This window comes from Pseudomonas sp. McL0111, from assembly GCF_052567255.1.
The window spans coordinates 2,277,352-2,334,505 of record NZ_CP199585.1; the positions used below are offsets into that span (position 1 = coordinate 2,277,352).

At 60.2% G+C, this 57,154-nt stretch carries 53 protein-coding genes (2 of these 53 running past the window's edge); 23 read left to right on the forward strand and 30 right to left on the reverse strand.

The genetic code is table 11. The features are described from left to right. On the forward strand, positions 1-541 hold the 3' portion of the coding sequence (locus tag ACTWLJ_RS10365; RefSeq protein WP_445180744.1) for an alpha/beta hydrolase family protein. The gene continues 218 nt to the left of window position 1, outside the view; only the last 541 of its 759 coding nucleotides appear in the window; the start codon falls outside the window, past its left edge; the stop codon is at positions 539-541. Between the two features lie 109 nt (positions 542-650). Here ACTWLJ_RS10365 and ACTWLJ_RS10370 read toward each other — a convergent pair whose 3' ends face one another. The 5 genes from ACTWLJ_RS10370 to ACTWLJ_RS10390 all read right to left on the reverse strand — a co-directional run bounded on the left by ACTWLJ_RS10370 (position 651) and on the right by ACTWLJ_RS10390 (position 6,061). Then, positions 651-1,637, reverse strand: a complete 987-nt coding sequence (locus ACTWLJ_RS10370) for a lysylphosphatidylglycerol synthase domain-containing protein (protein WP_445180745.1) — start codon at positions 1,635-1,637, stop codon at positions 651-653. Then, positions 1,634-2,920, reverse strand: coding sequence for a cardiolipin synthase ClsB (gene clsB, locus ACTWLJ_RS10375; RefSeq protein WP_445180746.1), 1,287 nt, complete (start codon positions 2,918-2,920; stop codon positions 1,634-1,636). The genes ACTWLJ_RS10370 and clsB overlap by 4 nt, the downstream gene beginning before the upstream one ends. Further along, on the reverse strand, positions 2,917-3,714 hold the full coding sequence (locus ACTWLJ_RS10380; protein WP_445180747.1) for an endonuclease/exonuclease/phosphatase family protein: 798 nt from the start codon (positions 3,712-3,714) through the stop codon (positions 2,917-2,919). The genes clsB and ACTWLJ_RS10380 overlap by 4 nt, the downstream gene beginning before the upstream one ends. Then, entirely contained in the window at positions 3,711-4,637 is a 927-nt protein-coding gene (locus ACTWLJ_RS10385) for a DUF72 domain-containing protein (protein ID WP_445180748.1), read from the reverse strand. Before ACTWLJ_RS10385 ends, ACTWLJ_RS10380 begins: the two co-directional genes overlap by 4 nt. Positions 4,638-4,858: 221 nt before the next feature. After that, positions 4,859-6,061 (reverse strand): MFS transporter, encoded by a 1,203-nt coding sequence (locus ACTWLJ_RS10390; protein ID WP_401215391.1) that lies wholly within the window; start codon positions 6,059-6,061, stop codon positions 4,859-4,861. A 372-nt stretch (positions 6,062-6,433) separates the two neighbouring features. On the opposite strand from ACTWLJ_RS10390, the gene ACTWLJ_RS10395 reads away from it, so the two are divergent. Then, entirely contained in the window at positions 6,434-8,539 is a 2,106-nt protein-coding gene (locus tag ACTWLJ_RS10395) for a mechanosensitive ion channel domain-containing protein (RefSeq protein ID WP_445180749.1), read from the forward strand. Positions 8,540-8,680: 141 nt separating this feature from the next. Here ACTWLJ_RS10395 and ACTWLJ_RS10400 read toward each other — a convergent pair whose 3' ends face one another. Then, positions 8,681-12,976 carry a DEAD/DEAH box helicase gene (locus ACTWLJ_RS10400; protein ID WP_445180750.1) on the reverse strand — a complete coding sequence of 1,432 codons (4,296 nt, stop codon included), beginning with the start codon at positions 12,974-12,976 and terminating at the stop codon, positions 8,681-8,683. 304 nt (positions 12,977-13,280) lie between these two features. On the opposite strand from ACTWLJ_RS10400, the gene ACTWLJ_RS10405 reads away from it, so the two are divergent. Next, the gene (locus ACTWLJ_RS10405) at positions 13,281-14,165 is read left to right on the forward strand and encodes a sugar nucleotide-binding protein (protein ID WP_401215399.1); all 885 of its coding nucleotides are present in this window, start codon (positions 13,281-13,283) and stop codon (positions 14,163-14,165) included. Next, entirely contained in the window at positions 14,158-15,087 is a 930-nt protein-coding gene (locus tag ACTWLJ_RS10410; RefSeq protein ID WP_445180751.1) for an NAD-dependent epimerase/dehydratase family protein, read from the forward strand. The genes ACTWLJ_RS10405 and ACTWLJ_RS10410 overlap by 8 nt, the downstream gene beginning before the upstream one ends. 170 nt (positions 15,088-15,257) lie before the next feature. On the opposite strand, the gene ACTWLJ_RS10415 is transcribed toward ACTWLJ_RS10410, so the two are convergent. The 5 genes from ACTWLJ_RS10415 to ACTWLJ_RS10435 all read right to left on the reverse strand — a co-directional run bounded on the left by ACTWLJ_RS10415 (position 15,258) and on the right by ACTWLJ_RS10435 (position 19,440). Further along, entirely contained in the window at positions 15,258-15,956 is a 699-nt protein-coding gene (locus ACTWLJ_RS10415; protein WP_401215403.1) for an OmpW/AlkL family protein, read from the reverse strand. 233 nt (positions 15,957-16,189) lie between these two features. Next, complete coding sequence (locus tag ACTWLJ_RS10420; RefSeq protein ID WP_401215404.1) at positions 16,190-16,708, reverse strand: DUF3299 domain-containing protein; 519 nt, start codon at positions 16,706-16,708, stop codon at positions 16,190-16,192. Between the two features lie 11 nt (positions 16,709-16,719). Then, positions 16,720-17,985 (reverse strand): ABC transporter permease, encoded by a 1,266-nt coding sequence (locus ACTWLJ_RS10425; protein WP_401215406.1) that lies wholly within the window; start codon positions 17,983-17,985, stop codon positions 16,720-16,722. Between the two features lies 1 nt (position 17,986). Further along, on the reverse strand, positions 17,987-18,697 hold the full coding sequence (locus tag ACTWLJ_RS10430; RefSeq protein ID WP_445180752.1) for an ABC transporter ATP-binding protein: 711 nt from the start codon (positions 18,695-18,697) through the stop codon (positions 17,987-17,989). A gap of 140 nt (positions 18,698-18,837) precedes the next feature. Then, complete coding sequence (locus ACTWLJ_RS10435; RefSeq protein ID WP_445180753.1) at positions 18,838-19,440, reverse strand: DUF2796 domain-containing protein; 603 nt, start codon at positions 19,438-19,440, stop codon at positions 18,838-18,840. A 135-nt stretch (positions 19,441-19,575) separates the two neighbouring features. Here ACTWLJ_RS10435 and ACTWLJ_RS10440 point away from each other — a divergent pair, with 135 nt between their 5' ends. After that, positions 19,576-19,932 carry a hypothetical protein gene (locus ACTWLJ_RS10440; protein ID WP_445180754.1) on the forward strand — a complete coding sequence of 119 codons (357 nt, stop codon included), beginning with the start codon at positions 19,576-19,578 and terminating at the stop codon, positions 19,930-19,932. 79 nt (positions 19,933-20,011) lie between these two features. On the opposite strand, the gene trxA is transcribed toward ACTWLJ_RS10440, so the two are convergent. From trxA to ACTWLJ_RS10455, 3 genes are all read right to left on the reverse strand, one after another. Further along, positions 20,012-20,884 carry a thioredoxin gene (trxA, locus tag ACTWLJ_RS10445; RefSeq protein WP_445180755.1) on the reverse strand — a complete coding sequence of 291 codons (873 nt, stop codon included), beginning with the start codon at positions 20,882-20,884 and terminating at the stop codon, positions 20,012-20,014. Positions 20,885-21,068: 184 nt separating this feature from the next. Continuing rightward, positions 21,069-21,722, reverse strand: a complete 654-nt coding sequence (locus ACTWLJ_RS10450) for a class I SAM-dependent methyltransferase (RefSeq protein WP_401215420.1) — start codon at positions 21,720-21,722, stop codon at positions 21,069-21,071. Further along, the gene (locus tag ACTWLJ_RS10455; RefSeq protein WP_445180756.1) at positions 21,719-22,183 is read right to left on the reverse strand and encodes a YbaY family lipoprotein; all 465 of its coding nucleotides are present in this window, start codon (positions 22,181-22,183) and stop codon (positions 21,719-21,721) included. The genes ACTWLJ_RS10450 and ACTWLJ_RS10455 overlap by 4 nt, the downstream gene beginning before the upstream one ends. Positions 22,184-22,311: 128 nt before the next feature. On the opposite strand from ACTWLJ_RS10455, the gene nrdR reads away from it, so the two are divergent. The 12 genes from nrdR to ACTWLJ_RS10515 all read left to right on the forward strand — a co-directional run bounded on the left by nrdR (position 22,312) and on the right by ACTWLJ_RS10515 (position 31,149). Beyond that, positions 22,312-22,776 (forward strand): transcriptional regulator NrdR, encoded by a 465-nt coding sequence (nrdR, locus tag ACTWLJ_RS10460; RefSeq protein ID WP_007910946.1) that lies wholly within the window; start codon positions 22,312-22,314, stop codon positions 22,774-22,776. Further along, entirely contained in the window at positions 22,773-23,906 is a 1,134-nt protein-coding gene (gene ribD, locus ACTWLJ_RS10465; protein ID WP_445180757.1) for a bifunctional diaminohydroxyphosphoribosylaminopyrimidine deaminase/5-amino-6-(5-phosphoribosylamino)uracil reductase RibD, read from the forward strand. Before nrdR ends, ribD begins: the two co-directional genes overlap by 4 nt. Positions 23,907-23,953: 47 nt before the next feature. After that, positions 23,954-24,619, forward strand: a complete 666-nt coding sequence (locus ACTWLJ_RS10470) for a riboflavin synthase (RefSeq protein ID WP_401215430.1) — start codon at positions 23,954-23,956, stop codon at positions 24,617-24,619. Between the two features lie 16 nt (positions 24,620-24,635). Beyond that, positions 24,636-25,727, forward strand: coding sequence for a bifunctional 3,4-dihydroxy-2-butanone-4-phosphate synthase/GTP cyclohydrolase II (ribBA, locus tag ACTWLJ_RS10475; protein WP_025109536.1), 1,092 nt, complete (start codon positions 24,636-24,638; stop codon positions 25,725-25,727). Between the two features lie 91 nt (positions 25,728-25,818). Next, positions 25,819-26,295 (forward strand): 6,7-dimethyl-8-ribityllumazine synthase, encoded by a 477-nt coding sequence (ribH, locus tag ACTWLJ_RS10480; RefSeq protein WP_003228649.1) that lies wholly within the window; start codon positions 25,819-25,821, stop codon positions 26,293-26,295. Continuing rightward, a complete protein-coding gene (gene nusB, locus ACTWLJ_RS10485; protein ID WP_445180758.1) occupies positions 26,292-26,792 on the forward strand; it encodes a transcription antitermination factor NusB in 501 nt (166 codons plus the stop codon). Before ribH ends, nusB begins: the two co-directional genes overlap by 4 nt. 19 nt (positions 26,793-26,811) lie before the next feature. Further along, positions 26,812-27,777, forward strand: coding sequence for a thiamine-phosphate kinase (gene thiL, locus ACTWLJ_RS10490; protein WP_445180759.1), 966 nt, complete (start codon positions 26,812-26,814; stop codon positions 27,775-27,777). Next, entirely contained in the window at positions 27,774-28,277 is a 504-nt protein-coding gene (locus ACTWLJ_RS10495; RefSeq protein WP_003228639.1) for a phosphatidylglycerophosphatase A family protein, read from the forward strand. Before thiL ends, ACTWLJ_RS10495 begins: the two co-directional genes overlap by 4 nt. Positions 28,278-28,323: 46 nt before the next feature. After that, positions 28,324-29,061, forward strand: coding sequence for a substrate-binding periplasmic protein (locus ACTWLJ_RS10500; protein WP_445180760.1), 738 nt, complete (start codon positions 28,324-28,326; stop codon positions 29,059-29,061). Positions 29,062-29,315: 254 nt separating this feature from the next. Next, a complete protein-coding gene (gene ribA / locus ACTWLJ_RS10505; protein ID WP_401215444.1) occupies positions 29,316-29,933 on the forward strand; it encodes a GTP cyclohydrolase II in 618 nt (205 codons plus the stop codon). Continuing rightward, positions 29,930-30,349 (forward strand): MFS transporter, encoded by a 420-nt coding sequence (locus ACTWLJ_RS10510; RefSeq protein ID WP_445180761.1) that lies wholly within the window; start codon positions 29,930-29,932, stop codon positions 30,347-30,349. The genes ribA and ACTWLJ_RS10510 overlap by 4 nt, the downstream gene beginning before the upstream one ends. Continuing rightward, positions 30,349-31,149 (forward strand): cobalamin-binding protein, encoded by an 801-nt coding sequence (locus ACTWLJ_RS10515; protein ID WP_445180762.1) that lies wholly within the window; start codon positions 30,349-30,351, stop codon positions 31,147-31,149. The genes ACTWLJ_RS10510 and ACTWLJ_RS10515 overlap by 1 nt, the downstream gene beginning before the upstream one ends. Before the next feature lie 20 nt (positions 31,150-31,169). On the opposite strand, the gene ACTWLJ_RS10520 is transcribed toward ACTWLJ_RS10515, so the two are convergent. The 5 genes from ACTWLJ_RS10520 to ACTWLJ_RS10540 form a co-directional block, all read right to left on the reverse strand. Beyond that, positions 31,170-33,053, reverse strand: coding sequence for a TonB-dependent receptor domain-containing protein (locus tag ACTWLJ_RS10520; protein ID WP_445180763.1), 1,884 nt, complete (start codon positions 33,051-33,053; stop codon positions 31,170-31,172). A 155-nt stretch (positions 33,054-33,208) separates the two neighbouring features. Continuing rightward, the gene (gene dxs / locus ACTWLJ_RS10525; protein WP_445180764.1) at positions 33,209-35,107 is read right to left on the reverse strand and encodes a 1-deoxy-D-xylulose-5-phosphate synthase; all 1,899 of its coding nucleotides are present in this window, start codon (positions 35,105-35,107) and stop codon (positions 33,209-33,211) included. Between the two features lie 91 nt (positions 35,108-35,198). Next, the gene (gene ispA / locus ACTWLJ_RS10530; RefSeq protein WP_401215457.1) at positions 35,199-36,086 is read right to left on the reverse strand and encodes a (2E,6E)-farnesyl diphosphate synthase; all 888 of its coding nucleotides are present in this window, start codon (positions 36,084-36,086) and stop codon (positions 35,199-35,201) included. After that, positions 36,083-36,325 carry an exodeoxyribonuclease VII small subunit gene (locus tag ACTWLJ_RS10535; RefSeq protein WP_003228627.1) on the reverse strand — a complete coding sequence of 81 codons (243 nt, stop codon included), beginning with the start codon at positions 36,323-36,325 and terminating at the stop codon, positions 36,083-36,085. The genes ispA and ACTWLJ_RS10535 overlap by 4 nt, the downstream gene beginning before the upstream one ends. A gap of 250 nt (positions 36,326-36,575) precedes the next feature. Beyond that, on the reverse strand, positions 36,576-37,721 hold the full coding sequence (locus ACTWLJ_RS10540) for a Fic family protein (RefSeq protein ID WP_445180765.1): 1,146 nt from the start codon (positions 37,719-37,721) through the stop codon (positions 36,576-36,578). Between the two features lie 277 nt (positions 37,722-37,998). On the opposite strand from ACTWLJ_RS10540, the gene ACTWLJ_RS10545 reads away from it, so the two are divergent. Genes ACTWLJ_RS10545 through ACTWLJ_RS10570 form a run of 6 tightly spaced genes read left to right on the forward strand, consistent with a single transcriptional unit; the run spans position 37,999 to position 48,200 of the window. Further along, positions 37,999-38,790, forward strand: a complete 792-nt coding sequence (locus ACTWLJ_RS10545; protein ID WP_445180766.1) for a YfaP family protein — start codon at positions 37,999-38,001, stop codon at positions 38,788-38,790. 51 nt (positions 38,791-38,841) lie between these two features. Further along, the gene (locus ACTWLJ_RS10550) at positions 38,842-40,554 is read left to right on the forward strand and encodes a DUF2138 domain-containing protein (protein ID WP_445180767.1); all 1,713 of its coding nucleotides are present in this window, start codon (positions 38,842-38,844) and stop codon (positions 40,552-40,554) included. Further along, on the forward strand, positions 40,539-41,189 hold the full coding sequence (locus tag ACTWLJ_RS10555; protein WP_401215466.1) for a DUF1175 domain-containing protein: 651 nt from the start codon (positions 40,539-40,541) through the stop codon (positions 41,187-41,189). Before ACTWLJ_RS10550 ends, ACTWLJ_RS10555 begins: the two co-directional genes overlap by 16 nt. Continuing rightward, positions 41,186-45,760, forward strand: coding sequence for an alpha-2-macroglobulin family protein (locus ACTWLJ_RS10560; RefSeq protein ID WP_445180768.1), 4,575 nt, complete (start codon positions 41,186-41,188; stop codon positions 45,758-45,760). The genes ACTWLJ_RS10555 and ACTWLJ_RS10560 overlap by 4 nt, the downstream gene beginning before the upstream one ends. Position 45,761: 1 nt before the next feature. After that, the gene (locus ACTWLJ_RS10565; protein WP_445180769.1) at positions 45,762-47,381 is read left to right on the forward strand and encodes a DUF2300 domain-containing protein; all 1,620 of its coding nucleotides are present in this window, start codon (positions 45,762-45,764) and stop codon (positions 47,379-47,381) included. 3 nt (positions 47,382-47,384) lie between these two features. Continuing rightward, positions 47,385-48,200 (forward strand): YfaP family protein, encoded by an 816-nt coding sequence (locus ACTWLJ_RS10570; RefSeq protein ID WP_445180770.1) that lies wholly within the window; start codon positions 47,385-47,387, stop codon positions 48,198-48,200. A 9-nt stretch (positions 48,201-48,209) separates the two neighbouring features. Here ACTWLJ_RS10570 and ACTWLJ_RS10575 read toward each other — a convergent pair whose 3' ends face one another. From ACTWLJ_RS10575 to eutC, 11 genes are all read right to left on the reverse strand, one after another. Beyond that, entirely contained in the window at positions 48,210-48,641 is a 432-nt protein-coding gene (locus ACTWLJ_RS10575) for a hypothetical protein (protein ID WP_445180771.1), read from the reverse strand. A gap of 140 nt (positions 48,642-48,781) precedes the next feature. After that, on the reverse strand, positions 48,782-49,867 hold the full coding sequence (darG, locus tag ACTWLJ_RS10580) for a type II toxin-antitoxin system antitoxin DNA ADP-ribosyl glycohydrolase DarG (protein ID WP_445180772.1): 1,086 nt from the start codon (positions 49,865-49,867) through the stop codon (positions 48,782-48,784). Then, positions 49,864-50,508 (reverse strand): type II toxin-antitoxin system toxin DNA ADP-ribosyl transferase DarT, encoded by a 645-nt coding sequence (darT, locus tag ACTWLJ_RS10585; RefSeq protein WP_445180773.1) that lies wholly within the window; start codon positions 50,506-50,508, stop codon positions 49,864-49,866. Before darT ends, darG begins: the two co-directional genes overlap by 4 nt. Beyond that, positions 50,509-51,084, reverse strand: coding sequence for a DarT ssDNA thymidine ADP-ribosyltransferase family protein (locus ACTWLJ_RS10590; RefSeq protein ID WP_445180774.1), 576 nt, complete (start codon positions 51,082-51,084; stop codon positions 50,509-50,511). It abuts the gene before it with no gap. A 185-nt stretch (positions 51,085-51,269) separates the two neighbouring features. After that, a complete protein-coding gene (locus ACTWLJ_RS10595) occupies positions 51,270-52,190 on the reverse strand; it encodes a restriction endonuclease (protein WP_445180775.1) in 921 nt (306 codons plus the stop codon). Positions 52,191-52,968: 778 nt separating this feature from the next. Then, on the reverse strand, positions 52,969-53,715 hold the full coding sequence (locus tag ACTWLJ_RS10600; RefSeq protein ID WP_445180776.1) for a S24 family peptidase: 747 nt from the start codon (positions 53,713-53,715) through the stop codon (positions 52,969-52,971). Between the two features lie 221 nt (positions 53,716-53,936). After that, positions 53,937-54,464, reverse strand: coding sequence for an inorganic diphosphatase (ppa, locus tag ACTWLJ_RS10605; RefSeq protein ID WP_140669541.1), 528 nt, complete (start codon positions 54,462-54,464; stop codon positions 53,937-53,939). A 113-nt stretch (positions 54,465-54,577) separates the two neighbouring features. After that, entirely contained in the window at positions 54,578-55,390 is an 813-nt protein-coding gene (locus ACTWLJ_RS10610) for a M90 family metallopeptidase (protein ID WP_445180777.1), read from the reverse strand. Between the two features lie 4 nt (positions 55,391-55,394). Further along, positions 55,395-56,051, reverse strand: coding sequence for a DedA family protein (locus ACTWLJ_RS10615; protein WP_401215485.1), 657 nt, complete (start codon positions 56,049-56,051; stop codon positions 55,395-55,397). Positions 56,052-56,333: 282 nt separating this feature from the next. Further along, positions 56,334-56,795 (reverse strand): GNAT family N-acetyltransferase, encoded by a 462-nt coding sequence (locus ACTWLJ_RS10620; RefSeq protein ID WP_003228592.1) that lies wholly within the window; start codon positions 56,793-56,795, stop codon positions 56,334-56,336. Positions 56,796-56,910: 115 nt separating this feature from the next. Beyond that, positions 56,911-57,154, reverse strand: partial view of an ethanolamine ammonia-lyase subunit EutC gene (eutC, locus tag ACTWLJ_RS10625; RefSeq protein WP_445180778.1) — the end only. 581 nt of this gene lie beyond the right edge of the window; the window shows 244 of its 825 coding nt (coding positions 582-825); the start codon falls outside the window, past its right edge — the gene reads right to left on this strand; the stop codon is at positions 56,911-56,913.

Here is a 57,154-nt window from a genome sequence, read left to right on the forward strand (position 1 = left end):
GTTGAGCCGGGTCACCCGTGAAGACAACCTGCGCGACTTGCTGGCGGCCTATGATCGGCTGCTCTCGCACCCGGCGCTGGACACCTCGGCGATCGCCGTGGTCGGCACCAGTTATGGCGGCTATCTCGCCTCGATCCTTACCTCGCTGCGCCCGGTGCGCTGGCTGGCGCTGCGCGTACCGGCGCTGTATCGCGACGAACAATGGCACACGCCCAAGCGTGATCTGGACAAGGCTGACCTGCGTGACTATCGCGGCACGCTGGTGCGGGCCGACAGTAATCGGGCGCTGCATGCCTGTTCGCAATTCACCGGGGATGTGTTGCTGGTGCAATCGGAGACCGACGACTACGTGCCGCATGCGACGATCATGAGTTATCGGGCGGCGTGTCAGCAGACGCATTCGCTGACCCACCGGATTATCGATGGCGCCGACCATGCCCTGAGCGACCCGGTTTCGCAGCAGGCCTATACCTCGATTCTGGTCGACTGGATTACCGAGATGGTCGTGGGTGAGCGGTTGAGCATAATCCAGTCCAATTGATTTGTTGGGTTCTTTCGAACGCCTTCGCGAGCAGGCTCGCTCCCACAGGAGAGCGCATTTCAAATGTAGGAGCGAGCTTGCTCGCGAAGGCGTCATCAGTTCAACACGCTCAACCAGGTTTCTTTTCAATTCGTAGAGCCTTGGCCTTGGCCTCCACCACCAGATACATCACCACCGTGATCAACAGCGGCAGCAGAAAATAAATCGCCCGATACGCCAGCAACCCCGCCACCAGACTGCCCCGCGACGCCTCGTGCTGCAGCAGCGCAACGAACACCGCTTCCAGCACCCCGAGCCCCGCAGGAATGTGCGTGATTACCCCGGCAATCGCGCTGATCAACAGCACGCCAAGCACCAGCGGATAATCCAGTTTGCTCGGCAACAAAGTGAAAATCACTGCGGCCATCAACGACCAGTTCAACGCCCCGAGCAGCAATTGCAGAACCGCCATGCGCAGCGACGGCAGATTGATCTCCACCCCGCGAATCGACCATTCCCGGCGTTTGGAAAACCGGCACGCCGCGAGATACCCTGCACTCACTATCAGCAACAACACACCAACACCTTGCAGCGCGGTACTGCTGAGTTTCCAGCCCGGCGGCATGCTCACCAGCCCGCTACTGAACACTGCGCCAGCAACGGTCATGTAGCCGAACCAGTTGGTTGCCAGACTCAAACCGAGGATCTTGGCGATGTTCGACTTGCTCACCCCGAGCCGCGAATACAAGCGATAACGCATGGCGATCCCGCCGACCCAGGCACTCAGATTAAGGTTGAACGCATAGCTGATCACGCCCACTGGCAGGATCTGTTTCCAGGTCAGATCCTGACGAATGTAAGTCCTGCCGATCAGGTCGAAACTGGCGTACACCAGAAAACTCAGCAAGGTCAGGCTGGCGGCAATGATCAGCGTGCGCACCTTGAAATCGGCAAGGGTAGTCAGCACTTCGGCCCATTCGATGCGCCGGGCGAACATGGTCAGCAGGGCAATCAGCGCAAGAAAAAACAGCACAGTCAGCGGACGCTTCCAGCGGCTCCAGCGAGACTGGGTTGTGGGCGTCGAATGACCGGCGGATTGGGTCTCGGAGCGGCTCATGACGGATCACTCCTGACAGTATGTTTGAACAGTTTCAAGCGCGGTTTGTGCGCCGGTAGCCAACCGGCCATTGCCGGGAAATGCCGCAGAAAGTGAAACACCAGAAAGCCCACGGTCATGTGCCACAACCGTCCGTTCGGGGCGTTGCCTGGCGTCATCACTTTGCAGTGGTTCTTGCTGAGGTTTTCGAGGCGCTGGAACAGTTCGCGATTGAACGCCCGGTCGCGGATCAGCACGTTGGCTTCCAGATTCAGCGACAGGCTCAACGGGTCCAGATTGCTTGAACCAACGGTGCTCCATTCTTCATCCACCAAAGCCACTTTGCCGTGCAGCGGTCGGTCGCAGTATTCGTGGATCTGCACCCCTGCCTTGAGCAAATAGTAGTAGGTCATGCGCGCTGCGATCTTCGCTACCAGCATGTCCGGCTGTCCTTGCAGGATCAGCCGCACATCGACGCCACGCCGAGCGGCATTGCGGATCTCGCGCAGCAAGCGGTAACCGGGAAAGAAGTAGGCGTTGGCAATCACCACCCGCCGTTTGGCTTTGCGCAGCACCTGCAAATACACGTCTTCGATATCGGTGTGGTGCTGATCGTTATCGCGGAACACCAGACGCACCTGGCCATCGTGATCTTCCATCGCCAGCTCGGCGCGGCGTTGTCTGCGGCGCTGCCACCAGTATTTGGCGCGTGCCGGCCGGCCGCTTTGCAGCAGCGCGAAATGATGAATGTCTGCCACCGCCGGGCCTTCGATTTTCACCGCGTAATCCTGTTTCGCCTCGGGGCCGTAATCGGCCAGATGATCACCCGAAAAATTGATCCCGCCGATGAATGCGATGCTGCCGTCGATCACCACAATCTTGCGATGCAAACGACGGAACCAGTTGGTGCGGAAACCCAGCCGTTTCGGCGCCGGATCGAACATTTGCAGATGCACGCCAGCCTTGCTCAGTGCGGTGAGGTAACCGGTGGTCAGTTCGCCACAGCCGAAGCCGTCGAAACTCACGGTGGTGCGCACGCCGCGCTGTGCGGCATCGATCAAAATCTGCTGGAGCTCGTTGCCGACCTTGTCCTCGAAGACGATGAAGGTTTCGAGGAGGATTTCGTTCTGCGCCGCCCGTAAAGCTTCGAACACCCGAGGGAAATAGTCCTCGCCGTTTTCCAGAATCTCGACACGGTTGTTGCCCTGCCAGCCGTACTCGACATCGACTGTCCCTGGCTCACCGGTAGGCGGTGCGGCGGATAGGGGTTCGACGACGGATTTCTCCACGGGCGCGCTGCTCATAGTTCTATCTCCACTGACAGCGGGACATGATCGGAGAGGTGTGACCAGGGCCTGTTCGCCAGGACTTTCGGCTGGCTGGCCTTGAGGTTGCGTACGTAGATGCGGTCCAGTCGTAGCGCCGGTAAACGCGCGGGGAAACTGCGCGCCGGTTTGCCATGATGTTCAGCGAAAACTTCGCGCAAACCGCACGGTTTGAGTAACGCATCGGCACGCTGGCGCCAGTCATTGAAGTCGCCGGCAACGATGACCGGTGCGTCATCCGGCAACTCGGCAATGCGTTTTTTCAACAGCTCGATCTGCGCGTTGCGATGACTTTCCTGCAACCCCAGGTGCACGCAGATCGCATGCAGCTCCGGACCGTCGCCGGGCAGACGCAATACGCAATGCAGCAGGCCGCGATTCTCGTGGCCGCTGATTGAAACGTCGAGATTGTCGTGACGGATGATCTGGAATTTCGACAGCAGCGCATTGCCGTGATCGCCGGCCGGGTACACCGCGTTACGCCCGTAGGCGAACTGCGGCCACAGGCTGTCGGCGAGGAATTCATACTGCGGCATCGCCGGCCAGTTGCTGTAGCGCTTGGGGTGCTGTTCGTGAGTGCCGTGGACTTCCTGCAAGAACACCACGTCAGCGGACACACTGCGCACCGCCTCGCGTAATTCCGGGAGGATGAAGCGTCGGTTCAGAGCCGTGAACCCCTTGTGGGTATTAACCGTCAACACAGTGAAGCGATGCACCGTGGGGATCACCCTTTCCTGTTCGTCGGTCACGCCGACCGGCTCGGGAATACTCATGCCAGCACCCCTTCGGCAGCGGGTTTGCCGGGGGTGACGGCGAGTTGCTTGTCGAGGTCGAAACGCTCCAGCAGTTGCCGTGCATCGTAGGGCGCGTGGACTTTGACGTCGTTGTCGAAGTAGCAGAACACCTCGCGGGATTTGCGTGCCCGGGGTTTCAGACGTGGGGCGATCAGGTGTGCGTCACCCGGTTGGCGACCGTGATGCCAGGCGTCGATTCGCTCGGCCCAGCGTTTGAGTGCTGGCGCGGTATAGCCGCTGGCGTAAAGCTCTTCAGCGCCGTGCAGCCGCAGGTAAACGAAGTCGCTGGTGAGGTCTTCGCGGTAAGGCCATTTGCCGGCGGTATCGGCGATCACCAGTGCGATGTTGTTGCGTTTGAGCAGGCGGACAAATTCGGGGTTGATGAAGCTTTCATTGCGGATTTCCACCGCGTGGCGCAACGGCTTTTTTCGATAGGCCTTGAGACTTGCGTGGCCGTGCAGGTGCGAATCGTGTTGCCGGGCGAGGGCGGCAGCCGCTTCGGTGTCGTGGGGTAACTGGCTGAGGAAGTGTTCGAACAGCTCGGCGTCGAATTTGAAGTTCGGCGGGAATTGCCAAAGGATCGGGCCGAGTTTTTCCTTGAGTTCCAGCACGCCGGAGGCAAAGAAGTTCGCCAGTGGAACGTGGATGTCACGCAAGCGACGGATATGGGTGATGAAGCGTGGCGCCTTGACGCTGAAGACGAAGTCGTCCGGGGTTTCGGCGTACCACTGGGCATAGCGTTCGGGCCGTTGCAGGGCGTAGAACGATCCATTGATTTCGATGCTGTTGACCGCGCGCGAAGCGAATTGCAGCTCGCGTTTCTGCGCCAGTCCTTTCGGGTAGAAACCCCCGCGCCACGGAGTGTAGCGCCAGCCGGAAATACCGATGTGAATCGTGGTCATGCCGTCCCTCCCGTGAAAAATCCCCTTACCGCCTGCGTTTGCTGATGACTGCGGGCGGTTCGGGAAAGTTTCGACGGCATTACGGACGGTGCATGCTCCCGAACACCACAAACCTCTGTGGGAGCTAGCCTGCTAGCGAAGGCGGCGGGTCAGTCAGCTTGTCTTTGACTGACACTTCGCAATCGCTAGCAGGCTAGCTCCCACAGGGGATTTGTGTTGAATCAATGGCCTGTGACGACGCGGGAATTGCTTTCGGCGTAGACCGGGCCGAGCCGATCAAGACGACCGCTCCATGCCGTAAGTGCCAGCGCCACCAGCACGACCAGGCCGCCGATCCATGCGGTGTGAATCAGGCCCAGGTGTTCAACGATCAGGCCGCCACCCCAGGCACCACCGGCAATCCCGAGGTTGAACGCGGCAATATTCAGCCCCGAAGCCACGTCCACTGCATGCGGTGTGTGGTGTTCGGCCTGACGCACCACATACACCTGAAGCCCCGGCACGTTACCGAAAGCGACGGCGCCCCAGACCAGCACTGTTGCGAGCGCGAGCCAAGGGTTTCCAGCGGTGAAAGTCAGTACGAACAGCACCGCAGCAAGCAGGGCGAAGATGATTTTCAGCGCGCTGATCGGCCCGCGTTTGTCCGCCAGTTTGCCGCCCCAGATATTGCCGGCCGCCACGGATACGCCGTACACCAGCAACACTAGGCTGACGGTGCCGGCACTGAAGCCGGAGATGTCCTGGAGGATTGGTGCGAGAAAAGTGAAAGCGATAAACGAGCCGCCGTAACCGATGGCGGTCATGGCGTACACCAGCAACAGGCGCGGCTGTTTCAGCACCTGCAATTGTTGCAGCAAGGATGCCGGTTTGCTGTGGGCGATGTTTTTCGGCACGTAGATCAAGCTGCCGATGAACGCGATCACACCCAGCGCCGATACGGCGAGGAAGGTTTCACGCCAGCCGAAATGCTGACCGATAAACGTGCCCAACGGCACACCAGTGACCAGCGCCACCGTCAGGCCGGTGAACATGATCGCAATCGCGCTGGCGGCTTTTTCCTTCGGCACCAGACTGGTGGCGATGGTCGAGCCGATCGAGAAAAACACGCCGTGGGCGAGGCCAGTGACGATCCGCGCGAGCACCAGCGATTCATAGCTCGGCGCGAGCCAGGCCAGCAAGTTACCGAGGGTGAACAACACCATCAGCGACAGCAGCAACAGTTTGCGCGGGACTTTGCCGGTGAGGGCGGTCAGCACCGGCGCGCCGATGGCAACGCCCAGCGCATAGAGACTGACCAGTAGCCCGGCGGAGGGCAGGCTGACGCCGAGATCGGCGCCAATGGTGGGAAGCAGGCCAACGATGACGAACTCGGTCGTCCCGATGGCGAAAGCGCTGAGGGTCAGCGCGAGCAGGGCAATGGGCATGACGGCACTCCTGGGGTGAGTTGATTGGATGGAGCGCAGTGTCGGGGTTTGGTGGGGGCGGAAAAATACAGGGGTGGGCATTTGATATTTGCCTTGGGCGCAAAGATCCCGGCGGCAACACCGAGTCCTGTGGTGAGGAGATTTTGTGGCGAGGGGATTTATCCCCGTTGGGTTGCGAAGCGACCCCAAAACCAGAGCCCGCCTGCTTCTCTGGCATATCGGTTGTTCGGTTGACGACTGCTGCGCAGCCGAACGGGGATAAATCCCCTCGCCACGGGAGCCAATGTTCGGCACGCAAATCAGGTGAAAACCGAACTTGCCGGGCATTTACCGATCAGTTCCTTACAGGTTCAGCCAAGGGAGATCGGAGTTTTGGTCAAGTTCAGGGTCGCGATTCTGCTGGGAGCATTACTGTTTCTCGGCGCCAACGAGCTAGAAGCCGCCGTATTGCCGGGCCTCCCGGCGGCCAGCACCAAAGCGGCGGAGCCGGAGCCCATCGTCCAGGGCGGTCTGCTTGGCGCCATCAGTTCCAGCATCGACGATGTGCAGGACAAACTCGATCTCAACGAGCATCTGGTCGATGCCTGGCGCCTGCGTGCCGACCGTGCCGCAGACGAAGTCGACAGACTGGTCAATCAACCCTCGGATCGCTCGGGCTGGAGCGTCGCCGGAGATTTCCTGATGCTCTCCGGCGTATGGCTCGGCACGTTCGCCGTGCTCACGGTGCTTGGCAGTCTGTTGGCCAAACGCCTGCGCGAAGGTCGCTGGTTGCGCACTCGGCAACGTAGCCAGGATCTGCTCGGCTATCTGCTGCCGTACACGCTGCCCGCGCTGATCTGCCTGCCATTGACCCTGTATGTCAGCCACTTTCTTGAGGCCTCGGTCGGGCGAGCGCTGGCGCTGTGTTTTGCTTATGCCACCAGCAGCGGGATTTTCTCCACCTCGATGTTGTTGTGCGTGGTGGTGATGTTCAACGTCGGCCACAAACGACCGGCGGCACGCATCATCCGCGATTACTGTCCGCGACCGCTGTTCCTGATCGGCTTCCTCGCCGCCCTCAGCGATGCGCTGACCAGTCCGCAGATCGCCCGACAACTGGGCGGCAATATCACCAGCAGCGTCGCGGTGTTCACCGGGCTGACGGCGTCGATCATCTTCGGCTTGCTGGTGATTCGCCTGCGTCGGCCAGTGGCGCACCTGATCCGCAACCGCCCGCTGGCGCAGCGCTTGAAACAGCCGTCATTGCAGGAGTCGCTGCGGATTTTTTCCGGGCTCTGGTACTGGCCGATTGTGCTGATGGTGCTGGTCTCGGCAGTCAATCTGATCGGTATCGGCGAGGACAATCAGAAAGCCCTGCGCTGTGCGTTGTTCACCACGGTGTTGTTGATCGGTACGGTGTTTCTCAGCACCGTCCTCCAGCATTTGTTCAAGTCACGAAAAGCCGAGGCGATTCAGCGCAGCAGCGCCTACAAGGAGCGTTTTCTCAGTCTGTTGCATGCCTTGTTGCGGATCGTCATCGCGATTGCCTTCATCGATATTCTCGGGCGGATCTGGGGTGTGTCGCTGATCGACTTTGCCCAGAGCAGCACGGTCGGGCGGGCGATCAGCGATTCGCTCAGTCGTATCGGCCTGATCTTTCTGGTGACATGGCTGTTGTGGGTGGTGCTCGACACGGCGATTCAAGAAGCGTTGAAACCACCGGTCAGCAAACGTGGAGCGCGCCAGCCCAGTACGCGGGTGAAAACCATCCTGCCGCTGCTGCGCAATGCGATCAAAATCATTCTGGTGGTGATCTGCGCAATCACCACCATGGCCAATCTGGGGATCAACGTTGCGCCGCTGTTGGCGGGTGCCGGGGTGGTCGGTCTGGCGATTGGTTTTGGCTCGCAGCAACTGGTGCAAGACGTGATCACCGGGCTGTTCATCATCATCGAGGACACGCTGTCGATTGGCGACTGGGTGGTGCTCGACTCCGGGCATGCCGGCACCGTCGAGGGTCTGACTATCCGCACCTTGCGCCTGCGTGACGGCAAGGGTTTTGTGCACTCGGTGCCGTTCGGGCAGATCAAGGCTGTCACCAATCAGTCGCGGCAATTCGCGTACGCGTTTTTCTCGGTGCAGTTCACTTACGACACGGACGTCGACAAGGCCATTGAATTGATCCGCGAGACCGGTGATTCAATCCGCGAAGACCCGTTCCTCAAGTACAACCTGCAAGGGGCGCTGGATGTGTTTGGCGTGGACAAGATGGATCTGAATGGCGTGGTGCTGACGGCGCAGTTCCGTACGGTGTCGGGTGGGCAATATGCGGTGAGCCGGGCGTTCAATCAGCGCTTGAAAAAGCTTGTGGATAACTGCCCGACGGTGCATTTCGCGCAGACTTATCCACAGCAGGTTTTGTTGCCGAAGCGGCAGGAGGATGAGGTGGTGGCGCCGGAGCATTCTTCGGTTGTGTTGCCGGAGCAGACCCGGACTTAGCAGGGGATTTTTTGGTGGGCCTGCCGGCCTCTTCGCGGGCAAGCCCGCTCCCACAGGGTTCTGTGTGATGCAGAGGTAGAGGCCAGATCACAAATCACTGTGGGAGCGGGCTTGCCCGCGAAGAGGCCAGAACAGACAACATCAATGCCGGATCAGTTTGTCCCGCACATTCGTCATGACCTCCGGCTCCAGATCCCCCCAAAACTGCGGTTTGCCGGCAATCTCTGCCGCCACCGCAATCCCGTCCCGATACACCAGCCGATTACTCGCCAGCGCCGGCACTTTCGTCCCCGGCAACAAAGTCCCGGCCAGATTCAGCGGATCGACCCCGCACACCGCAATCAGGCTTCCATCATGTGGCCGCCGACGTACCTCGCGCAGCAGCGGAATCGCTTCCGGCAGCGCAAATTGTTCCCCGGCCAAACCACTGACAAACCGCCCGCCACGAATCTCCCCGCGTGCTTCCAACCGATGCAGCGTGCGCAACAACTCACGCCAACTCGGCAGCCAGTCAGCCTCACGCTCCAGCAAACGCCAGAACACCACGCCATAGCGGCGCAGCAAGGTCATGGCGATATGTTCCAGCGCCTCGGACGAATCCTTGGCCAGCGGCGCCGGCCCACGCCGCAGCAGGGCCCAGCGCCCGGCGTCATCCATGCCGCCGACAAACGCCCCGCGTCCACGTCGACTGCTGCGTTGCTGGCGCTTGCTCGCCGGGGTGATCAGTGCCCGCAGTCCGGCGAAGCTGTCGGCGTTGACCAGCCCGGCACCGACCAATTCCTGCAAGGCTATTTCCAGTTCCGAGCGCAGCAGGTGCGCCTCGTGAATCAACTCATCAAAAAACAATGCGCCGTGCTGACTCAACGCCTCAAACACCTTCCGGGTTTTCGCTGACAACTCGCTGACCGGCGTCTGTTCGGCCAACGCGCTCCACAACCCGACCATGGCTCGCGGAAGCAACACGATTGGCGTGCTGCGCAACGCGGTGCCGCTGAGTTTTTGCCGGGCGCTGAGGCGTGTCCACACCAGTTTGCCGTTGCGGCACAGATCATCCAGCCAGCTCGGCGAATAGTCCTTGAGCCGCGCCGGAAGAATATCGCTGTCCCACGCCGAAGCCGCCGCTGGATAACCTTCGAACTGACCGACAATCGCCGGCAACACGGCACTGCCCTGCCCACGGGTGGCGAGCGTTAGATGCTGCCAGTCGAACAGGAAACGCATGAAATCCTGCAACGCCACCGGTTCGATTTCCCGGCGCAGACGCTTGACCGTGTAGCGATGAATTCGCGCCAACAGATGCCGCTCGCACCATTGCTCGATGCTCAGCCCCGGGGTGAACTGCCCGCGTAACACATAACCTTCGCGTTCCAGTTGTGCGAGGGCTTGGGTTACTTGATTCGCAGGTAGCGCGAGTGGTTCGGCAATGGCTTGCAATTGCAGCGGGCCGAAGGCGCCGAGGCGAGCGCGGATCACCTCGACCAAGGCGTCTTCGCCAGACCAGACCTCATCGAAACCGGGCAGTGCTTCCAGCGCTGGCTGCACGCTGGCCTGTGGATAAAGCGCTTGCAGGCAACTCAGCCGTTCGCGTGCGAGCCAAAGTGAATGCTCAGGATCAATCTGCAAGCGGCAGGCGCGACCACCTTCAGCCAGGGTTTGCAGCCATTCGCTCCACTGCGGATTGGCCTGCACTTCTGCATCGCTGATGCACGCCAGACTCATCAGCGCCTCGTGCATTTCATCGACATTGCCCGGCGCCGGCCAGGCCTCTTCCCGCACGGCTGCGATGGCGTCGGCGTCGAGGGCGTCGAGATCATCGGTGGATTGCGGATCGCTCCAGCGCCGATTGATCACCGCTTGTGTGCGGCGTTCTTCCAGCGGCGCGTCGTCGAGAAAGGTGTAGGGCCGGGCGCTGAGAATTTCTGCGGCGAGCGGCGAGGGTGCGGGCAAATCGCGGCTGATAAGGCGCACGTCGCCACGTTCCATGCGTCGCAACAGATCGAGCCAGCCTTCGCTGTCCATCGCCTCGTGCAGGCAATCGTCGAGGGTCTGTTCAACCAAGGGATGGTCGGGGATTTCACGTTCGCCGGCGAGGTTTTCCAGGCAGGCGATCTGGTCCGGAAAGACGCTGGCGATCAGGTCCTCGCTTTTCATCCGCTGGATTTGTGGCGCGACTTTGCGTCCGCCGGTAAAACGCGGCAAGGCCAGCGCGACTCCGGCGTTCCAGCGCCAGCGCACACCGAACAGCGGTGCATCGAGAATCGCCTGAATCAGGATGTGCTCGGCGCTGTTGCTGTGCAGATAACGCCAGACTTCATCGAGTTCAAAGCTGTGGCTGGTGGAGAGCGAAAGCACAATCGCGTCTTCACTGGCGGCCGCCTGCAATTCGAAGTTGAAGGTGCGGCAAAAGCGCTTGCGCAAGGCCAGGCCCCAGGCGCGATTGATCCGGCTGCCGAACGGCGAATGAATGATCAGTTGTGTGCCGCCGGACTCGTCGAAAAACCGTTCCATCAGCAGCGTGTCCTGCGATGGCAGGGCGCCGAGTGTCTGGCGAGCGCGGGCGAGATATTCGACCAGTTGTTCGGCGCTGGCCAGATTGAGGCCGAGGGTCGTGGTCAACCAGTCGAGCGCCGGTTGCAGATTGCCGGGGCTGGCGCCGAGCAGTTCATCCAGTTGCGCTTGCAGGCGCGCCACGGCGGATGACAATTCCGCGCTGCGCCCCGGCGCTTCACCGAGCCAGAACGGGATGGTCGGCGGCTGACCCTGCGCGTCCTCGACGCGGACCTTGCCGGTCTCGACGCGCAAAATCCGGTAGGAGGTATTGCCGAGCTGGAACACATCGCCGGCAATGCTTTCCACGGCGAAGTCTTCGTTGACGCTGCCGATGTTCAAGCCCTGAGGTTCGAGCAGCACGCTGTAGTCGGCGTTATCGGGGATAGTGCCGCCGCTGGTCACGGCGGCCAGTTGTGCGCCGCGACGGCCGCGCAAGGTGCGGCTGACCGCATCACGATGCAGATAGGCGCTGCGTATTCCCTGTCGACCGTTGTAGCCTTCGGCGAGCATCTGTAGCAGCGCCTGATAATGTTTTTCGTCGAGATCGCGGTACGGCGAGGCCTTGCGGAACGTCGCCAGCAGCGCGTCTTCCGACCATTCCCGGCAACTGACTTCGGCGATGATCTGCTGCGCGAGAACGTCCAGCGGTGCGACGGGAATGTGCAAGGTGTCGAGTTCGCCGCGCCGCACGCAGTCGAGCAGGGCGGCGCATTCGATCAGATCATCACGAGTGGTGGCGAACAATCGGCCTTTGGGCGTTCCGCCGACCTGGTGCCCGGAACGGCCAACCCTTTGCAGGAATCCGGCAATCGAACGCGGTGAGGCGATCTGGCAGACCAGATCGACTTCGCCGATGTCGATCCCCAGTTCCAGCGAGGCAGTGGCGATCAGCACTTGCAGTTCGCCGCGCTTGAGCCGTTGCTCGGCGTCGAGGCGAAACTCTTTGGCCAGACTGCCGTGGTGCGCCGCTACCGCTTGTTTGCCGAGGCGTTCGCTGAGGTGCCGGCTCAGGCGTTCGGCGAGGCGTCGGGTGTTGACGAATATCAGTGTGGTGCGGTGTTCGCGGGCCAGTTCGGCGAGGCGGTCGTAAACCAGTTCCCAGACGTCATTGGCCATCACTGCGGATAACGGCACTGGCGGCACTTCGATTCCCAGATCCCGTGGGCGGGCGTGGCCGATGTCGATGATTTCGCAGGGGCGATCGACGCCAACCAGAAACCGCGCCACCGCCTCAATTGGCTTTTGCGTGGCCGAGAGGCCGATGCGCGTCAGCGGTTCTGCGCACAGCGCCTGCAAGCGTTCCAGGCTCAACGCCAGGTGAGTGCCGCGTTTGCTGGCGGCGACGGCGTGGATTTCGTCGATGATCACCGTGCGCGTGGTGCCGAGCATTTTGCGTCCGGACTCGGAGCCGAGCAGCACGTAGAGCGACTCCGGCGTGGTCACCAGAATGTGCGGCGCGGTTTTGCGCATGGCCGCCCGGTCTTTCTGCGGGGTGTCGCCGGTGCGTACGGCGGTGCTGATTTCCAGTGGCGGCAGATTCATCTGGCGCAACTGTTCGGTGATGCCGGCGAGGGGATTTTGCAGGTTGATCTGGATATCGTTGGACAACGCCTTGAGCGGCGAGACGTAGACCACCAGGGTTTCGTCGGGCAAGCCTTCGGCGCTTTCCAGGCCACGGTGTACAAGGTCGTCGAGTACCGCGAGGAACGCGGTAAGGGTTTTACCGGAACCGGTGGGCGCGGCGATCAATGTCGAGCGACGCTGGCGGATCAACGGCCATGCGCGGGCCTGGGCGGCGGTGACCGTCGGGAATGTGTTGTTGAACCAGGCGCTGACGGCGGGGTGAAAGCCTGCCAGGGCCACGTCCTTGGGGATGGGCAGATTCATGCTTCAAGTTATGCGGGCGTGGGCTTGAAGATGCAAGTACCGCTGGGGATCTCGAGTGACCTTCAGGGCCTCATCGCTGGCAAGCCAGCTCCCACAGGTTTTGTATGCACCGCAATCTCTGTGGGAGCTGGCTTGCCAGCGATGGGGCCAGTCGCCATGTTACAAATCCCGGATATCGATACTTTACGGGTGACGGTTGCGCACTAAACCCGCAAAATGCAACGATTCCGGCAATTATCGACGATGGCGCCACAAGCGCTGTCGCCAAAGCCATCGTTCCAACCAGACTGGGCCTGCTGACTCTATGCGAATGCGCCTTATGTTACTGGGCGGCGGAAATGCCCTTGGGCAGGCGCTGATTCGCCTCGGTGCGGAAGAAGACATCGGTTTCCTCGCCCCCCGCCCGCCCGAAGACGGCTGGGATGCCGCGAGCCTGACGCAACTGCTCGACGACACCCGTCCTGATGCGTTGATCAACCTTGCCTACTATTTCGACTGGTTCCAGGCCGAAACGGTCAGCGAAAGCCGTCTGGCCGGGCAAGAGCGCGCCATCGAGCGTCTGGCCGAACTGTGCCAGCATCACAACATCGTCCTGGTGCAGCCTTCCAGTTATCGGGTGTTCGACGGCTCGCGCGCGACCGCCTACAGCGAAAAAGATGAACCGGTGCCACTTGGCCTGCGTGGTCAGGCGTTGTGGCGCATCGAGCAAAGCGTGCGTGCGACGTGCCCGCAGCATGTGCTGTTGCGTTTCGGCTGGCTGCTCGACGACAGCGCCGACGGCACGCTCGGGCGTTTCCTCGCTCGCGCCGAACAGCCGGACGAACTGTTGCTGGCCGATGATCGCCGGGGCAATCCGACCCCGGTCGACGATGCGGCGCGAGTGATCATCTCGGTGCTCAAGCAACTCGATTGCGCGGCGCCGCTGTGGGGCACTTACCACTACGCCGGCCACGAAGCGACCACACCGCTGGCGCTGGGACAGGCAATTCTCACCGAAGCGCGCAGCCTGCATGAGCTGGCCATCGAAGCACCGACCGCTCAGGCTCACGCCGCGCGCCCGGACGCTGCCGAAGAGCCACAACACGCGGTGCTCGCCTGCAAGAAAATTCTGCACACATTCGGGATCAAACCGCGCGCCTGGCGCGCCGCACTCCCGGGCTTACTGGATAGGTTTTATCGTCATGGTTGATGGTCCTGTTTTAATCACCGGCGGTGCCGGTTTCATCGGTTCGCACCTGACCGACGCGTTGCTGGCCAATGGTCATTCGGTGCGGATTCTTGATGATCTGTCGACCGGCAAACGCAGCAATCTGCCGCTGGACAATCCCAAGGTCGAACTGATCGTCGGCGATGTTGCCGATGCTGCGCTGGTGGCACGGGCGATGCTCGGTTGCAGCGCGGTTGCGCATTTGGCCGCCGTGGCTTCGGTGCAGGCATCGGTGGACGATCCGGTGAAGACGCACCAGAGCAATTTCATCGGCACCTTGAATGTCTGCGAAGCCATGCGCCAGGCCGGGGTCAAGCGTGTGCTGTTCGCTTCGAGCGCGGCGGTATACGGCAACAACGGCGAAGGCGAGTCGATTGACGAGGACACGCCAAAAGCACCGCTGACACCGTATGCCTCGGACAAACTGGCCGGTGAGCATTACTTCGATTTCTACCGTCGCCAGCACGCGCTGGAACCGGTGATTTTCCGTTTCTTCAACATCTTCGGCCCACGGCAGGACCCGTCCTCGCCGTACTCCGGGGTGATCAGCATTTTCAGCGAACGCGCGCAGAAGGGCTTGCCGATCACTGTATTTGGTGACGGCGAACAGACGCGTGATTTCCTCTACGTCGAAGATCTGGTGCAGATTCTGGTTCAGGCGCTGGAAAAGCCTGAAGTGCAAATCGGCGCGGTCAATGTTGGCTGGAACAAGGCGACGAATCTCAAGCAGATGCTTGAGTCGCTGCGTGCGGTAGTCGGTGAGTTGCCGCCGATCAGTTATGGTCCGGCACGCTCCGGTGACATCCGCCATTCGCGGGCGAACAACAGTCGCTTGATCGAGCGCTTCGACCTGCCCCAGGAAACGCCGATGAGTGTCGGGTTGGCGCGACTGCTCGGCAAATAAGCTTTTCGCAGACATGAAAAAGGCGCCTTTTGACAGGCGCCTTTTTCACGGCCGGAATTTGTCGCTATCCCTGTGGCGAGGGGATTTATCCCCCGTTCGACTGCATTGCAGTCGCCGTCAGTATCAAGCCTGCTCACCCAAAGCCTCATTCACCACCACGCGAATGTTCCTTAGAACTTGTAGCCCAGACCGACCATGTACACAAATGGATCGACATCAACATTCACTTTGGCCCGAGTGCCCTGGGCCACGGCGTTGTTGTCGACAGTGGCGCGGGTATCGATGTCGATGTAGCGCACCTGGGCGTTGAGCATGATGTTGTCGGTCAGCATGTAGTCCGCGCCGACCTGCCATGCCAGACCCCAGGAGTTTTTCGCCTTGAAGTTGCTGAAACCGTTGGCCTGCGCTTCGCTGCCGACGTGCTCGTCGTAGATCCAGGTGTAGTTGATACCGCCGCCGACGTAGGGCTGGAACGGCGATTTCGAATCCAGCGGGTAGTACACGACGCTGAGGGTTGGCGGCAGGTGTTTCAGGGTACCGAGTTTGCCGTTGGCAGCTGGCAGCGCGGTGCCTTTGATTTTCACGTCATGCTCGAACGGAGTGGCCGCCAGCAACTCGATACCGATGTTGTTGGTGAGCATGTAAGCGAAGTTGAGACCCAGCTGGGTGTCGCTGCTCATTGTCGCCTTGCCGCCCAGATTGGTGCCGCTCAACGGACCCTGATCGACCTTGACGTTGGAGCTGTCGGCCTTCGGGTTGACGGTGATCGCACCGGCGCGGATGAGGATGTCACCGGCTTCGTGGGCGTGGGCGAGAGGGGCTGCGAGCGCAAGGGCAAACAGCGAGGCGCTGAGCAAGGACTTGTTCATGGGGGCTCCAGAGGACGTTAAAAATTTCTGATGTCCTATGGTACGAAGCCAACTGATACGGTCTTTTGACTCAGCTCAATGAAACACTCATCCCTGCAGGTTTTGTGGAACCTTGGCCGGCCCCATCGCCAGCAGGCTGGCTCCCACAATGGATCTGTGTCTGAACCCAAATCCCCTGTGGGAGCTAGCCTGCTAGCGATGACAATCGATCAAACAACACAGAACCGACAGATTCACTCCTGCAATTCATACACATAAATCTTGTCCGCCTCCATCTGATACCCGGCATCCGCCAGTTCACTGCTGGACGCCTTGACCTGCAACGGCCCTTCAACCCAGTACGGCTGATACAGCTCATCAAGCTTCACGCCGACTTCGCTTTTCACATGCACGATCTGGTTCGACGGCGGTGGCGGCACATGGATGCACGCGCCGAAATACGGCACCAGCAAGAAGTCCGTGGTACGGCCTTCTTCGCTGACTTCCAGCGGCACGATATAACCCGGCAGGCGAATGTTCTGCCCGTCGAGGCTCTGCACCACCGGCGCATCGGGCAGGTCCTGTTTCGCAGCCGGCGCGGCTTCGGCGGACAGCGCATCGCCCATCTTCGACATGTCGTGCAGCGGCGTCATGTTCGGCACTTCGGGGGCGGCGTCCGGCGGAATCATCTCCGACCAGGTCAGATCTTTTGGCGCCGCTGCCCACACGGGCAGGGCGACCAGCAATAACAGCGCGAGTACAGCGCGGGGCATGGTGAACATCCTCATAAACGGATCGACAAGCCGTCGGCCAACGACTGGCGATACGCACGCCAGGCCGGCACGCTACCCATCAGCAGCGCGGCCGCCAGAATGCCACCGAGCAGCGTCCATTCATACTCGCTCGGCCAGGCCAGCGGCAGAAACAGACCGTAGTTGGCCTGCACGTAACCCTGCGCAGCAGCGATGCCGATATACAACAACGCCAGCCCGGCGATGACACCGGTCAGCGCCAGAGCGAAAGCTTCCAGTATCAACAGACTCGCGATGTGCCACGGTCGCGCGCCGACCGAGCGCAGAATCGCCATCTCGCGGCGACGTTCATTGAGGCTGGTGAGAATCGCCGTAAGCATGCCGATCAACCCGGTCAGCACCACGAACAGCGAGACCACGAAGAGGGCTTTTTCGGCGGTGCTCATCAGGCTCCACAACTCCTGCAACGCCACGCCCGGCAGAATCGCCAGCATCGGTTCGCCACGGAACTCGTTGATCTCGCGTTGCAGGGCGAAGGTGGAAATCTTGCTGTTGAGGCCAAGCATGAACGCGGTAATCGCTTGCGGCGTCAGGTCCATGTTGCGCGCCTGATCAGCGCTGATCCGGCCTTTGCCCTGCGCCGGCACGCCGTTGTGCCAGTCGATATGGATCGCTTCCATGCCGCCGAGGCTGATGTGCAGCGTGCGATCCACAGGGGTGCCGGTGCGCTTGAGAATACCGACCACGGTGAACGGTTTGTCGTCGTGTTTGACCAGACTGATCACCGCCACACCGTGGGCCAGCACCAGTTTGTCGCCGAGCTTGTAGTGCAGCGCATCGGCGACTTCGGCACCGAGCACCACTTCGAACGGATCGGTGGCGAAGGGGCGACCGTCGGCCAGTTCCAGATGTTGCTGGCGACCGTACTGGTAATGCTCGAAATAGGCTTCGGTGGTGCCCATCACGCGGTAGCCACGATGGGAGTCGCCGAGGGACATCGGGATCGCCCACTTCACTTTCGGGTTGGCGGCGAAGTGTTCGAAGCTGTCCCAGCGGATGTTGTTGGTGGCGTTACCAATGCGGAACACCGAGTACAGCAGCAGGTTCACCGAACCCGAGCGCGCGCCGACGATCAGGTCGGTGCCACTGATGGTGCTGGCGAAACTGGCTTTGGCCTCGGTGCGCACCCGTTCGACGGCGAGCAGCAGGCACACCGACAGGGCGATGGCGAATGCGGTTAGCAGGGCGGTGAAGCGGCGGTTAGCCAGGCTAGCCATGGCCAGACGGAACAAATACATCTCAGACCTCGGCAGACGTGGCGGCGCGATTGAGCTCGGCCAGGGACAGATGACGGTCGAACAGCGGCGCAAGGCTCTGGTCGTGGCTGACGAACAACAAGCTCGATCCTGCCTCGCGACATTCGGCGAACAGCAGCCGAATGAAGTTTTCCCGGGCGTCGTAATCCAGTGCCGAAGTCGGTTCGTCGGCGATCACCAGTTCCGGTTGGCCGATCAACGCCCGCGCGGCCGCGACGCGTTGTTGCTGACCGATCGACAGTGAGTCGGCGCGGCGGCTGAGGATGCTTTCGTCCTTCAGACCCAAATGGGCGAGCAGGGTGGCGGCGGCTTGATCGACACTGCCGTGGCGCTGTTTGGCGCGCTGGGCCCGCAGCTTCGAGAAGTGGCAAGGCAGTTCGACGTTCTCGCGTACCGAAAGAAACGGCAGCAGGTTGAACTGCTGGAAGATGTAGCCGGTGTGATCAACGCGAAAAGTATCGCGGGCGCCGGCACCGAGTTCGGTCAGTTCCTGGCCGAGCAGGCGGATGCTGCCGCGATCCGGTTTCTGCACGCCGCCGAGCAAGCCGAGCAGGGTGGTCTTGCCACTGCCGCTGGGGCCTTTGAGAAACAGGGTTTCGCCGGGTTCGAGGCGAAACGCCGGGATGTCCAGCAGTTGCGGGTGACCGGGCCAACTGAAGCCCAGGTCGGACAGTTCGATGAGTGCTTGAGTCATGGCGCCGATTTCAAGAGTTGAACATGCAACCCCTGTGGGAGCGAGCTTGCTCGCGAAAGCGCTGGATCAGCCGACATCGATAGTGACTGGTCGATAGCATTCGCGAGCAAGCTCACTCCTACAGGGGTTCTTCAGTGAGTTTAGAACTTCAGGGCAGCAGCCTTGGCCGTGACTTCCGTACCTTGCTGACCGTTCGGGCTGATCAGTTGTACCTGAATTTTCTGGGTCGCCGGGAAGGTATTGAAGATGTTCGCCAGATCCAGCGTCTTCAGTGCACCCGGAGTGGCGCAGGTGAATTGGTAGTGCGCGTGGATTTCGCTGTGCTCGTGGTGATGCTCTTCACCAGCCTTGGCCGGTTGGTCGTGGTCATCATCGTCATGATCGTCGGCATCCGGCTTGTCGCCGAACAATGGACTTTCCAATTCCTGGCTGGATACTTTGCAACCAGCTGCGGCGGGCAGGTTGAACAGCGCCAACGGCTTCTCCAGTTGGGCGCGAGCAGCGGCGACCTTGGCTTTGTCGGCATCGCTGGTGGCGGCGTGTTCGAAGCCCACCAGGTTCATCGCCGGGCTTTCCAGCTCCAGTTCCAGGGTCTGGCCGTCGAGCGCTGCATTGAGGCGGCCGACGCCATGTTCGTGGGCGCCGAGGCTGCCGTGTTCATGATCATGGTCGTGCTCATCGGCGGCGTGGGCGATGGCCAGCGGCAACAGGGCAAACGGCAAAGCGAGCAGCAGACGACGCATGGCGGTCTCCGGGAAGTAAAGTGAAGAGTTTGTTATGTAATCTTATAACGAAAGTGCGCAGAGTTTGCCCGCCTGCTTGGCGTTGCACAAGTCCCATGGGAGCATGTAGGTCAGAAATGTGCAGGAGCGAAGCTAATGTTGCGGATACGCGGAACCGTCGGCGACTTGCCGGTGGATTTGACTTTGGAACTGGATGACAGCGATTGGGCACGGCTCGGTTCGGCACTGGGTGCGCAGACGCCAACCGCTCAAGCTGAGACTGCTGCGACGCCAGCGGCGAAACCGCTGAATCAGGACGATGCGTTGTGGCAGGTCGCCAAGGATTTGCTGCGCAAGGCCGGACAACTCAGCGGGCCGGATCTGCTGGAACAGCTTGAAGGACTGACCGGCAGTGCGGCAGCGGGCAAGCGCTTGCTGGTGCGCTTGCGCCATTCGACGCAAGTCAAAGTCGCCAGTGGTGGGGATACGCCGCTCTACAGCTGGATCGAATAGACAGCAAAAGATCGCAGCTTTCTACAGGGAAATGCATTCCAAAGTAGGAGCTGCGGCACGCTGCGATCTTTTGATCTTCTTAATAAAGCGCCGCAAACAGCTTGCGTCGGTACACCGTCACCAGCGGATGATCATTGCCCAACAGCTCAAACACCTGCAGCAAGGTCTTGTGCGGCAAGCCTTCGCTGTAGCTGCGATTGCGGATGAACAGCTTGAGCAATGCATCCAGCGCCGCTTCGTATTGCTGGCGGGCCAGTTGCTGGATTGCCAGCTGATACAGCGCTTCATCGTCTTGCGGATTTTGCGCCAGACGACTTTTCAGGTCGGCGGCGTCCGGCAGATCCTTGGCCAGACCGAGGAACTTGATTTGCGCCTTGGCCCCGGCCAGCGCGGCTTTGTGCTCATCGCTCTTGACCGCATCGAGCACGGCTTGCGCTTCGCCCAGTTCACCGCGCTCGGTGAGGCAGCGGGCGTAAAGGATCAGCGCTTTGGCGTTGGTGTTGTCTTCATTGAGCAGCACCACCAGCGTGGCTTCGGCGTCCGCATAGCGGCCTTCATCGAACAGCGCCTGCGCCTGTTCGAACGGATCGGCAGCGACTGGCGGTGGCATCTGCACATGCGGTTCGAGCAAGGCGCGCACGGCGGATTCCGGTTGTGCGCCGGCAAAACCGTCCACCGGTTGACCGTCCTTGAACAGCACCACGGTCGGCAGGCTGCGGATGCCGAAGCGCGAAACGATGTCCGGCTCGACGTCGCAATTGACCTTGGCCAGCAGCAATTCACCCTGATAGCTCTCGGCGATGGTTTGCAGCATCGGCATCAGCGCCTTGCACGGGGCACACCATTCGGCCCAGAAATCCACCAGCACCGGTTTTTGGAAAGAAGCCTCGATCACCGACTGATCGAAGTCGGCCGTCGTGGCGTCGAAAATGTACGGCGTTTGCTGACTCATGGGGGATCTCGTAAAAGCGTGGATGGGGCAACTATACGGCTTGGCGGGGTGTGGCCGGAAGCGGCGCAGGTTTGAGAGGGCTGTCGCCAGGCAGGACGCCTTCGCCAGCAGGGCTGGCTCCCACAGGGGATTTGTGAACGACACAGATCCAATGTGGGAGCCAGCCTGCTGGCGATGCTTTCAGCTAACGCCGCGCATGGTAGAGGCTGACATAGCGAAACTCTTCCGGCTCGGCCAGATCCGGCAGCGTCATCGCCTCAAGCATTTCAATGCGCCGATACAACGGATGACGAAAATCCCGCACCCGCGAATCCGCCACCAACGCTTCCCGGCCTCGGCTGAGGAAAGCATCCAGCAATGGCAGATTTTCCCGGTCATACAACACGTCTGCCACCAGGATCAGATCAAAGCGATCCGCCTCGGCGAAGAAGTCCGTCGAATAACCCATCTGCACATCATTGAGTTCGGCATTCGCCCGGCACGCGGCAATCGCCAGAGGATCGAGATCACAAGCCACCACCTCCAGCGCACCGGCCTTCACCGCAGCAATCCCGGCGATCCCGGAACCGGCGCCGAAATCCAGTACCCGTTTGCCCCGGACCCACTCCGGAAACTGCGCCAGATAGCGCGCCACCGCCAGACCGCTGGCCCAGCAGAAGCTCCAGTACGGCGGCTCGTGCAGAATCCGCCGGGTTTCATCGGGGCTGAAGGCGCGATCCATGTTGTCGCCGTCGATCAGCCATAGCTTCAGATCGGTGTCCGGCAGCGGGCAAGCCACCAGCCGGGCATCGCCGAGCAATTCACCTAATGCCTGTTGCAGGTCGAACGGTGCATTCATGGTGCTTTGACGAATTGCAGCTGTCCCAGCGCCTGGGTGGTCGGCTGAGTGATGGTCTGCGACGGCAGATGCAGGATCAACTGACCGGACTGGCTGGCGCGACCACGCAATTCAACGCGGGCACCGGCCGGAAAGGCTTCCGGGTTGAAACGCAGGCGGAACGGCAGAATCTGGTTGTTGCCGATCAGGCTGGAACTGGCGAGCAATTGTTGCGGACGATCCTTTTCATCGATCACCAGCAACGCCAGTTCGACTTCGGCACCGGCCGGCACGCCTTGCAGGGTGCCACTCAGTTCACGTTGATAGGCCGGCAGCGGGCCAAGATCAGCGGCCTCTTTGGCTTTTTTCTGCGCCTGTTGCGGCGCCGGGCCCGGGGTTGGCGGCTGCGGCTTGGGTTTGTCGCTGCCGCAGGCCACCAGCAGGCTGAAAAGACTGAGCAAAATGAGCGGACGTAACGGCATTGGCTGCTCCAGCAAAATGAAATCCATGGATCAAACGATCATGCCAGTCTGTATACCGCAAACCCTATGGCTTGTCTTGCCACCGGGATGCGCTACCATGGCCCTCCCTTTTTTTGTTGCCAGCCACCATGCACTGTCCCTTCTGCGGTGCCAACGACACCAAGGTCATCGACTCGCGTCTGGTCGCCGAGGGCGAACAGGTGCGCCGCCGGCGTGAATGCCTGGCCTGCGGCGAACGTTTCACGACATTCGAGACCGCCGAACTGGTGTTGCCGCGCCTGATCAAAACCGATGGCAGCCGCCAGCCGTTCGACGAAGAAAAACTCCGCGCCGGCATGCAACGCGCCCTGGAGAAACGTCCGGTAAGCGTCGAGCGCCTCGAATCCTCTCTGGTTCACATCAAGCACAAGCTGCGCGCTACTGGCGAGCGCGAGGTCAAATCCCTCGTGGTCGGCGAACTGGTGATGGCCGAGCTGCAAAAGCTTGATGAGGTCGCCTATATCCGCTTCGCTTCGGTGTACAAGCGCTTTCAGGATCTCAACGAGTTCCGCGAAGAGATCGACCGCCTCGCCCGCGAACCGGTGAAAGAATGACCACTGCCGCCGAGCAGGCGATCCTCGACGCCCACTTCATGGCCCGTGCGCTGGAACTGGCGCGCAAAGGTCACTTCACCACGCACCCCAATCCCCGGGTTGGCTGCGTGATCGTGCGGGACGGGCAGATTGTCGGCGAAGGCTGGCATGAACGCGCCGGCGAACCGCATGCCGAAGTCCACGCCTTGCGCGCTGCCGGTGAACTGGCCCGGGGCGCGACCGCTTACGTCACCCTTGAACCTTGCAGTCACCATGGGCGTACGCCGCCGTGCGCCGATGGGCTGGTGAGTGCCGGTGTCGGGCGGGTGGTTGCGGCGATGCGTGATCCGAATCCACAAGTGGCCGGCCGTGGTTTGCAGCGTCTGGCGGATGCCGGTATCGCCACCGAAAGCGGCGTGCTGGAAAGCGAAGCGCGCAAGCTCAATCAAGGCTTCCTCAAACGCATGGAACACGGCTTGCCGTTCGTGCGAGTCAAGCTGGCGATGAGTCTCGACGGTCGCACGGCGATGGAAAGTGGCGAGAGTCAGTGGATCACCGGGCCTGCCGCACGTTCCGCGGTGCAGCGACTACGCGCACAGGCCAGCGTAGTGCTGACCGGTGCCGATACGGTGCTGGCCGACGGCGCGCGGTTGACCGTTCGCGCTGAAGAACTGGGCCTCGATGGCGAGCAAACCGCACTGGCCATGAGTCGTCCGCCATTGCGGGTGCTGATTGACGGTCGCCTGCGGGTGCCGCTGGATGCGCCGTTCTTCAAGGCCGGCCCAGCGCTGGTCGCGACTTGCGTTGCGGTCGAAGAACAATACGCCAATGGCCCGGAATGCCTGATTGTGCCGGGTGATGACGGTCAGGTCGATCTGCATCAGTTGCTGATCGAATTGGCCAAGCGTGACGTCAACGAAGTACTGGTCGAGGCCGGTCCGCGCTTGGCGGGCGCTTTTGCTCAGCTTGGGCTGGTCGATGAGTTTGTGATCTTTATTGCCGGCAAGTTCCTCGGCTCCACGGCGCGTCCTTTGCTGGACTGGCCGCTCGCCCATATGAAGGATGCGCCGGAACTGAAAATCAGCGAAATTCGCGCCGTGGGCGATGACTGGCGAGTCACTGCCATCCCTGTCCATTCGGCGAGCGTATAATTCCCGGCCATCGCTATTGCGCTGGCCTTGTTCTCAAGGAGAACCCCATGTTTACCGGCATCATTGAATCCATCGGCAGTATCCGTGCATTGACCCCCAAGGGCGGCGATGTACGCGTGCATGTCGAAACCGGCAAGCTCGACCTGAGCGACGTCAAACTCGGCGACAGCATCGCGGTCAACGGCGTATGCCTGACCGCGGTTGAACTGCCGGGCGACGGCTTTGCCGCTGACGTCAGCCGCGAAACCCTCGACTGCACGGCCATGAATGACCTGAAAAGCGGTAGCCCGGTCAATCTGGAAAAAGCCCTGACCCCGACCACCCGTCTCGGCGGGCATCTGGTCAGCGGTCACGTTGATGGCGTCGGCGAAATCGTTTCCCGTGCCGACAATGCCCGCGCTGTGGAATTTCGCATCCGCGCGCCAAAAGACCTGGCCAAGTACATCGCCCATAAAGGCTCAATCACCGTCGATGGCACCAGCCTGACCGTGAACGCGGTCGATGGCGCCGAATTCATGCTGACCATCATTCCGCACACTCTGAGCGAAACCATCATGGCGTCGTACAAGCCAGGTCGCCGGGTGAATCTGGAAGTCGACTTGCTGGCGCGTTACCTCGAGCGCCTGTTGCTCGGTGACAAGGCTGCAGAGCCAACCTCCGGCGGCACCATCACTGAAAGCTTTCTGGCCCAGAACGGCTACCTCAAATCCTGACTCAAGGGGGTGCCTTGTGGCGCTCAATAGCATCGAAGAACTGGTTGAAGACATCCGCCAAGGCAAGATGGTCATCCTTATGGATGACGAAGACCGCGAGAACGAAGGCGACCTGATCATGGCCGCCGAATGCTGCAAGGCCGAACACATCAACTTCATGGCCAAGCACGCCCGTGGCCTGATCTGCATGCCGATGAGCCGCGAACGCTGCGAACTGCTGAAGCTGCCTCTGATGGCGCCGCGCAACGGTTCCGGGTTCGGTACCAAGTTCACCGTTTCCATCGAAGCAGCCGAAGGCGTGACCACCGGCATCTCCGCTGCTGACCGCGCGCGCACCGTGCAAGCGGCTGCCGCCAAAGACGCCAAGGCTGAAGATATCGTCAGCCCGGGCCACATCTTCCCGCTGATGGCTCAGGCCGGCGGCACCCTGGCGCGTGCCGGCCACACCGAAGCCGCGTGCGATCTGGCGCGCATGGCCGGTTTCGAGCCGAGCGGTGTGATCTGCGAAGTGATGAACGACGACGGCACCATGTCCCGTCGCGCTGAGCTGGAAGCTTTCGCTGCTGAACACAACATCAAGATCGGCACCATCGCCGACCTGATTCACTACCGGATGATCCACGAACGTACCGTTCAGCGGATTGCCGAGCAGCCACTGGACAGCGAACTGGGCCAATTCAACCTGGTGACCTATCGTGATTCCGTGGAAGGCGACGTGCACATGGCCCTGACGCTGGGCACGGTCTGCGCCGAAGAGCCGACGCTGGTTCGTGTACACAACATGGACCCGCTGCGCGATCTGCTGATGGTCAAACAACCGGGCCGCTGGAGCCTGCGCGCCGCCATGGCTGCGGTTGCCGAGGCGGGCAGCGGTGTGGTGCTGTTGCTCGGTCACCCGCTCGATGGCGACGTATTGCTGGCGCATATCCGCGAAACCGGCGATCAGGCTGCGGTGAAAAAACCGACCACTTACAGCATCGTCGGTGCCGGTTCGCAGATCCTGCGTGACCTCGGCGTACGCAAAATGCGCCTGATGTCGGCACCAATGAAATTCAACGCCATATCCGGTTTCGATCTGGAAGTTGTAGAATACGTGCCCTCCGAATAATGACCGGCTGTTTGCGGCCTTGAATTCGCGGCAAATAAATCACTGAGGGACGCGTAACACACGCGTCCCGGCTCTTTAAGAGATCTGACGAATGACCCTGAAGACCATCGAAGGTACCTTCATCGCCCCTAAAGGCCGCTACGCTCTAGTAGTAGGCCGTTTCAACAGTTTCGTGGTTGAAAGCCTGGTCAGCGGTGCAGTTGATGCCCTGGTTCGCCACGGCGTGAGCGAAAGCGACATCACCATCATCCGCGCACCTGGCGCCTTCGAAATTCCGCTGGTTGCGCAGAAAGTCGCTCAGAAGGGCGAGTTCGCGGCAATCATCGCCCTGGGTGCGGTCATTCGTGGCGGTACTCCGCACTTCGAATACGTGGCAGGCGAATGCACCAAGGGCCTGGCCCAGGTGTCCATGGAGTTCGGCGTTCCGGTCGCTTTCGGCGTCCTGACCGTGGATTCCATCGAGCAAGCCATTGAACGTTCCGGCACCAAGGCCGGTAACAAAGGTGCTGAAGCTGCCCTGTCCGCTCTGGAAATGGTCAGCCTGCTGGCACAGTTGGAGGCCAAGTGATTAGCGACGAAAGCGATCGTTTCAACCCGCGCGATCCACGTCCAGCGGACGCCGGCAAGCCTTCGAAAAGCGAAAAGCGCCGGGCTGCCCGTCAGTTGGCGACTCAAGCGCTGTACCAGCGCCACATGGCCGGTACTTCGCTGAACGAAATCGAGGCGCAGTTTCGCGTCGACAACGATTTCACCTTTGCCGATGCCAGCTACTTCCACGACATCCTGCACGGTGTTCCGGCCAGCCTGACCGAGATCGACACTGCGTTGACGCCGTGCCTGGACCTGACCATCGAAGAGCTGGACCCGGTTGAACTGTGCGTGCTGCGCCTGTCCACCTGGGAACTGCTCAAGCGCGTCGACGTGCCGTACCGCGTGGTGATCAACGAAGGGATCGAACTGGCGAAAGTCTACGGTTCCACCGACGGTCACAAGTTCGTCAACGGCGTGCTCGACAAGCTGGCCCCGCGCCTGCGTGATGCTGAAGTGAAGGCGTTCAAGCGCTGAAACGCGCTTGATACTTCAAATGGGCGAGTTTGAGCTGATCCGTAATTTCTTCGCCGCCGCGCCTTGTGCGCAGGGCGGCGAGGGCGTTGCACTGGGGATCGGCGACGACTGCGCCTTGCTGGCGGTTCCCCCCGGGGAACAGCTGGCGATTTCTACCGATACGCTGGTGGCCGGTGTGCATTTCGCCGACCCCTGCGATCCGTTTTTGCTGGGTCAGCGTTCGCTGGCCGTAGCTGTCAGCGATCTCGCTGCCATGGGCGCCACGCCCATCGCCTTTACCCTTGCCCTGACTGTACCGACGGTGACCGCCGATTGGCTGCAAGCCTATGCCCGTGGTTTGAACCGCATGGCGCAGAGCTGCGGTGTGGCACTGGTGGGCGGTGACACCACGCGTGGGCCGCTGAGCCTGACCATGACCGTGTTCGGTCGCGTCCCGGCCGGGCAAGCACTGACCCGCAGCGGCGCGCAACCCGGCGACTTGCTGTGTGTTGGCGGAGAGCTGGGCAACGCCGCCGGTGCTTTGCCGCTGGTGCTCGGCCAGCGCGAGGCCGACACTGAGATTGCCGAGCCGCTGCTCAATCATTACTGGTCGCCACAACCGCAACTCGGCCTCGGTCAGGCGTTGCGCGGCAAAGCCACTTCAGCGCTGGATATCTCCGACGGGTTGCTCGCCGACTGCGGGCACATTGCCTTGGCATCGAAGGTGCGACTTGAGGTCGAGCGCGAGCGTGTGCCGTTGTCGGAAGCGCTGGTCGCCTTTCTCGGTCAGCGCGGTGCTGAACGTGCGGCGTTGAGTGGTGGCGATGATTACGTGCTGGCGTTTACCCTACCGTCCGTCGAGTTGCCGGCATTGCTCGCCGATGGCTGGCCGATCCATGTGATCGGGCGGGTGGCGCAGGGCCAGGGTGTGGTGCTGCTGGATCGCGAAGGATTGGACATCACCCCGCAAATCCGGGGTTATCAACATTTTCAGGAGTCACCGTGACAGATCACCCGAAACAGGTTCCGGCCGAATTCGTTCCGCCGTCGGTCTGGCGCAATCCCTGGCATTTTCTCGCGTTCGGTTTCGGTTCGGGCACCTTGCCGAAAGCGCCGGGCACGTGGGGTTCGTTAGTTGCGCTACCCTTTATTCCGTTGTGGCAGATGTTGCCCGACTGGGGTTACTGGCTGATGCTCGGCATCACCATGCTGTTCGGCTTCTGGCTGTGCGGCAAGGTCGCCGACGATCTGCGAGTGCATGACCACGAAGGCATCGTCTGGGACGAGATGGTCGGGATGTGGATCACCCTGTGGCTGGTGCCGGAAGGCTGGTACTGGTTGCTCGCGGGTTTCCTGATGTTCCGCTTCTTCGACATCCTCAAGCCATGGCCGATCCGCTGGATCGACCGGCATGTACATGGCGGCGTCGGCATCATGCTCGACGACGTGCTGGCGGGCGTGTTCGCCTGGCTGGCGATGCAGGGACTGGTGTGGATTTTCGCCTGATCCGTCACGCCGGATGAGTGAGCGGGGTTAAGTGAGGGGACTAGGGATGGCTCGACGCTGGCTGATGCTTCTGCTGTTTGTGTTGCTTGGCCCTGTGGCCAGCGCGCAGGAAGCCGTGCCCGCGCCGTCGGTCATCCATCTGGCCAGTGAGGACTGGCAGGATTACACCGCTGCCGATGGCCATGGACTGGGTTGGGACGTGCTGCGCAAGGTGTTCGAGCCAGCCGGGGTCAAACTGGATATTCGCACCGAACCCTACACGCGCTCCGTAGGACTGGCCGAACGTGGCGAAATCGACGCCTGCGTCGGCTCCTATCACGAAGAGGCCAGCGACTTGCTCTATCCGCGCTGGAACTTCGACACCGACCACATCTACGCCCTCGGGCTTGCCAGCAATCCGGCGCCGACCCCGGAAACCCTCGGCAGTTATCGACTGGCCTGGGTGCGCGGTTACGACTATCAAGATTATTTGCCCAACGTGAAGAGCTACAACGAAGTCGTCCGGCGCACCGGGATTTTGTCGATGCTGACCCACAACCGTGCGGACTATTACATCGATGCGCTGACCGAAATCGATTACGTGATCAGCAGGGCCAGGGAACCTGAACAGTTTCGCAAAACTCACATCGCTGAATTGCCGCTGTACCTGTGCTTCGCCGATACACCGCAAGCCCGTACGTTGATGGCGCTGTTCGATCAGCGCATGGAGTTGTTGGTGAAGAGCGGCGAGCTCAAGCCGATCTTTGAGCGCTGGAAACAACCATATCCATTTGAACAATACTGATCACAGATTTTTGTACCAAAAGAGCCCCCTGTGGGAGCGGGCTTGCCCGCGATAGCGGTGTTTCAATCGCCATATTTTTTGCTGATCCACCGCAATCGCTGGCAAGCCAGCTCCCACAGAGACCTCAATTGTCAGGATTGTCATCAAACTTTTTGATCGTTATGGCCGATAATTCAGCCTAAGCGCCTGCAGGAACCTGCTGTTACAATGCCGGCCAGCGAATCTTCAGACTTTTTTAGATCAGGAGCACACCGGTGCCTGTCGTTTTTGTCGCCGCTTCCAAGCTGCCAACGCCTTTTGCGCAATTCACCATGCACGGTTTTCTCGATGAAGCCACCGGCCGCGAGCACGTTGTGCTGAGCCTGGGTGATTTTGCCGATGGAGCCCCGGTTCTCGGCCGTTTGCACTCCGAGTGCCTGACCGGCGACGCCTTGTTCAGCCAGCGCTGTGATTGCGGCTCGCAACTCGAAGCCGCCCTCAAGGCCATCGCCCGCGAAGGCCGCGGCGTGTTGCTGTACCTGCGTCAGGAAGGTCGCGGCATCGGTCTGCTGAACAAGATCCGCGCCTACGAATTGCAGGACGGCGGCGCCGACACCGTGGAAGCCAACGAGCGTCTGGGCTTTGCCGCCGACCAGCGTGACTACGCCATGTGCCTGCCGATGCTTGAGCATCTGGGCGTGAAGTCTCTGCGTCTGATGACCAACAACCCGCGCAAGGTCAAAGCCTTGACCGACATGGGCATCGTGGTCGCCGAGCGCGTGCCGCTGCACACCGGGCACAACCCGCACAACAAACTGTATCTGGCGACCAAGGCTAGCAAGCTCGACCACATGATGGGCAACGAGCATCAGGGCGAGGCAGACCGGGCGTGACGCGCGGTCAGGTGCGGCGCCGTCTGGCAGTGGCCTGGTGGAAATACCTGGCGCTGGCGCTGGTGCCGCTGTTCGTTCTCAATGCGCTGTTTGGTCAGACTGATGCGATCCTGCCGGTGCTGGCGATGCCGCTGTTCATTGCCGGCGTGGCCTCGATGTTTGTCAGCCTGAAGTTCTTCGGTCGCTACAAACATGCGTTGATCGCCACGCAAAAAGCCCTCGATACCGCAGAAGAGCCTGCAGCCTGGATCGCGCTGGCGGCGACTCGCCGGACGGCGTTTCTTGCAGCGGCGCTGCCGGCATGGATCGGCGCGCTGGCGGTGTTCGTCGGCCTCGAAGCGGTGCCGCTGATGTTGCTGGCGCTGTCCACGGCGGTGCTGTTCTATCTCTATCGTATCCCGCGTCAACTCGGCTGATGCGCCGTCTGTGGCTGGCGCTTCTGCTGCTGGCCGTCTCGGCTCCGGTGCTGGCGAGCCTGCGGGTGGTCAGCCTCGCGCCGTCGCTTTCTGAAATTGTCGTTGAGCTGGATTCCGCCGATTTGCTGGTCGGGGTGCTGGATGCCGGTGAGCGTCCTGCGGCCATTCAAAATGTGCCGTCAGTCGGGCGTTATGGTCAGTTGGACATGGAGCGCCTGCTCAGCCTCAAGCCTGACTTGCTGCTGCTTTGGCCCGGCAGTGTCGGCCCGGCGCAGCGTGATCAGCTCAAGCGATTGAGCATTCCTACCTTTGTCGCCGAACCGCATAGCCTCGAACAACTCAGTGCGCAGATTGAAACCATTGCGGTGCAGCTTGGACGTGCCGAGCGGGGCGTGAAACTGGGGGGCGATCTGCGGCAGAAACTCGATGACTTGCGCCAGCGCTATCACCGCGACACGCCGTTGCGGGTGTTCTATCAAGTCTGGGATCAGCCGCTGTACACCGTTGGCGGTGGGCAGATCATCAGTGATGCGCTGGAAGTCTGCGGAGCACGGAATGTCTTCGCCGACCTGACCTTGCCGGCGCCTCAGGTCAGCGTCGAAGCGGTGTTGCAGCGTAATCCGGAAGTGATTCTGGCCAGCGATCAGGCGCAACTCAATGCGTGGAAAGCCTGGCCGCAAGTGGCGGCGGTGACGCAACATCAGTTGTTGCTGGTCACCGACAAAGGTCTAGAACGCCCAAGCGGCCAAATGATCGAAGCAACCGCCAAGCTCTGCCACTTGATCGCACCTGACAAATAATCTGGGGTGAGGGGCAGTCCTTAGAGCTCAGGGGTCCAGGTGATCCCGAAAATCCATGCCCGACCTTCTTCGCGATAACCGTACTGACTGCCGTCATAGCTGTAATTCGCGCGGCTGTAGCCCTTGTCCAGAGCGTTATCCAGCTTCAGATCCAGCTTGATCTCACGGTTCAACGCCCAACTGCTGCGCAAACCGAGCAAACCATAACCGCCCAATGGCTGGGTGTTGTTCAAGTCGTCGTAACTGCCGCTGACCAATTGCCAACTGGCGCCCAGACCCAGTTTGTCGAACTGGCGATCCAGATCCCAGCTCGCGGTACGCCGCGCGCGACGGGCCAGGGTATGTCCGCTGTCGCGGTCACGCGGGTCGATGATCGATACGCCGAGGTTGCTCTGCCAGCCGAACAGCTCCTGTTTCAGCGCTGCTTCGAAACCGTTGATGCGGGCCGAGGCGACGTTTTCCGGGCGCGAGTTGCTGCCGAAGATAATCGCGTCTTGCAGGTCGGTGCGGTACAGCGACGTTTCCAGACGTGTGCTGTCGCTCAACTGACTGCGCCATTGCAGTTCGTAGCTTTTCGAGGTTTCCGGCTTCAGGTTCGGGTTGCTGAAATCCGGGTAGTAAAGGTCATTGAACGTCGGTGCGCGGAAACCTTCGCTGTAACTCAGCAACAGGTCATTGTCCGGGTTCAGCGGCAGGGTGAAGGTGCCGCTCCAGGTGTTCTGGCTGCCGAACTGCTGGTTGTCGTCGTGACGCAGGCCCAGCTCCGTGGAGAAGCTGTCAGCCTGATAACGATGCTGAATAAACGCGGCACGGTTCCAACGGCTGTCCTCGTCGAACGCGGTGCTGCTGTTGACCCGGTCTTCGTACCAGTCGCCGCCGAGGATCAGGCTATTGCGCGCATTCAGGGTCAGATCGTTCTGCCAGTTCACCGAATCGCGGTAAGTGTTGAACACCGTGCGCTCATCGCTGAGCTTGTCGAGGGTCTTCTCGCGGTTCTCGGTGTGGCCGAATTCGACGCGGGTTTTCCAGATATCGTTGACCCGCGCATCCACGTAGCTGCTGACACTGCTGACGTTGAAATCGCTGTAGGGCTGCTGCTGGACGGACTCGAACGTGTTCATGTCGAAGCGGCCGAACGGATTGTCGAACTCGCTCTTGCCACGGTTATCCAGCAGATTGGCGCCGACTTCGATGTCATCGGTCAGCGCATGGCTGAGGCTCAGGCTGATCGATTTGTTGCGGTATGCATCGTGGTCGCCATCGCTGGGATACGACTCGTGGGTGCGGTCGATGCCGGCGGTTTCGTCGAGACTGGCGCCAAGATTGAAGCGGGTTTTCTCGTCACCGCCAGACAGGCCTAGGCTGCGTTCCCAGGTCTGGTTGCTGCCGAAGCCGACGTGCATCCGTGGCTGCAAGCCTTGCTCAGTGCCGCGACGGGTGAAAATCTGAATCACCCCGCCAATCGCATCGCTGCCGTAAATCACCGAGCGCGAGCCGCGCAGCACTTCCACACGCTCGATCTGCTCAATGTTCAGATGCTGCAGATTGCTGTCGCCGGAAGTCGAGCTACCGATGCGTTGCCCGTCTACCAGCACCAGGCTTTGCGCCGACTGGGTGCCACGAATATAAATCCCCGGCAGACTGCCGCGCCCACCGGTCTGCGCCACTTGCACGCCCGGTACTCGACGCAGCAGATCCGGCACGTCGCTCGGTTGCAGACGGTCGATGTCTTCGCGGGTGAACACCGTGTTGGCGGCACTGCTGTCGTTGCGCGCTTCGACCTGACGGTTGGCGCTGATCAGCATGTCCGGCAGCTTCAGCGCCTGATCGCGCTCGAAGGTGTCGGCGAGGGCATTGGCGGATGGCAGCAGGAGGAAGGGCAGGGCGAGGCGCGAGAGGTTCATCAACAGTCCGTAGGGATTTCTGGTGTACACAACATGTTGCAGCAGCACAAAACACTGTGGGAGCGGGCTTGCCCGCGAAGGCGTTGGCACAATCAACATTGAAGTTGGATGTGCCGGACTCTTCGCGGGCAAGCCCGCTCCCACAGGGACGGTGTTTACTGGTCGAGCAGAGTAAGGCGTTCGCGGATCGACGCCTCGATCCCGGCTTCATCCAGCCCACATTCGGCCAGCATTTGCGCCGGTTTCGCGTGCTCGACGTAGATGTCCGGCAAGCCCAGATGCAACATCGATTTGAGGATGTTCTCGCGAGCGAGGAACTCGCTGACTGCGCCACCGGCGCCGCCCATGATCGCGTTCTCTTCGATGGTCACCAGCAACTCATGGCTGCCGGCGATTTCGCGCACCAACGCTTCATCGAGCGGTTTGACGAAACGCATGTCGACCACGGTTGCATCCAGCTTCTCGGCGACTTTCAGCGCTTCGGCCAGTTGCACGCCGAACACCAGCAGGGCGACTTTGCTGCCCTGACGGCGGACGATGCCTTTGCCGATCTCGATCGGGTCGAGGTTTTTCTCGATGGTCGCATTCGGGCCGTTGCCGCGCGGATAACGCACCGCCGCCGGGCCGTTGTACAGGTGGCCGGTGGTGAGCATCATGCGCAGTTCGTTTTCGTCGCTCGGGGTCATGATGACCATGCCCGGGATGCAGCGCAGGTACGACAGATCGAAACTGCCGGCGTGAGTCGGGCCGTCTTCGCCAACCAGACCCGCACGGTCGATGGCGAACAGCACGTCGAGATTCTGCACCGCGACGTCGTGAACCAGCTGATCGTAGCCACGCTGGAGGAACGTCGAGTAGATCGCCACTACCGGTTTCGCGCCTTCGCAGGCCATACCGGCAGCAAAGGTCACGGCGTGCTGCTCGGCAATCGCCACGTCGAAGTAGCGCAGCGGGAAGCGTTCGCTGAACGCCACCAGATCCGAGCCTTCCTTCATTGCCGGGGTTATGCCGACCAGACGCGGATCAGCCGCGGCCATGTCGCACAGCCACTCGCCGAACACCGCTGAATACTTCGGCCCGCCAGCCTTTTTCGGCGCGGCGGCCGGGGCGTCCAGCGGTTCGAGTTTGGTGATGGCGTGATAACCGATCGGGTCGACTTCCGCCGGGGCGAAGCCTTTGCCTTTCTTGGTGACGATGTGCAGGAACTGCGGGCCTTTCAGATCGCGCATGTTGCGCAGGGTGGCGATCAGGGTTGGCAGGTCGTGGCCATCGATAGGGCCGATGTAGTTCCAGCCCAGTTCTTCGAACAGGGTGCCGGGAACCAGCATGCCTTTGGCGTATTCTTCGGTGCGACGGGCGATTTCCCAGGCACCGGGCAGGCGCGACAGCACTTTCTTGCTGCCTTCGCGCATGCTCGCATAAGTGCGGCTGGAAAGAATCTTCGCCAGATAATTCGACAGACCGCCGACGTTGCGCGAGATCGACATGTCGTTGTCGTTGAGGATCACCAGCATGTTGGCGTTCACTTCCGGCGCGTGGTTCAGCGCCTCGAAGGCCATGCCGGCAGTCAACGCGCCGTCGCCAATCACTGCGATAGCCTTGCGATCACTGTTTTGCAGACGGGCGGCAATCGCCATGCCCAGCGCGGCACTGATCGACGTGCTGGAGTGGCCAACGCCAAAGGTGTCGTACTCGCTCTCGGCGCGACGCGGGAAAGCCGCGACGCCGTCCTTCTGGCGCAGGGTGCCCATGCGCTCGCGACGACCGGTGAGGATCTTGTGCGGATAAGCCTGATGACCCACGTCCCACACCAGCCGGTCGTCCGGGGTGTCGAAGACGTAATGCAACGCGATGGTCAGCTCGATGACGCCCAGGCCGGCACCGAAATGCCCACCGGTCTGGCCGACCGTGTAGAGCAATTCCAGGCGCAACTCATCAGCCAGGGTTTCCAGCTCGGCTTCGCCTAACCGGCGCAGGCCGTCCGGCGTATTCGCGCGGTCGAGCAGGGGCGTGGTCGGGCGCTTGCGGGGAATCTCATGAAACGTCGTGGGCATCAGGCGAATCGTTATAGGTATAAAAGATGCGGCAGTTTACCTGATGCATCGTCCCCTGCCCACGCGTTGGTCTTTTTTGACAGGTTGGCGTTCAGTTACGCCGGTCGACGATATACCGGGCCAGATCGCGCAACGGCTCTGCGGCCGCGTCAAACGGTCGCAGGGCGTGCAGCGCCTGATCACGCAGTTCCAGGGCGTAGGCCTTGGCCGCGTCCAGACCGAGCAGGGCCGGGTAGGTCGGTTTATCGCGGGCAATATCCGCGCCCTGGCGTTTGCCGAGGGTTTCGGTATCGCTTTCGACGTCGAGGATGTCGTCCTGCACCTGAAACGCCAGGCCGATGGCCTGTGCATAAGTCTGCAGGGATTTCAGTTCATCCTTCTCGGCGCGGCCACTGGCCAGGGCACCGAGCTTGACGCTGACTTCGATCAGCGCGCCAGTCTTGTGCCGGTGCATCAGTTCGAGGGCTTTTTGATCGAGCTTGAGGCCGACCGAACCAAGGTCGATGGCCTGACCGCCGACCATACCTGCCGGGCCTGCGGCCAGTGCCAGGGCGCTGACCATTTGCAGACGGATTTCGGTTTGCGGATTGCTCAGGCGCGGATCGAGCAGGGCGCTGAACGCCAGGCTCTGCAAGCCGTCACCGGCGAGAATCGCGCAGGCTTCATCGAATTTTTTGTGAGTGGTCGGCTGGCCGCGACGCAGGTCGTCGTCGTCCATTGCCGGCAAATCGTCGTGAACCAGCGAATAGGCGTGGATCAGCTCAACCGCGCAAGCAGCGCCGTTGGCCTGTTCAGCCTGGCCGCCGAGCGCTTCGCATGCGGCGTAGGCGAGCAACGGGCGAACCCGTTTGCCGCCATTCATCACGCTGTAACGCATGGCCTCATACAGGCGCGCCAGTTCTGGCAGCGGCGCGTTGAACAGGGTTTCCAGTGCCGCGTTGACCCGCGCCTGGCTGGTCGCCGAATACGCAGCAATCATTCTGGCTGTTCCGCGTCGAAGGGTTCCTCGGCCAGTTCGCCATCGCGTTCCAGCAGCACTTGCACCTTCTGCTCGGCTTGCGCCAGCGCTGCCTGGCAGTCACGGGTCAGACCGATACCCTGCTCGAAAGCGGTCAGCGAGTCTTCCAGCGACAATTCACCATTCTCCAGACGCTCGACCAGCGTTTGCAGGTCAGCGAGGGATTGTTCGAAATCCAGTGCAGCTTTTTTGCGGGCCATGGCGGCGATTTCCGGTTGACGTTAAACCGGCGCGACACTAGCAGATAGGGGGTTTATGGGCAAATGAGCAGGGGCTTGTTTCGAAGCTTTGCAGGTCTCCATGTGGCGAGGGGATTTATCCCCGCTGGGCTGCGCAGCAACCCCAAATCAGCCACCCCGATCCGGTAGGAGGATCGCATCAAGCAATTTACGACTGCTGCAGCCGGTCGGGGATAAATCCCCTCACCACAAGATTTGCGGTGACAGGATATTAACCTGTGAAGTTTTCTGGATAAGCAATTTGGTAACGCGTACTGCGTCCACCTCCCGGTAAACGTTGCAGGCAGCCCTTTTCCAGTAACTCGGCCAGATGCCGGGTTGCCGTGGCCTTGGATACCTTGGCTACAGCTTGGTATTGCGCCGCACTGATCCCGTGTTCAAAGCCGCGCTCCCCGCCGTCCAGCAGGCGATTCAGCACCTTGGTCTGTTCTACCGACAAATCAGACTCCCGATGCGCTTGCCAGAAACGGGCCTTGCCCAGCACCGACTCAATCCGGGCAATGGCTTGTTGCAGGCTGCGCAGAAGCGTTTGCAGGAACCATTTCAGCCACTCCGTGATATCCAGAGCCGCCTTCTGGCTTGACTCCAATACGCGGTAGTAGCCATTTCGATCTTCGAGAATACTGGCCGACATCGCATAGAAACGGATTGCCTGCGCTTCACCTTGCGCCAGCGCCAGATCGGTAATCGTACGCGTAAGACGGCCGTTCCCATCGTCGAAAGGATGCAGGGTGACGAACCAGAAATGTGCGATACCGGCGCGCAGCAAAGGATCGAGGCTGCTTTGGCTGCGACTGGCCTCAAACCAGTCGAGGAACGTCGCTAACTGTTCTTCCAGACCTTGTCGGGGAGGCGCCTCGAAATGCACATTCGGCCTGTCGATCCGGCCGGACACTACCTGCATTGGCTCATTGCCGCGTAAACCGCCGATGCGGATCGAGCGTGCGGTAATGCCAGTCTCTTGTTCCGGGAACAGCCATTGATGCCATTCGAACAGCCGATCCAGTGTCAGCGGATCATCGAAATGACGGGTCGCGTCGAGCATCAATTGCGCCAGACCTTCACTGCGTTGGCTGACGTGGTTTGCTTCGGGTTGCTCAAGACCCAGGCGTCGCGCCAGGGAGGAGCGTACCGATTCGACATTGAGTTGCTCACCTTCTATGGCGGATGACGTCACGATATTCTGCAAGAGCGCATCAAGCTCGCTCTGAGCGCTCAAAGAACCGTCTACCGATTGGGCCATGCCCTTCAGTTGTCCCTGGGCCTGAACGCACTCGCGCAAGAGTGGCGCCAAGCGTTCAGCTTGCCAGTTGAAGTCAGGCCAGTCGGGCTGCTGCCAGATCCAATGAATTGCCATCAATCTCTGATCTCATGTGCGTGAGCCGATTAGAAACTTTATTCGGCTCATTCTGTGAGCCGAATATGACTGCTATTCGGCTCATCGTCCATCTGACAGCGTGATTCCCACAGAAAATTCAGATGTATCCGATTGTTAAAAAACTATCAAATCGCTAATCTTCGCGCCTTCTACGACCCGGCAGTCACGGGTCTTTCAGACGAAACGCAGTTTTCCGCGCTGTGAAGTACCGAGGATCGGGTGCAAGGTTTCGTTCAGGCATGGCAGGAGGCATCACATGCGTTCATTTCTTTTGCTGCTGATCGGGTTGGCCTGCGCGCCCGCGCTGCTGGCCGCGCCGACTGCCGAGCTGTCGGAACCGGTGGGCGGCTGGCGTTATCACGGTCTGCTCGACCGCAGCGAAAATCCGCAAGTCGCCTATCCCACGCCGCCGATTGATCGCGGTATCCAGCGCAATCGCACGATGATTCAGGGCCAGCTCAAGGCCATTGGCAATCAGCGTGGGCCGCATACGCTGGCGGTCAATGGCAATCCGCTGAATCTCTACACCGACGACGATGGGCGTTTTGCCCGGCCCTATGCGTTCGGCGCCGGTTCCAACAGCGTCGAAGTGCGCAGCGCCGAAGGCCAGTCGCTCAAGCGCGTACAGTTTTATGAAGCGAACAACTTGCGCACGCCTGCGCGGATTCGCGTGGTTCTCGGCTGGGACGATCCCAAGGCCGAACTAGACCTGCACATCATTACACCCGACGGCCAGCACGCGTTTTTCGCCCATACGGCGTTGACCAATGGCGGCGGTCTCGACCCGGACGGCGTCGATGGCCCCGGCCCGGAAATGTTCACCATGACAGCGCCGTTGCATGGCACCTATCTGGTTTACGTCAACTATTGGGGCAACTTCGGCGACGGCGGCTATAACTTCGAGGAGGCCAGCAATCAGAACGAGGTCATCACCTCGCAGATCACGCTGGTATTGAACGAAAACACCGTCGACGAAAAACGCGAGACCTTCATCGTGCCGCTGCGGGCAATCGGTGATCTGCTGCTGGTCAAGACTTTCAACTATTAAGCATCCCGCACCACGGATGAACTCGTGAGCTTTGGGAACATGAGCGTGAAGATGAGCGATAACACTGTTTCTCCAACCGTCGAAACGCCTGCCGGCAAACCCTCCCGACGCTGGCCGCTGTTGCTGGTCGGGCTGGTCCTGGCCGCCGGTGTGGCGGGCGGGCTCGGCTGGTTCATGCACAAACCCAAGGCGCCGGCGGCTGCACTGGCCAGCGACAAGCTGGGGATGAGCCGTCCGGATGCGTTGCTGGAAGCGCATTCCCTGAGCCAGTTGCCCAAGGACTTGCTGACGGTGCCGTTCCTCAAGGCCACGCTCACCGAGGACTTCGTCTTCTATTACGAAACCCACGCTGACCGCCTCGGCTTGATTGGCAGTCTGCGCCGGATCATTTACGAGCATGACCTGAAGCTGCAAGACAGCCTGATCGAAGAGCTTTTCGATCAACCGGCGGATGTCGCCCTGTGGCGTGGGGCTGATGGCCGGTTGAAGGACTTTCTGCTGGTGATGGATCGTGGTGGACTGGCCAAGCTGCTGGAGCCGCTGGCGAAAGTCGCCCTGGATGATTCGCAGCTCAGCGTGTTCGGCAAGCTGAAAGTCGGCGGCGACGAAGTGACGCTGTATCAACTGACCTACAACGCCAGCAAGTCGCTATTGTTCGCTTCGCGCGGCGACAAACTGGTGGTGCTGTCCAATCCGGCCAAATACTACGAACCGGAAAGCGGTGTTTCCGAGGAGTCCGGGCACGTCTCGCCGCAAGCGCTGGCAGCGCTGCTCAATGGCGACAAACTGTTCCCGGAAGCCTTCGGTCTGCCGGTCAAAGCACCCGAAATCAAACAACGCCTGTCGATAAACTCCAGCGTGCTCGCGATGGGCTACCAGCGCTTCATTCCGAACTTCGCCGGGCTGCGTTTCGACATGGATGACAAAGGCTGGCACAGCTTCCTCGCCATGGATGAACTGCAAAACCAGCCCGACTTCGATTTCAAACCGGTCTGGCAGGCCATGCCCTTGGGCGCGAGTGCTTGCGTAACCCTGCCGGTGGCCGCTGAGCCACAGAAACCGCTGCTGGTGAAACTCGGCGCCGAAGAAGCCGTGGCGCAGAAACTCACCGAGCACGTGGCCGGCGCGGCGGGCCTGTGCTGGTACGCCGATTCGCGGCTGTACACGCCGCTGCTGGTGGCCAGTCTGAAGGATGAGGACAACGGCAAACTCGACGGCGATCTCGGCACATTGTTCGGTTCGATGGTCGGCGCGTTTGAGTCCAGCGTGGAAGAAAACGTGTTCCCGGTGGTCGAGAAACAGGAAGGCCAGAGCCATGTCTGGCAGCGTCAGGTCAGCTCGAACTTCGGCCCTTACGCGGCCAAGGACGCCGAGAATCCTGATGCGATCACCGGCAAGGCCTTCATGAAAGTCAGCCTGGCGCGGCACGGTTCGACGCTGCTGTTTTCCCTCGACGACAAGCTGGTCGACAAGGCCCTCGGCACCCTCGACAAACGCTTCCCGCCAATGGCCGATGTGTTACCAAAAGACGTGCTGATGCCAATCTACTTCGGCCCGGACTCGATGGCGCAACTGATGCAGCAGGAGACGCTCGACAGCCTGCCGCAAGACATGGAGCCGGTGTTCTACAACGCCGCACAGACTTATCTGATTCCGAAATTGCGCACCCTCGGCGGCTATGGCAAATACGCGCTGACCTTGCCTGAAGGCAGCGAGCCCGACGGCCACTGGCAGTGGCTGCCGCTGGAATGGAAAGCCCTGTGACCGCACTGATCCGCAGCCTCGGCTTGCTCGCGCTGCTGCTGAGCGCGGGGGCCCGCGCCGTCGAAACCGCGCCGCTGGATGTGTCGCAATCCCAGGTGTTCCGTGCCTGGTTTGTGCGCATCGCTCAGGAGCAACTGAGCCAGGGCCCGAGTCCGCGCTGGTATCAGCAGGACTGCGCCGGGCTGGTGCGCTTCGCCGCCAACGAAGCGCTGAAAGTCCATGACGACAAATGGCTGCGCAGCAATGGCCTGTCCAACCGCTACCTGCCGCCGGAGCTATCGCTCAGCGATGACCAGCGCAAGCTCGCCCAGCAATGGCAGCAGGGTGGCGGCAAGGTCGGGCCGTACGTCAATGCGATCAAACTGATTCAGTTCAACAGCCACTTGATCGGCCGCGACGTGTCGCAGGCCCGGCCCGGTGACCTGATGTTTTTCGATCAGGGCGACGACCAGCACCTGATGATCTGGATGGGCCGCTACATCGCCTATCACACCGGCACCACCACCCCGACTGACAACGGCATGCGTTCGGCAAGCCTGCAGCAACTCATGACATGGAAGGACACCCGATGGATACCCGACGCAGCCAATCCCAACTTCATCGGCGTCTATCGACTGAACTTTCTCACCCAATGACCGGTGCCCGCATGTTGCGTATCTGTTCTCGAATTCCTCTGCTGCTGGCATTGCTGATGCCAATGGCCACGGTCAACGCCGAAGACTCGGTCGAGCCGAGCGGCTACACGCCGGTGTCCGGTGAAAGCTTCTTCCTGCTGGCCGACAGCAGTTTCGCCAGCGACGAGCAGGCGATGGTGCGCCTCGAAGCGCCGGGCCGTGATTACCGGCGTTTTCGTATGGAGCCGTATGGCGGCGCCGACATCCGCGTGTACCGGATCGACAAGCCGCTGGACTTCCTCAAGCGTCAGAAGAACCTGCACCGCGTAGTCAGCGACGGTCAGTTCAAGGGGGACGGGCTGTCGAACACGCTCGCTTATCTGTGGGACAACTGGTATCGCAAATCCCGTCGCGTGATGCAGCGCGCGTTCTCCTATGAGTCGCGCAAACAGGTCACCGAAGAGGTGCCGGAACTGAAGATGGGCAACACCATCGTTGCGCCGACGCCGTATGACGCGCAGCCGCAATTTGCGTTGATCCCGGGTCTGCCGGTGGTCAGTCAGTTCCGTTATCCGCTGTGGCAGGCGAAACCGATCCAGCCGCCGGAAGGCGTGAAGTTGGCAGGCTCGTCGAGTGACTTCGTCAACGTCGCCCCGGGCAACGTCTACATCCCGTTGGGCAATCTGAAACCGGGTCTGTATCTGGTTGAAGCGCTGGTCGGCAAGTACCGGGCGACTACCATGGTCTTCGTCTCGAACACCGTGGCCGTGAGCAAGATTGCCGGTGACGAATTGCTGGTCTGGGCTGCACGCAAACACGAAGGCAGTTCGGTGCCCAAGGTCAATGTGCTGTGGACCGATGGCCTCGGCGTGATGAGCAGCGGCGCCACTGATGCCGATGGTTTGCTGCGACTGAAACACGTCAGCCCCGAGCGTTCGTTCGTGATCGGCGAGGACGAGGAGGGCGGCGTATTCGTCTCCGAGAACTTCTATTACGACAGCGAAATCTACGACACCAAACTCTATGCCTTCACCGACCGGCCGCTGTATCGCCCGGGGGATTGGGTGTCGCTGAAAATCGTCGGCCGTGAGTTCAAGAACGCCCGCGATTCAGTGCAGCCAACCGCTGCCGACGTCAATGTCAGCGTGCTCGACGCCACCGGTACCGAGCTGCAAACCCTCGACCTGAAACTTGATTCGAAGGCCGGTACCCAAGGCCGTTTCCAGTTGCCGGATAACGCCGTGGCGGGTGGCTACGAGATCCGCTTCAACTACAAGGATCAGGCCTACAGCAGTGCCTTCCGTGTCGCCGAATACATCAAGCCGCACTTCGAGATTTCGCTGAACCTGGCCAAACAGGACTACCGCACCGGCGAGCCGGTCAAGGGCAGCCTGGTGTTGCTGTACCCGGACGGCAAACCGGTGGCCAACGCCAAACTGACCCTGAGTCTGCGCGCCCAGCAACTGTCGATGGTCGACAACGAGCTGCAATACCTCGGGCAATTCCCGGTGGAACTGACCAGCACCGAATTGACCACCGACAGCAAGGGCAACGCGACCCTCGACCTGCCGGCCGCCGACAAACCGAGCCGCTACATGCTCACCGTGTTTGCCAGCGATGGTGCGGCGTATCGGGTCAAGACCACCAAGGAAATCCTCATCGACCGTGGCGCCGCAAGCTTCCGCTTGAGCGCGCCGCAACGCTTCAGTGCGGTCAAGGATAAAGTCGCTTTCAGCTACACCAACGAGGGCGGCAGCGAAGAAAGCAAAGCCGTTACGCCGAGCACTTACAGCTGGGTGCGTCTGGAAGATCAGAGCACGGGCGAAGGCAAACTCGCGGCATCCGATAAAGGCTTCAGCCTGGCTTTCGAGCGTCCGGGCACTTACAACCTGACGCTCAAGGATCAGCACGGTCGGGTACTCGGCGCCACCGGTCATTCGGTCACCGGTGAAGGCGTCAAAGCGGTGCCGGGCACCGTGGAAATCGTCCTCGATAAACCCGAGTACAAGGCTGGCGATGAAGCGCTGGCGCTGATCACTTTTCCGGAACCGGTCAGCGATGCATTGCTGTCGCTGGAGCGTGACAAGGTCGAAGCCACTGCGCTGCTGGCCAAGGGGGGCGACTGGCTGAAACTGGAAAAACTCAGCGATACCCAATACCGCGCCCGCATTCCGGTGAAGGATAATTTTGCGCCGAACCTGACGTTCTCGGTGCTGTACACCAAGGGTGGTCAGTACAGCTTCCAGAACGCCGGGATCAAAGTGGTGGCGCCGCAAATCGACGTGGCGATCAGCACTGACAAACAGGTTTATCAACCGGGCGATACCGTCACTGTGGATCTGACCACGCAGTTCGCCGGCAAAGCGGTTCCGGCGCATCTGACGGTCAGCGTGGTCGACGAAATGGTCTATGCGCTGCAACCGGAAGTCGCGCCGACCATCGATCAGTTCTTCTATCACCCACGGCGCAATAACGTGCGCACCAGCGCCAGCCTGTCTTTCATCAGTTACGACGTGGCGTTGCCGGGCAGCCCCGGTGCGCCGGGCAAGGCCAATCGCAGCGAACGCGGGGTGAAAGTGCTGGAACGTCCGCGTCGCGAAGACGTTGATACCGCTGCATGGCAGCCGGAATTGCTCACCGATGCCGACGGCAAAACCCGCTTCACCTTCAAGATGCCGGACTCGCTGACCCGCTGGCGCATCACAGCCAGGGCCATCGCCGATGACGGTCAGGTCGGGCAGAAGAAGCAGTTTGTTCGCTCGGAAAAACCGCTGTACCTGAAGTGGAGCGGGCCGAGCAAATTCCGCAAGGGCGATCAGCCGCAACTGGGTGTGTTCGCCTTCAGTCAGGCCGAGAAACCGGTCAAGGCTGAACTGGTGACTCATTACGCGGGCGCCGAACAACGCCTGCCGGTGACCCTGAATAACGGCATCAATTATCTGCCGCTGCCAGCCTTTGCTTTGGCTTCTGGTGAGTGGACAGCCGAATTGGTGCAGGACGGCAAAACTGCGGATGCCCTGGCAGTGCGCCTGAGCGCGACCGGTGACGGCTGGCAGGTGACTCAAACGCAGAGCCTCGATGTCGCCAGTGGTGACACGCCGCTGAGTCTGCCGGCTGATGCCACCGACATTCGCCTGCGTCTGGATGACAGCCCGCAAGCGCTGTTCCGTTCCGCACTCGATGATCTGCTGAGCTATCCGTATGGCGGCGTCGAGCAGACGGCCAGCCGCTTGCTGCCGCTGAGCATCGCTTACCCGTCGCTGGCGTCGAGCCCGCAGATCCGTGATCGCTTGCGCCTGATCATGCAGAACAGCCGTCTGCGTCTGGTGCAAATGGCCGGTCCTTCGGCGAGCTTCACCTGGTGGGGCTATGACGGTGAGCCGGATGCATTCCTCACCGCGTACGCCTATTACGCCGACTGGAACGCCAGCAAAGTGCTGGAATTGACCCTGCCGCCGGAGCATTGGCAGCGAGTGCTGGAGGTCTACGCCAAACAGGCGCCGAATACGCCGCTGTTGCAACGGGCGCTGATCCTGTCGTTCGCCAAGCAAATGCACTTGCCGGTCAACACGCTGCTGACGGGTCTGATGGAAGATCTGGCCAAGGCTGGCGACGGCAACGCTGCCAATCTTATGGACGATGGCGAAGACAGTCTGGTGATGAGCGATCCGGATTCGGCGCTCGGTCTGGCGGCAGCGCGGACGCTGACAGCCGCGTTGGCCAAGCAGTCGAAGGTCAATCTGCCGGACGCTTTCAATCGGCAGGTGGCTGATGCGCAACAACGTCTGGCGGTCAGTTCGCAGCCGTTTGCCGAAGCGCTGAACCTGTCGCTGCAACCGTTCGATCAGGCCCGTGCCCAAGCCTTGCTGCAACGGCTGCTGCCGCAGCAATCAACCCTTGAACGGGCGTTGGCGCTGACCTGGCTGCAACGCAGCATCGAGCAGGCTTCACCGACCATCGCGCTGATGCCGGGTGAAGGCTGGAAGAAAAACTACGGGGTCAGCGGCGAGATGTATTGGACGTGGCAAGGCGCTGCGCCAGTGCCGAGCGTGCTGTCGGTCTCCGGCACCCAGGAGCGTCCGCTGCGTGCGGCGCTGAGCTTCCAGACTCAGCAACCGGCCATTGATCCGATGGCCGTGACCATCACCCGTCGCCTGTCGCGACTGGTGCCGGGCGACGAGGCGTTCACCTTCAAACTGGAGCCGGTCGGCAACAAGCCGTTGTCCAGCGACAGCCTGTATCTGGACGAAGTGATCCTCACCAGCAAAGCACCGAAACCGTTGCGCTACGGCATGCTCGAGGTGCCGCTGCCACCGGGCGCGGATGTCGAGCGCACGACCTGGGGCATCAAGCTACAGGGCAAGGACGGCACCGAGCCGACCGCGCTGGAAAAGGCGCGTTTCGAGCCGGGACAACTGGCCTACGCGGTGCCGGTCGATGCGCTGAGCGGTGAATTGCGTCTGCGCCATCTGGTGCGCTTCTCGCAGAAGGGCCAGTTCAACCTGCCACCGGTGCGTTTCACTCAAGTGTATGCGCCGCAGCATCAGGCCCAGGAAGCGAAAGCCGCCCTCGGTCAGGTTACGGTCAACTGATATGAAGCGGCCGCTGCTGTGGCTGATGTTGTGTCTGATTCCTGCGCTGGCGACAGCGCAGGACGAACCGCTGCGCCTTGCCTACAAGGGCGAGTTGCTGTCGCTGAATCACACGCAACTGATCGCCCGCGAGCCGTTGCCTGCGACATTGGATACGCCGCTCGGCAGTCTGTGGAAGTTGTTCGTTTACGCGTGGCTGGTGGATACCGGCGCCCGTGAGCCGGCATATGAATGTCGCGGGCAGTCGAAGGACGAAGTCTATTGCTGCACGGCTGGCGGCAAGATCGAGCGTGATCAGGCCTTGGTTAAATCCTGTGGTTTGTATTTCGAGCCTGCGCGATTGGGCATTACCTCTGCCGACTGGCGCACCTATTGGCAGGCACACAAGGCGCCATCATGGTTGCTGGATTTGCCTGCCGTACAACCGGCGACCCGGGTTTCAGTTGCCGAGTTGCTGGGCGTTTTATCTGTGCTTCCGGCTCAAGATCAAATGCGCCGGGTGTTGCTCGATGTGGTGCTGAACGCCGCAGACGGCAACGTTGTCGGTGAGCTGGGTGGTCGCTTGCGGGTGAAAACCTGGAGCTGGCTCGGCGATCAGGACCCGACATCGCGCCAGGGCGGATTCGCTGGTTGGGCGGCGGACGGCACGCCGATCTGGGCTGGCGGGCGTGGCACCAGTCAGATGGTTTTGCGGCATTACGGTGCTGCATTGGCGACGGTGTTGCCGAGTGCCTGGCCCGCAGAGGCGGGGCGTTGTGTTGAGGTTGGACTGTTCTCGCGATACCCGGTCGTACGGGTTTTGTCTGGCGAGCGCGTTGCAACTTCCGGCCCGTTGCAGGGCGACTACCGCGTCGAATTCGCCAATGGCAATGCGCTGGATATCCACAGCGACGGCGAACTGTTTTTGCTCAACGACAAACTCGTGGCAAGACTGGATCGCGAAGAATACGTCGCCCGTGTTCTGGAGCGCGAAGCCAAACCCGAACCCGCTGAAGCCGCCAAAGCCTTGGCCGTGGCGATTCGCACTTATCTGCTGCAAAACGCCTCACGCAACGGCGACTGCTTGAGCATTGACGACAGCAGCAACCGCCAGCGGGTCGCACCGCGTCCCGCCTCGGCCGAGTCGCGCAATATCGCGGCGTGGACGGCGGATCTGGTGTTGGCCGGCAGCACCGTCACCTATCACTCCGATCAACCTGGCCCGGACAAACTCGCCTGGCAGCAAGCAGTCGAACAGGCTAACGCTGGTCAACGTTACGACGCGATTCTGCTGCACGCCTATCCACGCGCCAGCCTCAGCCGTTGGGACAACCCGGTCGCCTCCTGCGAAGCATTGCCCGCCGCCCAGGACTGGCTGCAAAAACAACGACGCGGCTGGGGTCCGAGGCTTGAAAGCGAAACCGGCTACAACGAAGTCAGCACATTCGGCGTGTGCAAACTGGCTTTCGGTCGACCGTTCGTCGACCGCGAACGCCAGCGCATCTACGTGCGCGGCGTGCTGACCTTGCAGGATCGCCTCGACCTGACCCACGAATATCTGCACCTGGCCTTTGAAGCACACCCCAACGGCCAGGATGAAACCTACATCGAAGGGCTTGCCCGCCACCTCTTGCTGGAATAGACCATGACACTCCGTTATCCACAGGTCTTGCTGCTGCTCTGCGCCCTCAATGCGTTGCCGCTGGCGATGGCCGCCGACAACGTCAAACTCGACACCCCGGTCGGCGGCTGGCGCACCGGCGCGCCCGAGGGCGAAGGCGAAAACTTCCGCCAGACCGTCAACTACCCGGCCTCATCGGTGAACACCCCGGTCGGCCAGGCCAACACCGCACGCATCAGTGGCCAGATCAAAACCACCCCGAAAAACAACGATCCCGGTCGACTCATCGTCAACGGCGTCAGCATGCCGCTGAAAATCGACGACAGCGGCCGCTTCGACCGCCCGTTCTCATTCCCCAACGGCAGCAACAGCGTCGAAGTCCGCAGCCCCGACGGCCAACAGCGCCACCGCACCCAATTCCTCAACGCCAGCGGCGGCGCCACCCCGGCGAAACTGCGCGTGTTGCTGTCGTGGGACAGCGACGGCACCGACCTCGACTTGCACCTCGTCACCCCCGACGGCGCGCACATCTGGTACGGCAACCGCGTGGCGCCAAACGGCGCCGCGCTGGACGTCGACGTCACCACCGGCTACGGCCCGGAAATCTTCGCCATGCCGGCGCCGATCAAAGGCCAGTATCTGGTGTATGTGAATTACTACGGCGGCGGCTATCGCAGTGATGAAGATAGCGGCGGGGATGACGCGGTGCAGCCCCTGACGACGGCGCAGGTGACGGTGATTACGGAGGAAGGAACGCCGAGCGAGAAGATGGAGACGTTTGTAGTGCCGATGCGGGCGGTGGGGGAGTTGACGTTGGTGAAGTCGTTTAGTTATCCGTGAGTCATCTGATCAGTCAGGAAAAACGCCGCACAGTGCATTGCCTTCGTAACCGTGCACGATCGGCCCCAGCACCATGAGTGGGCCGCAGGCGTGGAGCGGTGATGGCACTGTTTGCTTCGTGTTGAGCAGAACGGTCTCCCTCCCGAACTCATCACTGCCGAAGGATTGCTCGGAATAAGAATGGCAGACCGGCAGCTTCAACGGCACCGGAATCACCAGCGCCCAGACAGTGATTCCGCACCATTCACGGGTGGGTGACGATGTTGCTGTACTGGTGATTTGCGGGGTGATTGAGCGGTAGCTTTGCGCTCTGTAGGCGTCGGTTTTCAGTGTGACTTTTTCTGGGAGGGAGATGCCTACCCCGACGCATGCGGATAGGCAGAGGCATAAAGTTGTTGCGGTGGCGGATTTCAGGTGTGAACTCAGAATGCGGGGGATCAAATTTCAACTTCCATGTGGCGTCATTCTCGGACTTATAGCCGCCTTGAAAATTCGCCGTCTCTGAAGACTGCTCTATCAGGGGGAGAGGAGAATTGTGCAAAGGGGCTTGCTGAACCGTTCCCCAGCTAACAGGGAATCACTCAGGCCGCTAATTCAGGTCGGAAACTGCTGGATGACAGGCGCTTGAGCGCAATATCAAGAGCCTGATCATCGAACAATTTGCTCTTGCGAGCAGCAGCGCCAGCGCCACCGTCCCAATGCTTCAACGCCTCACGCACTGCAGGAACGGTCGCGGACACGCCTTCCTGGCTTAGCAGCCAATCGACTGTGGCCAAAAGCTCCATACCGAATGGCGATTCAAAACCGTCAATCAACTCGGCGGTGCGTTCCAAAGCCTGGGAGTATTCCTTGGCCTCAGTCTTCAGATACGTCTGCAAAAAGGCTTTGCGCTCTTGGTCAAACCAGATCACATCGCTGATGCCAGCGTCACTGATGCGTTTGTCACAGTGCAGATAACTGCCATCGAGGTTATCGAGCAGATGTTCCAGTCGGTTGGCGTATGGCCCATATTTGTGCGCGACAAACTTCAGATTCAGAGGGTTCTCGGTATTCGGCAACTTCTCGATAGCACGCTCGAGAAACCAAGCCAACTTCTGTATCTCCAGCAGACTGCACTCCATGCCTAAAACCCAATAGCGACGAACCAGTTCGGCGATAAGAGCTCGGGCTGGCGTGAGCTTTTCTACGCCCGAACGTTTGGCGACATTCAGATATTGGTTAGAAGGCTCGAACACCAATATATCGGCGTCCAGATCACCCAAGACTTCGACAATCTGTTCACGAACTTCAGGCCACTTCAAGCCGCCATTACCAGCACCTAACGGTGGGACTGCGACAGATTTTACGTCGTTCTCAAGCAGAAACCGACGCAGATCATGCAAGCCTTCAGTTATCCACGCCATTTGCGACGGAGAACGCCAATGGCGTTTGGTTGGGAAGTTCACGATCCAACGAGGGCCATCCAGTTCATTGGTGGCCGTCACATGCATCTTGCCGGTTTCTACTTCCTTCGCCTTACACGCTGCTGCATAGAGACGGTAATTCTGCGCAAAGCGTTCTTTAAACATCAATGCGATGCCCTTACCCATCACGCCCACGGTATTCACCGTGTTGACGAGGGCTTCGGTTTTGGCTTCCAGCAGGTTGCCTTGGGTAAATCTGATCATTGGAAATACCATTTGGGGCGCGCATGAACCGACAACGTCAGGCCTCTAGCGGCGACGTCTGCTTCTATGCGTACTTTCATTGCATCGGTGTGGCACATGATGCCCAGCAGTCCCGTAATCGGTAAGTGATGGTGGATCAGCGCCTCAGCCTGATAACGCTCCATTTTGCGAGGGTCATCAGGATCGCGCTTGAAGTCGCGCCGTTGAAGGATAGACCAATCGATCTGGTCGAGATTCGCCAGATCGCTGTAATAGTTTGTCCAACTTGGATAGGCGTGCGCGTTTGTGAAGACAAACGGTAGGCCGAGCTCTTCAACGCGATACAGGCTTGAGACCAAAATCACGATCTCGTCATTGCTGCGCTGCTGAACACTCCACCCAGAGTGAATGTTCTGCATCATCACCGAGAAGGGCGTGAAATAGAAGGGCACGTAGTCGGCCAAAAAACCTTGGGGGGCGATAGGCACCTGACGGGAGCGGCGTTTGTCGATCAAGTCGACGTTACCGATATTCACGTACTGAGGTGCCTGTGCTTCCGAGTTTGCGCAATGCAGACCGTTGTCCAGAATCCAGGGCAGGTTATCGCGATGGACGATACGCCAAATCAGAGCTTTCTCTGGATTCAGGCTGGTGTAGTTCATTTATAAGAACATTCCGGGATTCACGCTGATGGGAGTCGCAAGCTTTGCCTCGCGCATTTTAGCCTCACAAAGCGAGCTGACTTCATCGGTTGGTGCATAAATTCTGGAAAAGTTTTTGGGGTTTACCACTTCCGGAGATAGGCATTCGGCCATGCAAACGCTTTTGCACTCCGCGTTCTGATAATCCCGAGTACTCATCAGTTCCCAATTAATTGCTTCAAAACCTGGGTTGTAATCGAGCAGTTGAATCGCATCATCAGCGAGTGGGTGCCGGGGAATAATTTTCCAACCGTTTTGTTTGGCAAATGATCGAAACACGGAAATGAGGACGAACTTCTCTTTGGGCCGGCTTAGCTGTACCCGTCCATCAAACGGGTTCGCAGCGAACCAGTGGAATGGAACATAGCGATCAAGATTGAGCGCTTTGCGTTTCTTAAGTATTTCGCTGTCTGCGACGTCGGTGAAATTTTCCAGACTGGCCCGAGGCTTCAGGCCTTCCTTAAGGATTCCATCCAGATTCTCAACGGACGTGAGATGGTAAACGAAGTATTTTTCCCTGATGTTTGCGTCCGACATATTGGTCTCCTTGACCTGCACATCAACCTAAACTGGATTCAGTCCCGGCCTTGCCCCGCGCTGATGTAACCCTCGATCCGTGGGGGTTGGTAGAACAGTCGTCGCGATTCTAGTGTGCCATCACTTTTGACCACAAGCCCAATATGGAAATTGGTTAGCTGGATCAAGCAGCAACACTCCTGAATTCACTCTTCATCAAAGTAATCGCGATCCAGCGTCGGCAACCTCAACAAACGGGATGTCACGCCCACCTCATGATCCATCATCAGGTGCACCAGTCGCGTCCCGTCTACCAACACAATTCCGTCCACCGATTTGGCAAAGTCGACAGCGTGCGCCGTAAAGCCTGAGGTGGTAATGAACACGCCGCGTTTGGCTTTTTGTCCGGCGAGCGCCCCGTAGAACGCCTGTAACTCAGGCCGTCCAACAGTGTTCTGCCAGCGCTTGGCTTGCACGTAAACCTTCTCCAAACCTAACTTGTCGAGCGAGATAATGCCGTCGATGCCTGCATCGCCGGAAGCACCGACACGTTGCAGATCATTGCGACTGGCGCCATAACCCAGGCGATGAAGCACATCCAGCACGATCACTTCGAAGCGGTTGGGGCTGACTTGCAGCAAGTTATCCAAAAGGTCTGCCGCCGTGGCATCGCGCAATTCTTTTAGCGCTCGCTCTAGTCGGTCGTCGGGGCTTTCGGTGGCGGAGGCCGGATCTGGCTCAACGTTTGGTTGATCATCCAGTGGCTCGGCATCAGGCGCGACTTTCAGCTTCACATTCATGTAGCCGATCGCTAAATGCTCCACGTCCTTGGCTGACAGTGGAAATGCATGCTCCTTGGCGTACTGCACACCTGCGTCAGTCAACCTCCAATAACCGCGTTTGGCACTGCTGGAAAGACCAGCACGCTTGAGACGATCGTGCGCCCAGCCTGACCGGTTCTTGTAGGTGAACTGCCCACTCGCGAGCTGTTCTTCACGCTGAGCTTCTGTTAATTGCAGCGTTTTAGCAGCCGCTTCGTGGGCGTCCCGAGCGATAACCCCCTCGGGTTTTGTGGCGAGAAAACGCAGGATCGGTTCGATGAACTGATCATAGGTTGGAACAGACATGGGCGCATCCCTGTGCTGATGGGGGTTTTTGAGCTGACTGGCGGGCGAGTATAAATAAATGCTCGCTCAGGATGCCGCCGAGAGTAGGTGCTTGTATCTGGAAAAGGTAAGCCGTTGTGTCTGGGCTCTCCCTCAATTGAATTCGCGCGTACTGGTTAAGAAGCTATCAAATCTTCTTGCCTTTTAAGGCCTACAGAATTCATCACTCGCTTTGTGGCGACTGCTTAATACAGCTCAATGGTTCTGGCGCTCAGCATCTTCTTGAAAGTGATCAGCGCAGCGGCGCTCAGGCATTCTTTATCGCTACCGGCAGCTGCCGGTCGAGCGCAGCCGGCCATTGCCCAAGAAGTCGAGGCGATAGAGTGGCGGCTAACCAGCGTTTTGGTGTGGGTCAAAGATGGTGTTTTGTGGAAAGTCCTTACTCTGCAAGACTTTCAGGCATTAAAAAGCCGGCTTGTGGCCGGCTTCTCGGGGACTGGCTTGGTTTATTTTTGGTAAACCGCGTCAGCCTTCAAAACGTACACCCGGATCTTGCGTCCGGCTGTGGGACTTGGTCAGACGTTGATCTGCCGCGTCGGGTGCGATCTGAGCCGCTGGGCGGGTCGATGCGCAAATGTGGGGCGCAGGATACTGATTTTTGGCGGGGATTCCCAGCTTGAAGTGCGGGTTAGAGCGATCTGTCGGGCAAAAATCCGGGATTTGTACTGATTATCCGGGCCTCATCGCCAGCAGGCTGGCTCCCACAGGGAGATAGGCACAGGTCCGGAAGGGCATCAGGTCAGAGAAACGGAATCGCCGGGCGGCGTTTACTCAGGGTCGACCACCAGAACACCCAGCCCAATATGTGTATCCGCTGCTCTTCGATCTGCGCGGCACGGAAGATTTCGTCCGGGTATTCGGCGCTGTTGTGGCTGCGCAGGCGCAGGGCGTTGCCGGGCATGCGGTGCAGATATTTGATGCGCAGCATGCCGTCGTGTTCGATGGCGTAGATTTCGCCGTCGACGACCTGGGTCAGGCCGCGGTCGATGGCGATGGTCGAGCCGTCGGCGATGCGTTCGGCCATGCTGTTGCCGATCATGTGCGCGCAGATGGCGTCGGTGTGTTTGATTTCGAGGATGTCGAGATGGACGCGGGGCAGGCGGATGGATTGTTCGGGGTCGAGGATGACATGGGTTTTCTTCGAGCCGGCTGTTATCGGAGTTTCCTTGAAGAAGGGCAGGTCGATGTCGTTGGGGTCGATGACCGTGTAGACGCCGCGAATGGATTGGGCGTCGAAGGTGTCGCCATTGCTGGCGGGCATTTGCAGGCTTGGGGAGTCTTTGGCGCCATCGCCGGTTTTCAGCCAGTCGCTGTTGACTGACAACAGGCGTGAGACTTCCTCCATGCGATACGCCGGGACGCCCCGGGTGTACCAGTTATGAATATTTTGGGCTTCCGTGCCCCAGAACTTTGCGAATCCCGTGGTGGTGATCTTCGCTGCTTCCAGGAGTGCCTTGAATCTTGGACCGCTAGTGTTCTTTTTCATAAACACGGAGTCTACGGCCGTGCCAGAGCGGTTTGAATAAACCGGGTGTTCAAAAACGGGGCGAATTTTGCGACTGGATGTAAGACGTTCTTGTGGGAAATTAAACAGATTAAAACTGTGTAGCGGCTTTTTTAAACGCAGCGTTTAAAGCGCCATTTCCCAGACAAAAAAAACCCCGGTAAACCGGGGTTTTTTGTCAGGCGTACTGCGTGTCAGGGCTATTAGCCCTTGTAGGCAGCAACCGACTTGGTGATCGCTTCGCGAGCGGCGTCTGCGCCGGCCCAGCCTTCGATTTTCACCCATTTGCCTTTTTCGAGATCTTTGTAGTTCGCGAAGAAGTGCTCGATCTGCTGGATCAGCAGTGGCGGCAGGTCGGTGTATTCCTTCACGTCCACGTACAGCTGGGACAGCTTGTCGTGTGGAACTGCGATGACTTTGGCATCGCCGCCGCCGTCGTCGGTCATGTTCAGGATGCCGACTGGACGAGCGCGGATGACCGCACCTGGAGCAACCGGGTAAGGGGTCACGACCAGCACGTCGAGGGGATCACCGTCGTCAGCCAGGGTGTTCGGGATGTAACCGTAGTTGGCCGGGTAGAACATCGGGGTGGCCATGAAACGGTCAACGAACAGGCAATCGCTGTCTTTGTCGATTTCGTATTTGATCGGCGCGTGGTTGGCCGGGATCTCGATCGCGACGTAGATGTCGTTCGGCAGGTCTTTGCCAGCCGGAATCTTGCTGTAGCTCATTGGGCGGTGCCCCCGTTAGTTGACCAAAAACACTTGGCCGGATTGACCAAAAAGTGGCGGCGATTATAGGCATATTCTGCTGCCGATGCCATGCACCGAAAGTCGTCCTGGCCTTAGTCGTGAGCCTGATAGACCGGGTCTTCGGCTTGAAGTTGCAACAGCCGGCCCAACGGGTCCTGCTTGTAGAAAAGCTTCAGTTGCGCATAGACCTGTGGATAACTCTCGTGCAGCAGATCCGGGGCGCTGAAGAAGTATTCGCTGGTGACGGCGAAGAACTCGGCCGGGTTTTCCGCCGCGTACGGGTCGATGGCGGTTTCAGCGTCCGGATTGTGATCGAGTTGCCGATTGAGGTCGTCGTAGGCCGCTTGCATGACTTGCGCCCAGTCGCTGACGCGCATGTCGGCGTGCAGTGGCGGCAGGCCGTTGGCGTCGCCGTTGAGCATGTCGAGCTTGTGCGCCAGTTCGTGGATGACCAGGTTGTAGCCTTCCCAGCCACCGCTGGCCATCACGCCCGGCCAGGCGAGAATGATCGGGCCTTGCTGCCAGGCTTCGCCGCTGTGTTCACCGTCCCATTCATGTTCGATGCCACTGGCGTCGCGGTGGCGCTGCGGGCTGAGGAAGTCGTCGGGATAGAGGACGATTTCGTGAAAACCCTGATACCAGTTCAAATCGCCGAGATTGAGCAGCGGCAATTGCGCCTGGGCGGCGAGCAGCAGGCGTTGTTCCTGATGCAGTTCGACACCGGGCAGGGCGGTCAGGTGTTTTTCTTCGAGGAACAGCACGCAGGCTTCACGCAGCCACTGGTCTTCGGCGGCGCTGATGCCGTCAAGAAAGCTCAGGTGATGGCGCACCCGTTGCCACATGTCGTCGGCAATCGGGTGCCTGGCCAGGATGCGCCGGCGTCGCCAGGCGCTCAGTGACCACATGCTTTCAGCGCGATTCGGCTTTGGAGCTGGAGCCGCCGAAACGACTGCGCACGACACCGATGATCATCGGCACCAGCGACAGCAGAATGATGCCGACTACCAGCAGCGACAGGTTCTTCTTGATGAACGGTACGTTACCGAAGAAGTAGCCCAGTGTTACCAGACCGCCGACCCAGAGGATGGTGCCGAACACGCTGAAACCGAAGAATCTCGGATACGGCATCTTCGCCACACCGGCGACGAACGGGGCAAAGGTACGGATGATCGGCAGGAAGCGCGCGAGCGTCACGGTTTTGCCGCCATGCTTGTCGTAGAAGTCGTGGGTTTGTTGCAGGTAGTCGCGACGGAAAATCTTCGAGTTCGGGTTGCTGAAGAGCTTTTCCCCCGCCGTTCGTCCGATCACGTAGTTGGTGCTGTCACCCATGATTGCCGCGAGCATCAGCAGTCCGCCGAGCAATACCGGGTCCATGCCGCCACCAGCCGCTACAGCGCCGGCAATGAACAGCAGCGAATCACCCGGCAGGAAAGGCATCACCACCAGACCGGTTTCGCAGAAGATCACCAGAAACAGGATGGCGTAGATCCACGGCCCGTAATTGTTCACCAGCATGTCGAGGTAGACGTCGAGATGCAGGATAAGGTCGAGCGGGTTGAAATCCATGGGGGCACCTGAGTGACGGCCCGACTCTGCAGGCCTGTGCGGATGACTTCGTGTAAGCCTACAGACGGGTGTAGTTTTTCTTACAAGCCGGAAAGATCGGGATTATACGGTCTGATAGGTGAAAAGCGCGTTGGTTTTGTAGCGAGGGATGTCGGGGTGTGAACAATTGTCAGGGAGATGCAGATATATGAGGTGGGGTTAAAAGATCGCAGCCTTCGGCAGCTCCTATAGGGGGAGTGCATTCCAAATGTAGGAGCTGCCGCAGGCTGCGATCTTTTGACTTTAGAGTTCGTCGCTGATCGGCAGCACGTAGTTCTTGAACTCGGTGTCTTCCTTGAATCCGATGGATTCGTAGGTCTTCTGCGCAACTTCATTGTTGCTGCTGGTCGAGACGCGCATGCGCACGGCCTGGGTTTCCTTGGCCATTTTCTTCGCGGTGCGGATCAGGTTGTCGGCCACTAACTGGCGGCGGGCGTCTTCGGCGACGTAGATGTCGTTAAGAATCCACACGCGTTTGAGCGAAAGCGAAGAAAAGCTCGGATACAACTGACAGAAACCCATCAGTTTCTTGTCGTCATCGTCGGCCAGCGCCAGGTAAATCACCGATTCCTTGCGTCGCAGACGTTTTTCGAGAAACGCGCGGGACGAGTCCGGATAAGGCAGGGAGCCGTAGAACTCGCGGTATTTGACGAACAACGGGGTCAGCAAATCCAGGTGTTCAAGGGTCGCTTGGATAATCCGCATGATAGGTCTCGTCTTCAAGTGGCTGTTTTCACATGCTCTGACGGCGACGGGAAACCCTGGCGGCCGTGCATCGATCCTGCCTTAAACCGGCGCAGAAACGCAATGCGGAAACGGTTCAGGCAGGGGGCGGAGTGAGTAGGAAATTACCTTTCATGTCTGCACCTGCGTCCGACTCCAGCGTCTGAATCTGCGCTTCGTCCTTCAGATTGACCCCCGACAACTGCCGCCGACAGGCTTCGCGCATCAGATACAGCAAGCGATGCGCCGCCATGCCATAGCTCAAGCCCTCAAGCCGAACGTTGGAGATGCAGTTGCGGTAAGCATCGGTCAGTCCGACCTTTGGATTGTAGGTGAAATAT

Coding starts and splice junctions, on each gene's coding strand:
- ACTWLJ_RS10370 (WP_445180745.1), bottom strand. CDS start 1,637: ATGAGCCGCTCCGAGACCCAATCCGCCGGTCATTCGACGCCCACAACC.
- clsB (WP_445180746.1), bottom strand. CDS start 2,920: ATGAGCAGCGCGCCCGTGGAGAAATCCGTCGTCGAACCCCTATCCGCC.
- ACTWLJ_RS10380 (WP_445180747.1), bottom strand. CDS start 3,714: ATGAGTATTCCCGAGCCGGTCGGCGTGACCGACGAACAGGAAAGGGTG.
- ACTWLJ_RS10385 (WP_445180748.1), bottom strand. CDS start 4,637: ATGACCACGATTCACATCGGTATTTCCGGCTGGCGCTACACTCCGTGG.
- ACTWLJ_RS10390 (WP_401215391.1), bottom strand. CDS start 6,061: ATGCCCATTGCCCTGCTCGCGCTGACCCTCAGCGCTTTCGCCATCGGG.
- ACTWLJ_RS10400 (WP_445180750.1), bottom strand. CDS start 12,976: ATGAATCTGCCCATCCCCAAGGACGTGGCCCTGGCAGGCTTTCACCCC.
- ACTWLJ_RS10405 (WP_401215399.1), top strand. CDS start 13,281: ATGCGAATGCGCCTTATGTTACTGGGCGGCGGAAATGCCCTTGGGCAG.
- ACTWLJ_RS10410 (WP_445180751.1), top strand. CDS start 14,158: ATGGTTGATGGTCCTGTTTTAATCACCGGCGGTGCCGGTTTCATCGGT.
- ACTWLJ_RS10415 (WP_401215403.1), bottom strand. CDS start 15,956: ATGAACAAGTCCTTGCTCAGCGCCTCGCTGTTTGCCCTTGCGCTCGCA.
- ACTWLJ_RS10420 (WP_401215404.1), bottom strand. CDS start 16,708: ATGCCCCGCGCTGTACTCGCGCTGTTATTGCTGGTCGCCCTGCCCGTG.
- ACTWLJ_RS10425 (WP_401215406.1), bottom strand. CDS start 17,985: ATGTATTTGTTCCGTCTGGCCATGGCTAGCCTGGCTAACCGCCGCTTC.
- ACTWLJ_RS10430 (WP_445180752.1), bottom strand. CDS start 18,697: ATGACTCAAGCACTCATCGAACTGTCCGACCTGGGCTTCAGTTGGCCC.
- ACTWLJ_RS10435 (WP_445180753.1), bottom strand. CDS start 19,440: ATGCGTCGTCTGCTGCTCGCTTTGCCGTTTGCCCTGTTGCCGCTGGCC.
- ACTWLJ_RS10440 (WP_445180754.1), top strand. CDS start 19,576: ATGTTGCGGATACGCGGAACCGTCGGCGACTTGCCGGTGGATTTGACT.
- trxA (WP_445180755.1), bottom strand. CDS start 20,884: ATGAGTCAGCAAACGCCGTACATTTTCGACGCCACGACGGCCGACTTC.
- ACTWLJ_RS10450 (WP_401215420.1), bottom strand. CDS start 21,722: ATGAATGCACCGTTCGACCTGCAACAGGCATTAGGTGAATTGCTCGGC.
- ACTWLJ_RS10455 (WP_445180756.1), bottom strand. CDS start 22,183: ATGCCGTTACGTCCGCTCATTTTGCTCAGTCTTTTCAGCCTGCTGGTG.
- nrdR (WP_007910946.1), top strand. CDS start 22,312: ATGCACTGTCCCTTCTGCGGTGCCAACGACACCAAGGTCATCGACTCG.
- ribD (WP_445180757.1), top strand. CDS start 22,773: ATGACCACTGCCGCCGAGCAGGCGATCCTCGACGCCCACTTCATGGCC.
- ACTWLJ_RS10470 (WP_401215430.1), top strand. CDS start 23,954: ATGTTTACCGGCATCATTGAATCCATCGGCAGTATCCGTGCATTGACC.
- ribH (WP_003228649.1), top strand. CDS start 25,819: ATGACCCTGAAGACCATCGAAGGTACCTTCATCGCCCCTAAAGGCCGC.
- thiL (WP_445180759.1), top strand. CDS start 26,812: ATGGGCGAGTTTGAGCTGATCCGTAATTTCTTCGCCGCCGCGCCTTGT.
- ACTWLJ_RS10500 (WP_445180760.1), top strand. CDS start 28,324: ATGGCTCGACGCTGGCTGATGCTTCTGCTGTTTGTGTTGCTTGGCCCT.
- ACTWLJ_RS10515 (WP_445180762.1), top strand. CDS start 30,349: ATGCGCCGTCTGTGGCTGGCGCTTCTGCTGCTGGCCGTCTCGGCTCCG.
- ACTWLJ_RS10520 (WP_445180763.1), bottom strand. CDS start 33,053: ATGAACCTCTCGCGCCTCGCCCTGCCCTTCCTCCTGCTGCCATCCGCC.
- dxs (WP_445180764.1), bottom strand. CDS start 35,107: ATGCCCACGACGTTTCATGAGATTCCCCGCAAGCGCCCGACCACGCCC.
- ispA (WP_401215457.1), bottom strand. CDS start 36,086: ATGATTGCTGCGTATTCGGCGACCAGCCAGGCGCGGGTCAACGCGGCA.
- ACTWLJ_RS10535 (WP_003228627.1), bottom strand. CDS start 36,325: ATGGCCCGCAAAAAAGCTGCACTGGATTTCGAACAATCCCTCGCTGAC.
- ACTWLJ_RS10540 (WP_445180765.1), bottom strand. CDS start 37,721: ATGGCAATTCATTGGATCTGGCAGCAGCCCGACTGGCCTGACTTCAAC.
- ACTWLJ_RS10545 (WP_445180766.1), top strand. CDS start 37,999: ATGCGTTCATTTCTTTTGCTGCTGATCGGGTTGGCCTGCGCGCCCGCG.
- ACTWLJ_RS10550 (WP_445180767.1), top strand. CDS start 38,842: ATGAGCGATAACACTGTTTCTCCAACCGTCGAAACGCCTGCCGGCAAA.
- ACTWLJ_RS10555 (WP_401215466.1), top strand. CDS start 40,539: ATGGAAAGCCCTGTGACCGCACTGATCCGCAGCCTCGGCTTGCTCGCG.
- ACTWLJ_RS10560 (WP_445180768.1), top strand. CDS start 41,186: ATGACCGGTGCCCGCATGTTGCGTATCTGTTCTCGAATTCCTCTGCTG.
- ACTWLJ_RS10565 (WP_445180769.1), top strand. CDS start 45,762: ATGAAGCGGCCGCTGCTGTGGCTGATGTTGTGTCTGATTCCTGCGCTG.
- ACTWLJ_RS10570 (WP_445180770.1), top strand. CDS start 47,385: ATGACACTCCGTTATCCACAGGTCTTGCTGCTGCTCTGCGCCCTCAAT.
- darG (WP_445180772.1), bottom strand. CDS start 49,867: ATGATCAGATTTACCCAAGGCAACCTGCTGGAAGCCAAAACCGAAGCC.
- darT (WP_445180773.1), bottom strand. CDS start 50,508: ATGAACTACACCAGCCTGAATCCAGAGAAAGCTCTGATTTGGCGTATC.
- ACTWLJ_RS10590 (WP_445180774.1), bottom strand. CDS start 51,084: ATGTCGGACGCAAACATCAGGGAAAAATACTTCGTTTACCATCTCACG.
- ACTWLJ_RS10595 (WP_445180775.1), bottom strand. CDS start 52,190: ATGTCTGTTCCAACCTATGATCAGTTCATCGAACCGATCCTGCGTTTT.
- ACTWLJ_RS10600 (WP_445180776.1), bottom strand. CDS start 53,715: ATGAAAAAGAACACTAGCGGTCCAAGATTCAAGGCACTCCTGGAAGCA.
- ppa (WP_140669541.1), bottom strand. CDS start 54,464: ATGAGCTACAGCAAGATTCCGGCTGGCAAAGACCTGCCGAACGACATC.
- ACTWLJ_RS10610 (WP_445180777.1), bottom strand. CDS start 55,390: ATGTGGTCACTGAGCGCCTGGCGACGCCGGCGCATCCTGGCCAGGCAC.
- ACTWLJ_RS10615 (WP_401215485.1), bottom strand. CDS start 56,051: ATGGATTTCAACCCGCTCGACCTTATCCTGCATCTCGACGTCTACCTC.
- ACTWLJ_RS10620 (WP_003228592.1), bottom strand. CDS start 56,795: ATGCGGATTATCCAAGCGACCCTTGAACACCTGGATTTGCTGACCCCG.